This window comes from Bacillus sp. CIS52, from assembly GCF_053545315.1.
Window position 1 is genome coordinate 1 of the sequence record NZ_JBIUFR010000003.1, and the last position, 57,671, is coordinate 57,671.

Annotated in this window: 41 protein-coding genes and 1 pseudogene (1 of these 42 running past the window's edge); 33 read left to right on the forward strand and 9 right to left on the reverse strand. The window is 49.0% G+C overall.

Annotation, left to right across the window (positions count from 1 at the left end):
- From ACH32G_RS12825 to ACH32G_RS12855, 7 genes are all read left to right on the forward strand, one after another.
- Window positions 1-6,480: SDR family NAD(P)-dependent oxidoreductase (locus tag ACH32G_RS12825; RefSeq protein ID WP_448814417.1), on the forward strand; the 6,480-nt coding region annotated here is incomplete at its 5' end.
- A 4-nt stretch (window positions 6,481-6,484) separates the two neighbouring features.
- On the forward strand, window positions 6,485-14,203 hold the full coding sequence (locus tag ACH32G_RS12830; RefSeq protein WP_448814418.1) for an SDR family NAD(P)-dependent oxidoreductase: 7,719 nt from the start codon (window positions 6,485-6,487) through the stop codon (window positions 14,201-14,203).
- A gap of 22 nt (window positions 14,204-14,225) precedes the next feature.
- Window positions 14,226-20,381 carry an SDR family NAD(P)-dependent oxidoreductase gene (locus ACH32G_RS12835; protein ID WP_448814419.1) on the forward strand — a complete coding sequence of 2,052 codons (6,156 nt, stop codon included), beginning with the start codon at window positions 14,226-14,228 and terminating at the stop codon, window positions 20,379-20,381.
- Window positions 20,378-26,593 (forward strand): beta-ketoacyl synthase N-terminal-like domain-containing protein, encoded by a 6,216-nt coding sequence (locus ACH32G_RS12840; RefSeq protein WP_448814420.1) that lies wholly within the window; start codon window positions 20,378-20,380, stop codon window positions 26,591-26,593. The genes ACH32G_RS12835 and ACH32G_RS12840 overlap by 4 nt, the downstream gene beginning before the upstream one ends.
- 81 nt (window positions 26,594-26,674) lie before the next feature.
- Complete coding sequence (locus ACH32G_RS12845; protein WP_448814421.1) at window positions 26,675-27,829, forward strand: cytochrome P450; 1,155 nt, start codon at window positions 26,675-26,677, stop codon at window positions 27,827-27,829.
- Between the two features lie 56 nt (window positions 27,830-27,885).
- Entirely contained in the window at window positions 27,886-29,133 is a 1,248-nt protein-coding gene (locus ACH32G_RS12850) for a hydroxymethylglutaryl-CoA synthase family protein (protein ID WP_415305367.1), read from the forward strand.
- Window positions 29,134-29,192: 59 nt separating this feature from the next.
- Window positions 29,193-29,939, forward strand: a complete 747-nt coding sequence (locus ACH32G_RS12855; RefSeq protein WP_016939192.1) for a polyketide synthase — start codon at window positions 29,193-29,195, stop codon at window positions 29,937-29,939.
- Window positions 29,940-29,972: 33 nt separating this feature from the next.
- On the opposite strand, the gene proC is transcribed toward ACH32G_RS12855, so the two are convergent.
- Window positions 29,973-30,815, reverse strand: a complete 843-nt coding sequence (proC, locus tag ACH32G_RS12860) for a pyrroline-5-carboxylate reductase (protein WP_049628734.1) — start codon at window positions 30,813-30,815, stop codon at window positions 29,973-29,975.
- Window positions 30,816-31,211: 396 nt separating this feature from the next.
- Between proC and ACH32G_RS12865 the strand changes: the two genes are divergently transcribed.
- The 5 genes from ACH32G_RS12865 to ACH32G_RS12885 all read left to right on the forward strand — a co-directional run bounded on the left by ACH32G_RS12865 (window position 31,212) and on the right by ACH32G_RS12885 (window position 35,775).
- On the forward strand, window positions 31,212-32,171 hold the full coding sequence (locus tag ACH32G_RS12865) for an MBL fold metallo-hydrolase (protein ID WP_448814422.1): 960 nt from the start codon (window positions 31,212-31,214) through the stop codon (window positions 32,169-32,171).
- A 5-nt stretch (window positions 32,172-32,176) separates the two neighbouring features.
- Entirely contained in the window at window positions 32,177-32,953 is a 777-nt protein-coding gene (locus tag ACH32G_RS12870; RefSeq protein WP_016939189.1) for an SDR family NAD(P)-dependent oxidoreductase, read from the forward strand.
- Between the two features lie 17 nt (window positions 32,954-32,970).
- Entirely contained in the window at window positions 32,971-34,320 is a 1,350-nt protein-coding gene (gene dsdA, locus ACH32G_RS12875; RefSeq protein WP_448814423.1) for a D-serine ammonia-lyase, read from the forward strand.
- 75 nt (window positions 34,321-34,395) lie between these two features.
- Window positions 34,396-35,355: a type I pantothenate kinase gene (coaA, locus tag ACH32G_RS12880; RefSeq protein WP_049628730.1), complete on the forward strand. Its 960-nt coding sequence runs from the start codon at window positions 34,396-34,398 to the stop codon at window positions 35,353-35,355.
- A gap of 24 nt (window positions 35,356-35,379) precedes the next feature.
- Complete coding sequence (locus ACH32G_RS12885) at window positions 35,380-35,775, forward strand: VOC family protein (protein ID WP_156187193.1); 396 nt, start codon at window positions 35,380-35,382, stop codon at window positions 35,773-35,775.
- A gap of 224 nt (window positions 35,776-35,999) precedes the next feature.
- On the opposite strand, the gene ACH32G_RS12890 is transcribed toward ACH32G_RS12885, so the two are convergent.
- From ACH32G_RS12890 to ACH32G_RS12905, 4 genes are all read right to left on the reverse strand, one after another.
- Window positions 36,000-37,070 carry an AI-2E family transporter gene (locus ACH32G_RS12890; RefSeq protein ID WP_448814424.1) on the reverse strand — a complete coding sequence of 357 codons (1,071 nt, stop codon included), beginning with the start codon at window positions 37,068-37,070 and terminating at the stop codon, window positions 36,000-36,002.
- Between the two features lie 73 nt (window positions 37,071-37,143).
- Window positions 37,144-37,350 (reverse strand): YqzH family protein, encoded by a 207-nt coding sequence (locus tag ACH32G_RS12895; protein ID WP_016939183.1) that lies wholly within the window; start codon window positions 37,348-37,350, stop codon window positions 37,144-37,146.
- 101 nt (window positions 37,351-37,451) lie between these two features.
- Complete coding sequence (locus ACH32G_RS12900; RefSeq protein WP_045926984.1) at window positions 37,452-37,796, reverse strand: YolD-like family protein; 345 nt, start codon at window positions 37,794-37,796, stop codon at window positions 37,452-37,454.
- Between the two features lie 14 nt (window positions 37,797-37,810).
- On the reverse strand, window positions 37,811-39,037 hold the full coding sequence (locus tag ACH32G_RS12905; protein ID WP_414831100.1) for a DNA polymerase IV: 1,227 nt from the start codon (window positions 39,035-39,037) through the stop codon (window positions 37,811-37,813).
- Window positions 39,038-39,252: 215 nt separating this feature from the next.
- Between ACH32G_RS12905 and ACH32G_RS12910 the strand changes: the two genes are divergently transcribed.
- From ACH32G_RS12910 to ACH32G_RS12930, 5 genes are all read left to right on the forward strand, one after another.
- Window positions 39,253-39,723, forward strand: coding sequence for a GNAT family N-acetyltransferase (locus ACH32G_RS12910; RefSeq protein ID WP_016939180.1), 471 nt, complete (start codon window positions 39,253-39,255; stop codon window positions 39,721-39,723).
- 12 nt (window positions 39,724-39,735) lie between these two features.
- Window positions 39,736-40,080: an antibiotic biosynthesis monooxygenase family protein gene (locus ACH32G_RS12915; protein ID WP_448814425.1), complete on the forward strand. Its 345-nt coding sequence runs from the start codon at window positions 39,736-39,738 to the stop codon at window positions 40,078-40,080.
- Window positions 40,077-41,045, forward strand: a complete 969-nt coding sequence (locus ACH32G_RS12920; protein WP_448814426.1) for a GNAT family N-acetyltransferase — start codon at window positions 40,077-40,079, stop codon at window positions 41,043-41,045. The genes ACH32G_RS12915 and ACH32G_RS12920 overlap by 4 nt, the downstream gene beginning before the upstream one ends.
- 71 nt (window positions 41,046-41,116) lie before the next feature.
- Window positions 41,117-41,479, forward strand: a complete 363-nt coding sequence (locus ACH32G_RS12925; protein ID WP_047475681.1) for an iron-sulfur cluster biosynthesis family protein — start codon at window positions 41,117-41,119, stop codon at window positions 41,477-41,479.
- The gene (locus ACH32G_RS12930) at window positions 41,454-41,693 is read left to right on the forward strand and encodes a DUF2552 family protein (RefSeq protein WP_095241750.1); all 240 of its coding nucleotides are present in this window, start codon (window positions 41,454-41,456) and stop codon (window positions 41,691-41,693) included. Before ACH32G_RS12925 ends, ACH32G_RS12930 begins: the two co-directional genes overlap by 26 nt.
- A gap of 39 nt (window positions 41,694-41,732) precedes the next feature.
- Here ACH32G_RS12930 and ACH32G_RS12935 read toward each other — a convergent pair whose 3' ends face one another.
- On the reverse strand, window positions 41,733-42,647 hold the full coding sequence (locus tag ACH32G_RS12935; RefSeq protein ID WP_448814427.1) for an alpha/beta hydrolase: 915 nt from the start codon (window positions 42,645-42,647) through the stop codon (window positions 41,733-41,735).
- Window positions 42,648-42,754: 107 nt separating this feature from the next.
- Between ACH32G_RS12935 and ACH32G_RS12940 the strand changes: the two genes are divergently transcribed.
- Complete coding sequence (locus ACH32G_RS12940) at window positions 42,755-42,979, forward strand: YqkE family protein (RefSeq protein ID WP_016939176.1); 225 nt, start codon at window positions 42,755-42,757, stop codon at window positions 42,977-42,979.
- A gap of 32 nt (window positions 42,980-43,011) precedes the next feature.
- On the opposite strand, the gene ACH32G_RS12945 is transcribed toward ACH32G_RS12940, so the two are convergent.
- A complete protein-coding gene (locus ACH32G_RS12945; RefSeq protein ID WP_016939175.1) occupies window positions 43,012-43,932 on the reverse strand; it encodes an aldo/keto reductase in 921 nt (306 codons plus the stop codon).
- A 62-nt stretch (window positions 43,933-43,994) separates the two neighbouring features.
- Entirely contained in the window at window positions 43,995-44,117 is a 123-nt protein-coding gene (gene mciZ, locus ACH32G_RS12950) for a Z-ring formation inhibitor MciZ (protein WP_003153315.1), read from the reverse strand.
- 78 nt (window positions 44,118-44,195) lie between these two features.
- Here mciZ and ACH32G_RS12955 point away from each other — a divergent pair, with 78 nt between their 5' ends.
- Together ACH32G_RS12955 and ACH32G_RS12960 are read left to right on the forward strand one after the other, a co-directional pair.
- Window positions 44,196-44,750 carry an NUDIX domain-containing protein gene (locus ACH32G_RS12955; RefSeq protein WP_016939174.1) on the forward strand — a complete coding sequence of 185 codons (555 nt, stop codon included), beginning with the start codon at window positions 44,196-44,198 and terminating at the stop codon, window positions 44,748-44,750.
- A complete protein-coding gene (locus ACH32G_RS12960) occupies window positions 44,750-45,913 on the forward strand; it encodes a TIGR00375 family protein (protein WP_366969663.1) in 1,164 nt (387 codons plus the stop codon). Before ACH32G_RS12955 ends, ACH32G_RS12960 begins: the two co-directional genes overlap by 1 nt.
- Window positions 45,914-45,922: 9 nt before the next feature.
- On the opposite strand, the gene ACH32G_RS12965 is transcribed toward ACH32G_RS12960, so the two are convergent.
- Window positions 45,923-46,276 (reverse strand): helix-turn-helix domain-containing protein, encoded by a 354-nt coding sequence (locus ACH32G_RS12965; protein WP_016939172.1) that lies wholly within the window; start codon window positions 46,274-46,276, stop codon window positions 45,923-45,925.
- A 175-nt stretch (window positions 46,277-46,451) separates the two neighbouring features.
- On the opposite strand from ACH32G_RS12965, the gene ACH32G_RS12970 reads away from it, so the two are divergent.
- The 13 genes and pseudogenes from ACH32G_RS12970 to ACH32G_RS13030 all read left to right on the forward strand — a co-directional run.
- Window positions 46,452-47,441 carry a type I asparaginase gene (locus ACH32G_RS12970; protein ID WP_366969202.1) on the forward strand — a complete coding sequence of 330 codons (990 nt, stop codon included), beginning with the start codon at window positions 46,452-46,454 and terminating at the stop codon, window positions 47,439-47,441.
- Between the two features lie 36 nt (window positions 47,442-47,477).
- On the forward strand, window positions 47,478-48,905 hold the full coding sequence (aspA, locus tag ACH32G_RS12975) for an aspartate ammonia-lyase (RefSeq protein WP_003153322.1): 1,428 nt from the start codon (window positions 47,478-47,480) through the stop codon (window positions 48,903-48,905).
- Window positions 48,906-49,045: 140 nt separating this feature from the next.
- Entirely contained in the window at window positions 49,046-50,452 is a 1,407-nt protein-coding gene (gene nhaC / locus ACH32G_RS12980; RefSeq protein WP_016939170.1) for a Na+/H+ antiporter NhaC, read from the forward strand.
- Window positions 50,453-50,464: 12 nt separating this feature from the next.
- Window positions 50,465-51,778: an NAD-dependent malic enzyme gene (locus ACH32G_RS12985; RefSeq protein WP_016939169.1), complete on the forward strand. Its 1,314-nt coding sequence runs from the start codon at window positions 50,465-50,467 to the stop codon at window positions 51,776-51,778.
- 110 nt (window positions 51,779-51,888) lie between these two features.
- Entirely contained in the window at window positions 51,889-52,179 is a 291-nt protein-coding gene (locus tag ACH32G_RS12990; protein WP_016939168.1) for a hypothetical protein, read from the forward strand.
- 56 nt (window positions 52,180-52,235) lie between these two features.
- Window positions 52,236-52,436: pseudogene (locus ACH32G_RS12995) on the forward strand (hypothetical protein); the annotation flags it as partial.
- 105 nt (window positions 52,437-52,541) lie between these two features.
- On the forward strand, window positions 52,542-53,186 hold the full coding sequence (spoIIM, locus tag ACH32G_RS13000; protein WP_016939166.1) for a stage II sporulation protein M: 645 nt from the start codon (window positions 52,542-52,544) through the stop codon (window positions 53,184-53,186).
- Between the two features lie 112 nt (window positions 53,187-53,298).
- Window positions 53,299-53,748 carry a ferric iron uptake transcriptional regulator gene (gene fur, locus ACH32G_RS13005; protein WP_016939165.1) on the forward strand — a complete coding sequence of 150 codons (450 nt, stop codon included), beginning with the start codon at window positions 53,299-53,301 and terminating at the stop codon, window positions 53,746-53,748.
- Window positions 53,749-53,862: 114 nt separating this feature from the next.
- Window positions 53,863-54,090, forward strand: coding sequence for a YqzK family protein (locus ACH32G_RS13010; protein ID WP_003153331.1), 228 nt, complete (start codon window positions 53,863-53,865; stop codon window positions 54,088-54,090).
- A gap of 7 nt (window positions 54,091-54,097) precedes the next feature.
- Window positions 54,098-54,988, forward strand: a complete 891-nt coding sequence (xerD, locus tag ACH32G_RS13015) for a site-specific tyrosine recombinase XerD (RefSeq protein ID WP_045925501.1) — start codon at window positions 54,098-54,100, stop codon at window positions 54,986-54,988.
- Between the two features lie 169 nt (window positions 54,989-55,157).
- On the forward strand, window positions 55,158-56,342 hold the full coding sequence (deoB, locus tag ACH32G_RS13020) for a phosphopentomutase (RefSeq protein ID WP_415305357.1): 1,185 nt from the start codon (window positions 55,158-55,160) through the stop codon (window positions 56,340-56,342).
- 11 nt (window positions 56,343-56,353) lie between these two features.
- Window positions 56,354-57,172: a purine-nucleoside phosphorylase gene (locus ACH32G_RS13025; RefSeq protein WP_045925500.1), complete on the forward strand. Its 819-nt coding sequence runs from the start codon at window positions 56,354-56,356 to the stop codon at window positions 57,170-57,172.
- Between the two features lie 136 nt (window positions 57,173-57,308).
- A protein-coding gene (locus ACH32G_RS13030) for a D-alanyl-D-alanine carboxypeptidase family protein (protein WP_045925499.1) crosses the window boundary here: on the forward strand, window positions 57,309-57,671 show its beginning. Its footprint extends 807 nt past the window's final position; the window shows 363 of its 1,170 coding nt (coding positions 1-363); its start codon is at window positions 57,309-57,311; its stop codon lies beyond the right edge, outside the window.

The following is a 57,671-nucleotide window of genomic DNA, read 5'->3' on the forward strand; positions in this document are numbered from 1 at the left end:
AAAAAAACGCTGATCCAGCTTCTTGTCCCCGACAGGGGGGAAGACAATGTATTGGCGGGGCTGGCCGCTTTTCTGAAAACGGCTCACCTTGAACATCCGAAGCTGTACGGCCAAGTCATCCAAGCCGGTCCGGACGAGCCCGCATCATCGCTTCTTGCCAAACTGAAAGAAAACCGGGCGCATCCTGAACAAGCGGAAATCCGTTATGAAGACGGCAAACGTCTCGTCAGAAACTGGCGTCATCTGCCGGCCTCTCAAAGCGGTACCGTTCCGTGGAAAGACGAAGGGGTTTACCTCCTCACCGGGGGAGCGGGCGGCATCGGACTGGTTTTCGCTGAAGAAATAGCCTCCCGCGTCAAAAACGCCGTCCTCGTATTAACGGGAAGGGCGGAAGCGCTTAATGAAGACCGCTCCGCCCGCTTACGGCGCTTGGAAGCGTCGGGTGCCCGCGTATTGTATCAACCGGTTGACGTGACAGACAGGGCGGCGGTCATCGCCCTCGTCCGCGGCATACAGGAGGAGCACGGAACACTCGACGGGATCATTCACGGCGCCGGCGTGATCGCTGACAACTACATTCTGAACCAGGCAGAAAACGAACGGAAGACCGTCATGGCACCGAAAGTGAAAGGGCTTATCAATCTTGATGAAGCAGCGAAAGATGTGCGGCTGGACTTTTTCATTCTGTTTTCTTCCTTGGCGGGAGGCATGGGAAATCCGGGACAGGCCGGTTATGCGGCAGCCAACGCATTTATGGATGTTTATGCAGCCCGCAGAAACCGTCTCGTGCGGGACAACAAGCGGAGCGGGCAGACCCTGTCCGTCAACTGGCCGCTTTGGGAAGAAGGCGGTATGCGCGTGGACAAAGAGACCGAACGGCTGATGTATGAACAGACCGGAATGAAAGCCATGCGATCGGCATCAGGCATCCAGGCGCTTTACGCGGCTTTTGCCTCCGGAGAACACCAGGTCATGGTGGCGGAGGGCGACGAAAAACGGATTCGCAGCCATATTTTCGATCTGGGCGAAGAACAAAGCGCCGCCGGACAAGCTGCGGCAGAGACAGATGCAAGAGATCTGAAAGATCGGGTTCAAGAGAAACTAAAGCGGCATGTATCAGATCTTTTAAAGGTAAGCATTAAAGATATTGAGGCTGACAGCGAACTGACGGAATACGGATTTGATTCGATCATCTTCACTGAATTTACAAATCTATTAAATCGGTCTTACCAGCTTGAGCTCAGCCCGACTATCTTCTTTGAATTTCCGACATTGCGCAAACTGAGCGGCCATTTGATATCTGAATGGAAAGAAGCATTCAGCGGCTTAGAAAGAGAGAGTTTAAAAACCGCCCCAAAAGCCGGAAAAAGAAAAGCTGAAGCTCCGGCGGCCGTTCATGTCAAGCGGGAAACGCCCGTATCCGTAAAAGGAAAATCAGAAGAAAAAGCCGAACCGATAGCCATTATCGGAATCAGCGGTATTTTTCCGCAATCGAAAGACATAGATGAATTCTGGACACGTTTATCAAAAGGAGAGCATTGCATCACAGAAATTCCCCGAGATCGCTGGGATTGGCGTGAATATGACGGCGATCCGGCAGCGGATGCAAATAAAACGTCAATTAAATGGGGCGGTTTTATAGATGGAATCGCCGGGTTTGACCCGCTGTTTTTCGGGATATCTCCGAAAGAAGCTGAAATGATGGATCCTCAGCAGCGTCTATTAATGATGTATGTGTGGAAAGCCATTGAAGACGCGGGGTACTCAGCAAAACGGATTGCCGGAACAAAAACCGGCATTTTCACCGGCACATTGGGAAGCGGATATCAAACCTTAATCAATAAGGCGGGTCTTCCTGTCGAGGGGTATACGATGACCGGAATCGTGCCGTCCGTCGGGCCGAACCGGATGAGTTATTTTCTTGATATTCACGGGCCGAGCGAGCCGATAGAAACCGCTTGTTCAAGCTCTTTAGTCGCCATTCACCGCGCGGTAAAAGCCATTGAAACGGGAGATTGTGATATGGCGGTCGCAGGGGGCGTCAACACGATCATCACGCCTGAAGGGCATATCGGTTTTCAAAAAGCAGGCATGCTCAGTGAAGACGGGCGCTGCAAAACATTTTCTGATCAGGCTGACGGTTATGTCAGAGGAGAGGGTGCCGGCATGATTGTCTTGAAAAAGCTTTCAGAGGCTGAGCATGACAGGGATCACATCTACGGCCTCATCCGCGGTACAGCGGAAAATCACGGCGGACGCTCAGCGTCACTTACCGCGCCGAACCCGCAGGCTCAGACGGATGTGCTGAAAAGCGCTTATCAAAAAGCCGGTATTCACCCGTCAACGATCACTTATATAGAAGCGCACGGAACCGGAACGGCACTCGGAGATCCGATTGAAATCAATGCATTGAAAAAAGCTTTCCAAACAGACGGGGCTCCGGACGGGTATTGCGGGATAGGCTCAGTGAAGACAAATATCGGACATTTGGAGCTCGCAGCAGGCATTGCGGGCGTTATCAAAGTATTGATGCAGCTGAAACATCGGACGCTCGCTAAAAGTCTGCATTGCGAGAACATCAATCCCCATATCAAATTGAAGGACAGCCCGTTTTACATTGTGACAGAAACAAAGGAGTGGGAAGCGCTGCGTGATGAAAACGGCCGGGTCCTGCCCCGCCGGGCGGGTGTAAGCTCATTCGGTTTCGGAGGTGTCAATGCGCATATCGTTATTGAAGAATACATGGGCAAAAGTGAGACGGAACAGCCGGAAACCCGTGAGAAAGCGTCATCTCTTTTTGTTTTGTCGGCTAAAAATGAAGAGCGGCTGAAAGAAAGAGCGCGTCTCCTTCGCGATTTTATCAAAAACGGATCATCCCGCCATATCGATCTTGCAGATGCCGCATACACACTGCAGACCGGACGGGACGCGATGGAAGCGAGGCTGGGAATCATTGCAGACTCCGCAGAGGAACTGACTGAAAAACTGAACGCGTTTCTGATGGGAAAAAACAGCGAAGATATCATCAGCGGCCGTAAAAAACGCGAGAATAACACGATCTCCATGTTCTCAGACGATGAAGACGCTGCTGACCTCGTCAGCGCCTGGATTGAGAAAAAGAAATACAAGAAAGTGCTGCGGCTCTGGGCAAACGGATTTGACACGGATTGGGAGCAGCTGTATACGGACAGTAAGCCGCGCCGCATCAGCCTGCCCTCCTATCCGTTCAGAGCAGACCGTTATTGGGTGCCGAAACAGGAGCGGCTGCCGCTTTCGAATCAAAAAACAGTATTATTGCAGAAAACATGGGAGCCTTGCGAGGCAGTGTCTTCATCCGTGCCATTGAGCAAATTAGCGCTCATCGTCTCCGAGGATACAAAAGACCTTGCCGCCGAGGTGAAAAAACAGCTGAATGATGCTGACATTGTGCAGGAAAATCAGCTCATCTCTTTCTTACAGGATCCGAATGCGGCCATCTATTCCGGGTTTATTGACTTCACCGGCTGCGGCTCCCGACAAAAGCGTCAGGACGTCAGCTGGGCGGCATCGCTGCAGCAGCTGATTGAATACGGCCGCGGACAAGAAAACATGAAAATGATTTATCTTACAAAAGGGCTTGAATCTTTCAAAAATAAGGCTGCCGCTATGCATGGTATTGAAAAAGCGGGGCTTTACCGCATGCTGCGGCATGAATACAGCCATATTCTCACCTGTCACGCCGATATTGATCCTGAAGAGCCGCTGGAGCAGACAGCCGCTTTTATTAAAAAAGAAATTGAATCAGACTTAACGGAGTCTGCTGTTTGCTACAGGGACGGCATGCGCTTCAGCTATGTTCTTCGGCAGACTGATCAGATTGAACCAGAAGCCGTGCAAACAGACCGGACTGTATTTCCAAAAGACGCCGTCCTGATGATAACCGGAGGAACGCGCGGACTCGGCGCTTTATGCGCCAAGCATTTCGTTTCCGCATACGGTGTGAAGAAACTGCTTCTGACAGGCAGAAAGGAGCTGCCGCCGAAAACCGAGTGGGATCTTGAGCAAACAGACCCTGTTGTTTCGGAAAAAATACAGCTTATCCGGCAGCTGGAATCACAAGGCGTAAAAGTGTGCGTCTCAGCAGTTGATCTGACGGATAAGCAGGCCGTCGGACGGCTTATAAAAGAGGTAACCTCAACGCTCGGACCTATCGGAGGCATTCTGCATTGCGCGGGAATTGCGGACCGTGAAAACCCTGCTTTTCTCCGCAAATCCAAAGACAGTATCGCGCGGGTGCTCGCCCCGAAAGCAGACGGCCTCCACGGTCTGTATGAGAGTGTAAAGGATGATGCGCCGGCATTTTTCGTCTTGTTTTCATCTGTCTCGGCAGCCGTCCCGATTCTTGCGGCGGGTCAGAGCGATTATGCGATGGCAAATTCTTATATGGACTATTTTGCAGAAAACAATGAGAGCGGCATTATTAGCATACAATGGCCGGCATGGGATGAGACGGGCATGAGCAGGGATACAAAAAGCGGGATGTATCAGCAAACGGGATTGCTGCGGCACTCTGACGCGGAAGGTCTCAAGATGCTTGATTACATTTTAAGAGAAAGACCCGGAGCTGTCGTGCTGCCGGCACAAGTGAAACATGATTGGGACATCAAAGCGCTGGAAAACGCCAAGCCAGCCGCCCATAAAGGAATGAGAACAGCTGCCAAACCTCCTGAAACAAAAAAACGGGAACATAACCGGATTGATATTCAATCTTGGCTGAAGTCGCTTTTGGCAAAAGAGCTGAGTATCGATGAAACGCATATGGATATCGATGTGCCTTTTCAGGAATACGGAATGGATTCTATCTTTCTGGCGCAAGTGCTGACAAAGATTGATCAAAAACTGCCGTCTGTTTCAATTGATCCGACTGTCCTTCTGGAACACCCTACTATAGAACAGCTCGCGGATTATTTAGCCGCACATTGTCCGGAAGCTTTTTCGGCAGATGCAGCGGTTCCCGCGGAGAAGTTCCCTTTGCAGAAGACACCGAAACGGAGCAAAAAAACGGCAGATAAGCCCGGGAAACGGGGAAAGGTTGCGATCATCGGCATGGCCTGTCATTTTCCGAAAGCGGGGGATATAAAAGAATTTTGGAAGAATCTCCGCAGCGGAACGGATGCCGTCACTGAAGTTCCGCCGGACAGATGGAACGCCGGGGAACACTATCGGCCGGGTGAATATCAAGAAGGAAAAAGCATCAGTAAATGGGGCGGTTTTATTCACGATATTGATCAATTTGACCCGGGGTATTTTAATATTTCAGAAACGCTGGCACCGATGATAGACCCGCTGCAAAGGCAGTGGCTTGAAGTGAGCGCGGAAGCTTTGGCCGATGCCGGTTATAAAAAAGAGGATCTCTGGGGCCGCCGTATCGGCGTTTTTGCCGGTGCAAGGGCAGGTGCGTTTCATGAGAAATTTCAATATTTGCAAAAAGACTCGATTATCGGCGCGGGACAAAATTTTATTACCGCGCATATGGCTCACATTTATAACTTTACAGGGCCCAACCTGGTCGTAGATACGGCCTGCTCCAGTTCGCTTACGGCAATTCATTTGGCCGTGCAGGCTATTCAAAATGGAGAAGCGGAGGCGGCCTTTGCGGGCGGAGTTGACATTTTGCTTGATGAAAAACCTTTTCTCACCATGAGCGCGGCGAGAATCTTATCGCCAAATGGCCGTTCAAAATCTTTCGATGCCGATGCGGACGGAACAGGAATCGGAGAGGGCTGCGGTGTGCTGATGCTGAAGCCGCTCGAAAAAGCGATAGAAGACGAAGATAAAATATACGGCGTTATTGACGGATCTGCGATAAATAATGACGGCAGCACAATGGGGGTGACGACGCCGAATCCCCGGGCGCAGCAGGACTTGATTGAGCAGGCGGTTCAATCGGCGGAAATCGATCCGGACACCATGACATACGTAGAGACGCACGGAACCGGTACATTGATCGGCGACCCGATTGAATTAAAAGGATTAACCAATGTCTTGTCTGCTTATTCCGATGAAAAACAATTTTGCGGTGTAGGAAGCGTCAAAAGCAATATCGGCCACTTGCTGAGTGCGGCGGGCGCGGCGGGAATCATCAAAGTTTTGCTGGCGATTGCCAATGAAGAACTGCCGCCGACTTTGCATTGTCATAAACCGAACCCCCGCTTTCAATTTAATGATTCGCCGCTTTATCCTGTGCTTGAGCTGAAGCGGTGGAAAGGAAAAAAAGAGATACTCAGGGCCGGAGTCAGCGCGTTCGGTTTGGGAGGGAATAACGCTCATATTATTGTCAGCAACGAAGGAATTCCGAAAGAACGAAAAGCGGCCATGGAACCGAAAGGCGGCCAGACAGTATACCGAAAACAGCGGTATTGGCCTGAAAAAGCACAGTTGCCTGAAGCGGAAGAAAATGAGGCGGGCACAGAAGCAATGTTTGAAATAAGCGAGGTGTGATAGATTGGCAGTTACTACCTATCAAGTCAAAACGTTCCTGCAGAAAATCAGCCATACGAATTATATCGTCCGGGATCATCGCGTTCATCAAATCCGCGTCCTCCCGGGCGTGACTTTAATAGATATGCTGTATCGGCTCGCCGCCGGGTATCTCGGTGAACGGCCTATAGAATTAAGACAGATTATTTTTAAGCAGCCTGTTGTAACATCTGAAGAGTTTGATAAACACCTGTATGTCACCTTTACGCCGGCGCGTGACAGCTGGAAAGTTGAGATCACAAGCGAAAAAGCAAAAAACGGCATACCGCTTGGCGGAAAACGGGATGAGAATATGGAATGTCAGCTTTATTTGCAAAAAGACACGCCCCGGGCAAAAGAGCTGAATATTGAAGCATTCATGAAAAACGCAAGCCGAAAATGGGACATGCATGACATTTACGGAATTGCAAGAAGAAGCCATATTGAGCATGGCGAGTTTATGAAAAATGAAGGGGCCGTTTATCAGCTTCAGGATAAAGAAGAATTAATGGAGCTTAGTCTGAGTGGTTTGGCTGAAGGATTCCGGGAGAAATTTAAGGCGCATCCGGCTTTTTTAGATGCGTCCACCCTTGCCGGCTCTTCCTTTGCATTGTCGGCCCAAAAACAGAATGACACACCTTATATTCCTTTTATGATCAATCGTTTTTGCATATATCAGCCGTTTCCGAAAACGATTTACACTTATTCTGCGAAAAACAGCCGCACTGAAAGCGGCGCATCAGATAGCGAACCTGATTTTTATTCGGCCGACTTCACGATTTACGACAGGGCAGGGAACGTATTGGCCGAATGTGAGAAACTGACAGTAAAAAGGGTCAGACAAGCGAATATGATTACCCATCTGATAGACAAAGAGAAGCCGCCTCAGCAGAACAGAAGCGGCCGTGGCGAGCCCGAAAATCATGTGGCCGCAGAAGACGTGTCTGAACAACAAACGCCGGAACAAAACATGGTGACTTACATAAAGTCGGAAATCGCCAGGTTGATCAATCGTCCGGCACAGGATATTGATGTGCGGAAAGGCTTTTATGATATGGGGCTTGACTCGGCGCATTTGCTGAAGCTTGTAAAGATATTAGAGCAGACTTTTCAGCAGCAGTTTTATCCGACACTGCTTTTTGAATATTCATCTGTCCGCCGCCTTGCGGATTACCTTATCAATGAAGCGGGCTGTGTGCTGAAAGATTCGGCCGAAGAACGGCATACATCAGACGCTGACATTGCTGATGAGGTTCTGTTTTTTGAACCCGCCTGGAAAGATCAGCCGCTGGAAACGGCAGTGCAGAACGGGCAAAAACACACCCGTCATCTCATTATCGCTGCCGATGCAGGACCCCGTCTCACCGATGAACTCGGCACATATTGCCCGGAAGCGGAAGTGATAGAACTAAAAAAGGAGCATGAGGCTGCAGATGAGCAGTTTGAAGCAGATGCCGAGCGCATATTTCGTATGCTCAAACGGGAACTGACAGACCATCCGAAAGAACATACATTGATTCAGCTTGTATGTGCCGCTGAGGATGGAGCGGCATTGTCTTCCGCTCTCGGGGCTATGCTGAAAACGGCACATCTTGAAAATCCGGCTTTTCGCACTCAGGTGATCACCTTCTGTAACAAGAATGAGAGATTGCCAAGTGAGACGGCTGCAATCATTAGAACAGAAGCAGACTGCTCTTATGCGGGCTGCACAGACATTCGGTATAAGGACAATATGCGGCAGATCAGATTGTTCGAACGTATTGAGAAACCGGACGGGCAGACACAGTCTCCTTGGAAACAAAACGGCGTATATGTCATTACAGGAGGCCTCGGCGGTCTTGGATTTCTGCTTGCCCGTCACCTTGCAGAAAAAGAAAAGGTGAAGCTCGCACTCATCGGCCGTTCGCCGGAACAGTCTGAGAAGATCAGCAGACTGAAAGCATTGGGCGCAGAAGTTCTTTACGTTCAAGCGGACATCGGCAGCAAAGCCGAAACAGAGCGGGCATTTGCTCAGATTACAGAAACTTTCGGCCGGCTGACGGGCATTTTTCATTGCGCCGGTGTTTTAAAAGATCAATTTATCATCCAAAAAGACAGTTCTGACTTGAAGCGGGTGTTCCTGCCGAAAATCAGCGGCCTGATTCATGCGGACGAAGCTTCACGGCATGAACCGCTTGAATTTTTCGCCGTATTTTCCTCATTCTCGGCGTTGGCCGGAAATGCGGGCCAGACAGATTATGCCGCAGCGAACGCTTTTATGGATGAATATATGAAATATCGCGATTGCAAAGCGGAAAAAGGCGAACGGACCGGGGCTTCTATGACGATCAACTGGCCGCTTTGGGAAGATGGCGGCATGCAGGTTGACAGCTTAATGAAAGAGATCATGAATGATGCAACCGGCACCAGCCCGATTCCGGCCGGGGAAGGGATGGCTTCACTTGAATATATGCTGCGTCTCGGCAAGCTGCAATCCGTTATTTTATACGGGAAGGAGCCGGCTGTAACTGAAAACATGGCCCGATTGGTTCCGATGGCAGACAAGAACCGCTCTTCATTATCCCATGCAGCTGTCAAGAGAAGGAACCAAAAACAAGAGAGACACACAGAAGAGCACGATATTGCGGTAATCGGATTGGCAGGAAGATACCCGCAGGCGGGAAGCATCGATGAATTTTACCAGAATCTGCGCTCAGGTAAAGACTGCATCACAACAATACCGAAAGACAGATGGAAAGGTTATCCTTTCTCCTATGAAGCAGATCAGTTCTATCGTTACGGAGGATTTTTAGATCGCATAGACTGCTTTGATCCGCTGTTTTTCAATCTGACTCCGCGCCAGGCTGAAATGATGGACCCGCAGGCGCGGCTTTTTTTAGAGACGGCTTGGGAAGCTTGTGAAGATGCCGGTTTTTATCAGGACAGAACGGCGCGCGGGCCATCTTCACAAAAGAGAAAACGCGTCGGGGTATTCGCAGGTGTGTTTTGGAGCCATTATGAGCTGTTCGGCGCTGAAATCACACAGCGGGGCACACCGCTGTCTATGGGCGTGACGCCTGCCTCTGTTCCGAATATCGTGTCTCACTGCCTGAACTTTACAGGGCCGTCAATGGCTGTTGATACGATGTGCTCTTCTTCGCTCACATCCATACATTTGGCATGTGAAAGCATTAAAAGGGGAGAGTGCGAATTCGCCATTGCCGGCGGTGTTAATGCGGTCACACATCCGCATAAATATGCGTTTTTGGCGAATGCCGGATTTCTGTCTTCAGAAGGCGTCTGCAAAAGCTTCGCCGCCGGCGGTGACGGCTATGTGCCGGGAGAAGGCGTCGGCGCGGTGTTGCTGACAACCGTTCAAGAAGCGGAAAGAATGGGCTGTCCGATATATGGCGTCATAAAAGGCTCCGCTTTAAACCATGTCGGAAAAACATCCGGTTTGACAGTGCCTGATCCGGCATCACAGGCGGAAGTCATTACAGATTCTTTTCAGAGTGCCGGCGTTGATCCGGAGACACTGAGCTATATTGAAGCCCACGGAACAGGCACGTCTCTGGGTGATCCGATTGAAATTGAAGGGCTGAGCCGTGCATTCCGCAAATGGACAAATAAGAAGCGGTTTTGCGCCATCGGCTCTGCCAAATCAAATATCGGCCATTTAGAAGGAGCCGCCGGAATCGCCGGATTAACAAAGGTGCTTTTGCAGCTGAAGCATGGAGAAATCTTTCCGTCATTGCACGCGGACACGCTGAATCCCCATATTCCATTTTCGGACACGCCGTTTTATGTGGCGGATCGGCTGGTAGAATGGGAACGGCCGTTACATCCTGACCAGCCGAGAAGAGCGGGTTTAAGTTCTTTTGGCGCCAGCGGGAGCAATGCCCATTTTGTCATAGAAGAATATCTGCCGCCGCAGGCTGAAAAGAAATCGATGAGTATACGGGAAGACGAGCCGGTTCTGTTTCTGCTTTCGGCAAAAAATGAAGAACGCCTATTAGAATATGTAAAACGGTATGACCGCTTTTTACGGGAAAAAGAAGTCGACCTTAAAGACCTGGCCTACACGCTTCAAGCTGGCAGAGAAGCGATGCCTGAACGGCTGGCATTTATCGTTACATCCGTTTGCGGCCTGCAAGCGAAACTGAAAGATGTGCTTGAACGGAAAACAGAAATTGAAGGGTGTTTCCGCGGACTTGCTCACGACGATATGTCATCAAGTGGAATGGCCGAGCTTTTGAAAAACAAGCAATATTCCAGATTGCTCACTGAGTGGGCAAAAGGAGCCGCCGTTGACTGGAGCCTGTTATACGAAGGAGAGAAGCCGAAACGGGTCAGCCTTCCTGTATATCCGTTCGCGAAGGAGCGGTATTGGGTGCCTGTGCCTGCGGATATCCGGAAACAGACAGACGAACCGGCGGAAAACCAAAAGATCATTCTTCAAAAAGAATGGAAGCAGCAAGATCCGGCGGAATCTGAAGCATTATCAGGAACAGTAATGATACTTGCAACTGATAAGACGAGGCGATTGGCCGATGCTCTTTTTAAAGGAAACGGCCATATTGAAACGATCTGCTTCATTCATCAGGCAAAAGACGGCGCCGATTATTACGCCGCCGCATCGGGGCGAAACCTTTACGGCAGAGTGCGGGAGTCTCTTAAAAACAAACAGATACTCGGGGTCATCGACATAACCGCATATGATGCGGAATATGAACGGCAGGAAGAGATAGAACACGGAAAGCTTGCCTTTTTACAGCAGGCTCTTGAATCATTCCGTCATAGAGGCGCTGTGTTCAGCCAAGTGACACACCGCCTCCAGCCTTTCAAGGAAAGTAAACCTCTGATGCAAGGGGCGAAAACGGCGGGGCTGTACCGGATGCTGGGCGCTGAGTATACCAACATTCATTCTTTTACGATAGATAGCGATTGTGCGATTGAGCACACAGAAGAATTAAGCAGACAGATTGAGACTGAATTTTTACAGCCGCGGGCCAAAAGCGGCAGTGAATGCTGCTACAGGCTGAATCGCCGTTATGTGCCGTTTCTGAAGCAGGGTATGAATGTTTCGGCTGCGCCTGAGCTTTCCTATTCGTCTGATGATGTGCTGTTAATAACGGGCGGATCGCGCGGGATCGGCGCAATTGCGGCGGAGCATGCCGTTTCATGCGGATGCAGGAAACTGGTCATCATGGGGCGGGAGCCGCTTCCTGATTCCTCAAAGTGGGCAGACATGAAAAACGACGGCATTCTCCCGGAAAAGGCCGAGCGGATGCAGAGGTTAGCCGAGCGGGGCGCGGAGATCCGTTATTACAGCGTTTCTCTTACGGATCAAAAGGGCCTCCGGAACATGACGGACAGCATCCGCGGCACGATGGGACCGATTACCGGCGTTTTTCATTGCGCGGGTGCAATGGGAGAACACCCCGCTTTTTATAACAAAACCGAAACGGAAATCGAAAGCGTTTGCGCGCCGAAAGTAACAGGGCTTCGCGGTCTCTATGAAGCCGTTCAGAATGAGCCGCTGTCGTTTTTTATTTTGTTCTCATCCGTTTCGGGTCAGATCCCTTCGCTTGCTGCGGGGCAAAGTGACTACGCGATGGCTAATTCATTTATGGACTCTTTTGCAAATCATCAAGCAGGTAAAGGGAACGTGTTTGTTAAAGCCGTTCAATGGCCCGTCTGGAAAGAAACCGGTATGGCTGAAGGCCTGCCGGAAACACCTGCTTATCAAAAATCAGGACTTTCCAGACTGTCTGCCGAAGACGGACTGAAATTTTTAGATTACATCATATTAAACGGACAAAGCTGCGGAATTCCTTGTGTTCCCGAAGACAGTGAGGCTGATTTTGGTGATCTTTTGAAGGTGAAGAAATCTGAAGCTCCCGTGAAAAAAAGCATTTCCAGTGACCAAAAGGTGAAGGATACGATTCGTCAATGGGTGCGCACCGTTTTCAGCGAAGAACTGAAAATGACGGATGAGCAGATAAAAGATGATATGCCGTTTGATGAATACGGGATTGACTCAATACTCTTTGCGGAATTGGTTCAATCATTGCAAAAACGGATCAGCATAAAGTTAACACCGTCCTTCATGCTTCAATATCAAACGATTACAGAAATGGTTGACTATTTCGCAGTGCATCATAAAGCCGATTTTGTGACAAAAGAAAATGGTTTCGTTCAAGACAGGGACCTCCAGCCTGATTTAACCGCCGCCGCTGAAGAGGGAACATCCAAGAAGCCGAAAGCGGATACCGAAGACGATATTGCCGTCGTCGGCATGTCCTGCCGTTTTCCGGGGGCGGGCGGAACGGATGCTTTTTGGGAGCTGCTGATGAAAGGGAACACCGCCATCCGGCCTGTCCCCGCATGGCGCTGGCATGCAACAGCACATACAAAGGATTATGCGGGGTGGATTAATGATATCGACATGTTTGATGCGGGTTTTTTCAGCATCTCTGAAAAAGACGCGGCAATTATGGACCCGCAGGCGCGGATCATATTAGAAGAAGCGGTTCATTCCGTTTATGATGCCGGGTACGGCCAAAAGGATTTGTCGGGCCGGAAAGTCGGCGTGTACATCGGCGGCAGGGCGCAGCCTTCAGCCGGTATGGAACATATCCTGCAGGCGCCTAACCCGATTTTGGGGGCGGGGCAAAACTATTTCGCGGCCAACATTTCACGATTTTTGAATGTCACAGGGCCGAGCCTTGTCGTGGATACAGCATGTTCCTCAGGGCTGATCGGGCTGTCCTTTGCAAAAGACGCCCTTTTGGCCGGAAGGATTGACGCGGCTTTAGTCGGTTCGGTGAGTCTGCTCTTATCTCCGTCCGCGCACCGGTTATTCGGAGCGCGCCATATTTTAAATGAGAACGGCGTGTTTCATATATTCGACCGTGAATCAGCGGGAGAAGTGCTCGGAGAAGGAGCGGGGGCCGTTTTTATCAAGCGATTGAGCGATGCGGTGCGGGACGGAGACCGTATTTACGGCGTCATAAAAGCCGTCTCGGTAAACAATGACGGCAGGACGCTCGGTCCCGGTTCACCGAATATAAGGGCGCAGAGAGACGTCATTCAAACTGCGCTTAATATGGCGGAAAAGTCACCCGAAGACATTGGATATATAGAAGTAAACGGAGGCGGTTCCCCAATCGTTGATTCGGTGGAAATCAAGGCGCTCTCAGATGTCTATCAGCTGAACCGGAAAACGCTTCTGCCCTGCCGGATCGGATCGGTGAAACCGAATGTAGGGCATTTGCTTCTGTCTTCAGGACTTGCGGGCTTCATCCGATGTGTGCTGAGCGTCTATCATAAGCGGATTCCGCCTTTCTTATCAGCTCGTGAGCCATTTGAACATTATGACTTTGAAGCGTCACGTATTCATTTTAATCGTGAACCCGTTGATTGGCATTCAGAGAAGAAACCCCGCGTCGCAGCTCAGAGTTCATTTCCTGACGGCGGGACAAATGCTCATATTCTCGTTGAAGAATACAGAGGTGAAAGGCAGCGGGAACATCACCGGGCGCCCCAGCCGCCGGAATTCCGAAAAAAACACTACCCGCTTTTGGGCGGCTGGAACAGCACAGAAAATGAAGCGGAAAAAACAAGTAATGAAAAAACGGACATTGCGGATCTTTTAAAGAAATATGAGAAAAAAGCAGAGACAAGCACTGCACCTGCAGACTCGTTTTGGCAGGTGACAACGTGACGTTTTTAAAAGGGGACTAACCATGAAAAAAACAGTGAATCTGCGCCTGACGGCAGAACATCCCATTATGAAAAACCATCTTATTCACGGAGAATCTGTCATGCCCGGTCTGGCCTATATTGATATGCTGTATCAGCTGGCAAAGCAATGCCTTGATCTTTCATTCCGTTCCATCTGTCTGAAACGGGTGACCATTTATCATCCTTTATCAGTGAAACGGTCAGAGCGGCTTGATGTGAGTGTCATATTCGGTAAAGAAAAGGAGTTCTGGACAGCCTCGATTTGCGGGGCGGATTCCGGGACGGTTTTCTTATCAGCGGAGGTGCATGAAGGAGTCTTCTCATCAGATAGACGCCTTGACGCAGGGGAGAAAAAACAACAAGCCGCACTTCCGTCAGTCTCTTTGCATACAGTTTACGAAGCCGCGAGAAGCCGCGGACTGTCGCATGACGGGCTGATGAAGCCGACGGGAGAGATCTATCTAAATGAAGAGGAATGTTTCCTTGATATTCGGCAGTCTGATTCATGCCAGGAAAATCTCCCCGGCGCTCTCTTTCACCCCGCGCTGATGGACGGTGCCGCCATGGCCTCCGGCGTATTGCAGACAGCTGCAGGCGCCGGTTTGTTTTTACCGATTTATTATGAGTCGTTTATTGCCGCTGAGACCGTTACGGATCGCTGTTTCGCGGTGATTTCGAAAAAATCCGGCACACCTTCAGAAATGGTGAAAATGGATATTGACTTTTACAACCCCAGCGGTGTGCATATTGCTTCACTGCTCGGCCTGACAGCCAAAAAGGTGCGGACAGACCGGCAGCTGATACCAGGCGTTCAGCAGATGGAGGAAACCTTATACCGCATTTTCTCGACACACGCAGGCCGTCCTGTCACAAGAAATGATGCGCACACCGTGTTTTTTGAATTAGGGCTTGAATCGTCCCAGCTTCTGGCCATTATTAAAGACATCGAAGGGGCGTTTGAACTGCGGCTGAATCCGACTCTTTTATTTGAGTGCAGCAGCATATCCGAACTGCTTGAAGACATAAAAACAAAAGGAACAGATGAATCTTCCGGCCTTGTCGCGGATACAGCACCGGTTTCTGAAACGCAATTGGGCAGTCAGACATTTACTTTCTATGAACATGAAGCATTCCTTCAGGATCATCTGGTTTTCGGCAAACCGGCACTGATGGGTGTAGTGTATCCGTGTATGGTGCTTGAAGCATCCGGAGCGTCTCATTCCGGCACGTATCCCGCCGAACTGAAAGATATCCGTTTTACGGGAGGGCCCGTCACGCTGGAGCCGGGAGAGGCCGCGCAGATTGACATTTCATTTACGGCAGAAAAGAGTGCCGAACGCTTTACCGCAAGCTGCACTGTCTCCGGTAAAGAAAGCCGGAAGACATGTGCCGAAGGAGAAATAAGCAGATATACAGAGGCACCCATAAAAAAATCATATGACGTTGAACAAATGAAGTCGCATGCACAAAAGGTGGCGCCGGATGTCATTTCCCGTCTGTACGATTCGGTTGCCGACTTCACGATAGGCCCGATGCTGAAAACGGTAACGGCGGGATACAAAATGAGTGAGAGCTCCTTTTTATTGCAGCTGGACTTATCAGGAAAAAAAGAAAAAGGCGATCTCCATCACTTTGCATTTGACCCGCTTATATTGAATTCTTGTTATATGTCGCTCGGTGAAGAAGAGTTGCAGCTGAAAAAGCGGATTCACATACCGCTCATGATTGAGAGGCTGACGCTTTACGGACCTGTCATGTCTGATACCGTCTATGTGGTCAATACAATCAAACATAAAAAAGACGGGTTTCTCTCATTTGATGCCGCAGTCCTCAGTCATACCGGGGAACAGCTGGCGGAATTGAAAAATGCGTCTGTGAAAGAAGTGCTTCAGCCAAATCGGCTTGAAAATGCGTCTTTTGCCCCGTCCGGGAATCAAAGCCGTCAGAAAACGAAAGGAAACCCGCTGGATATTGCCGTTGTCGGAATTTCCGGCAAGTATCCGCAGGCAGATGATATCGATGCGTTTTGGGATAATCTCAAACAAGGAAAGGATTGTATTACCGAAATTCCGAAAGACCGCTGGAAATGGGAACATTACTTTTCCGAGGACCGGACGGCGCCGGGAGCGATCTACAGCAAATGGGGCGGATTCATTGACGGGATCGCCGATTTTGATCCTGAGTTCTTTAAGATTTCCCCACGTGAAGCGGAACACCTTGATCCTCAGGAACGGCTGTTTTTAATGCATGCGTGGATGGCCATGGAGGATGCGGGATATACGAGGACATCACCTGAACTGGGCCGTCAGGTAGGTGTGTATGCCGGTGTCATGTATCAGGAATACCCGCTATTCTCGGCTGAAGCGGGAGTGAAAGGACGGCATATCGGGCTCCCAGGCGGGATTTCATCCATTGCTAACCGTGTCTCCTATTTTTGTGATTTTCAAGGGCCGAGCATTTCGGTCGATACGATGTGTTCGGGTTCGCTGACTTCATTGTACATGGCGTGCCGGGATTTGCGGGATCATCGGATTCGCGCGGCGCTTGCCGGCGGAGTGAATCTCACCGTTCATCCTAACAAGTACTTCATGCTGAGCCAAGGGCAGTTCATCTCATCTAAAGGACACTGCGGGAGTTTCGGCGCCGGGGGTGACGGCTATATTCCGGCAGAAGGGGTCGGGGTGCTGCTTCTTAAACGTTTAGAAGACGCCGTACAAGACGGAGATCGGATTTACGGCGTCATTAAAGGAGCTGCCATTAATCATGGCGGGAGAGCGAGCGGTTACACCGTACCGAACCCTAAGGCGCAAAACGAAGTCATTTCTCAAGCTTTACAGGAAGCGGGGGTATCCCCGGGTCAGATCAGCTATGTGGAAGCGCACGGAACAGGGACGAAATTAGGCGATCCGATTGAAATCCGGGCTTTAACCGATGCATTCGGTGATGTTCCTGAAACATGTCTCATCGGGTCTGTCAAATCAAATATCGGACATGGGGAATCGGCAGCAGGCATCGCTGCTGTCACAAAAGTGCTGCTGCAGATGAAGCACAAACAAATCGTCCCATCTTTGCATGCAGATATTTTAAATCCGAATATCCAATTTGATGAAGGACCGTTTTCCGTCTGCCGTGAATTAACAGATTGGAAACGGATTTCAGCAGGCGGAGAAGAACAGCCGCTCAGGGCGGGGATCAGCAGCTTTGGTGCGGGCGGTTCTAACGCGCATATCATTATTGAAGAATATGAGGCTCCTGTAAAACAAGCAATCAGCAGCCAAGGGCCGGCTGTCATTCTGCTGTCTGCAAAAAATGGGGAGCGTCTGACAGAATATGCGGAGCGCCTTCTTGCTTTTCTTCAAAAGAAGCATACGGATAAGCCGGACTTATTTGATGTCGCATATACTTTACAAGCGGGGCGGGAAGCGATGGATGAGCGGCTGGCTCTCATTGCTGACTCCTTTAAGGAGCTGGAGGACAAGCTCAGATCGTACTTGGAAAATGAAAACGCACCGCATCTTTACAGGGGGCGGGCGAAGCGAAATCATGAGACAGTGGCTGTGTTTGAATCTGATGAAGATTTGCAGGAAGCCATGGTCAAATGGCTGAAAAAGAGAAAGTACGATCATTTGCTGAAAATGTGGGTGCAGGGAGTCGATGTGGACTGGAACTTGTTATATTCGGGACAAAAACCCCGGAGAATCAGTCTTCCCGCCTATCCGTTTGCAAAGGTCAGATGCTGGATTCAAGATGAAGCCGAGGCGGTTTCAAAAAGGGATGACGGCAAAACGGTGATCCATCCGCTGCTTCATGAAAACACATCCGATCTTTGGGAGCTGAAATTCACCTCTGTTTTTACCGGACGGGAATTCTTTTTCACTGATCACACAGTCAATGGGCAGAAGGTGCTCCCGGGAGCCGCCGTGATCGAAATGGCCAGGGCGGCCGTTGAGCGTGCCGCATACGCTGTGCCGGACGGACGTAAAGGAATGTATTTGAAAGATCTCATATGGATGAGGCCTGTCGTTCATCAGGGGACGGATGTAGAAGTCCATATCAGCCTTATCCTTAAGGAAAATGAAGACATTGAATTTACGATTTACAGCCTATCGGAAAAACCTGGGGGAGAACGGATTTTATACAGTAAAGGCACCGCGGTATCAGGAGAGATAGCAGCGGTTCCGTCAGTTCACTTAGAGGGCTGGCTGTCCGGCTGCAGCCAATCGGTTATGACGTCTGATGAGGTTTATCAGGCTTTCCGGCATGCGGGTATGATATACGGGCCGAGCCATCAAGGGATTGATCAGCTGATGATCGGAGAGAGGGGTGCTGCAGCCCGGCTGTCACTGCCAGAAACGGCAGACAGTACCGCCGATCAGTTTGTCATCCATCCGAGCCTTCTAGATGCCGCGTTTCAGGCGTCACTGGGTGCCGGTTCAGATACTGCCGGAGACACTCCGATGCTGCCGTTTTCCCTGCGGCAGGCAGAAATATTTCAGCCGACTCAGAAAACGATGTGGGCGCTTGTCCGCAAACAGAGCGATCGGTCAGATAACGAAGCGCTGACGCTGGATATTGATTTATGTGATGAAAACGGCGCTGTTTGTATGAGATTGACAGGCTTCTCCTGCCGGGCTGTCCGGCAGACAAACCAAACCGAAAGCAAACGGCAGGAAGTTCAGACGGCGATGCTTGCCCCTGTGTGGGACAAAACTTTCTTTTCTCTGGAAGAAAATCGAGCGGTTGATCAGGAACAATTGCTGATCATCGGAAAGCCGGGAGATACCATAAAGGCTGCGGCAAAAATGTGGCCCCGCGCCCATCTGGAGGAGACGCCGGATCATTCAAGCGAGCAAACATTGCGTGAATTGACAGCCGGGTATCAGGATATCCGCCATTTCTTATGGATTGCGCCGGATCGTTTCGCACCTGCATCCGTCAGTCAGGAAATGCTTGATGAGCAGGAGAATGGGGTGATTCAATGTTTCCGTTTCATCAAAGCGCTGCTGTCACTCGGGTATGGAAACCGAAACATCAGCTTTACGGCGGTCACCCGGCAGACACAGTCCGTGTATCTGGGTGATCTGCCGCAGCCTGAGCATGCAGGCGTACACGGTTTGATCGGTTCATTGGCAAAAGAATATCCGAACTGGGACATCAGGCTGATTGATGCAGAAGAAGGCAGTGATTCGTCTGAGATGAAAAACATCTGGCGCCTTCCTCCAGATCCGGACGGAAATGCTGCCGCGTACCGTAACGGAGCTTGGCACAAGCAAAAAACAGTCCGGGTGCTGACAAGTTCCGCTCCGCGTATGTCGTACAGAGAAGGCGGCGTTTATGCTGTCATCGGCGGAGCGGGCGGTATCGGAGAAGCATGGAGCAAATACATGATCACCCGTTACAAGGCACGGATTATATGGATCGGCAGGCGGCCGAAGGATCAGGAGATTCAGAGCAAAATAGACAGGCTGGCGCTATCAGGCCCCGCCCCGCATTATATACAGGCTGATGCTCAAGATGCCGCAGCGCTTAAAGCGGCCGTCCGTTCCGTAAGAGAGCAATACGGCAATATAACGGGAGTCATCCATTCCGCGATAACGCTTGCTGACAAAAGTATGGCGAATATGGATGAAGCTTCTTTCAGAAACGCTTTTTCAGCTAAGGTGAATACGAGCGTCCGAATGATCGAAGCTTTTAAGGGAGAACCGCTTGATTTTGTGCTGTTTTTCTCATCTGTTAATTCTTTCACAAAAAATGCCGGGCAAAGCAACTATGCGGCAGGGTGTACATTTCAAGACGCCTTTGCCCGCCATATCGCTTCCTTGCTTGATTGTGAAGTGAAAGTCATGAATTGGGGATATTGGGGCAGTCTGGGCGTTGTATCAGACCCGTCTTACAGAAAACGGATGGAGGCGTCAGGGATCGGTTCTATTGAACCCGATGAAGCAATGGAGGCGCTGGAAGTCTTACTATCAGAACCGTTCAGCCAAGCGGCATTCATCAAAGCTGCTCCGCACGGCTTAGCCGCACTGACGGATCAAGATGCAATATCGGTTGTATCCGGCCCGGAGCCTTCATTTATGGAAAGCGTCAAGCGGCAAAATCCGGATCGGAATGAACGGCTTGAGACTTTAAAACGAGAAATGGAGTTGCGCATATGAACAGCCTTCTTTGCAAACTGCTATTTTACCAATTACAATCACTCGGTTTTTTCAGCGAGCCTGTCACCACAGCTGCAGCATCCATGCGGAACGCCGGCGTGATCGGCACATACGGCAAATGGCTGGAAGAAAGCCTGAATCTATTAAAAGAAAACGGATATATCGCGTATGACGGATACACGATCACTCTTCTCACGGATCAGCGCCCGGACGGCCGCACAGTCTGGAATGAGTGGAATGCCCATAAACACCTGCTTCCAAATGGGGAGCTTGCGCAAGCTGAATTGGCCGAAGCGACGATAAAAGCGATGCCTTCAATTTTAAAAGGAGAACGTCCGGCTACGGATATCGTATTTCCCGATTCATCAATGCGGCTCGTTGAAGGTGTTTATAAGCATAATCCCGTTGCGGATTATTTTAATGAAGTGTTAGCAGATTCCGCGGCCGCTTACCTGAAAGCCTATCTTACAGAACACCCCGATGCCGGCATCAGGCTGATAGAAGTAGGGGCCGGGACGGGCGGAACGAGCGCCATGCTGTTTGCAAAACTGCAACCATTTGCAAAACAGATTGCGGAATATTGTTATACGGACGTTTCTAAAGCTTTTTTAATGCATGCCGAACAGGAATACGGACCTGATGTGCCGTATTTGACAACAGCCTTGTTTAATGCGGAGGAGCCTTGCGAATCACAAAATATCAAAACGGGTGTTTACGATATTGTCATCGCCGCCAATGTGCTTCACGCCACAAAAAATATCAGTTTGACACTGCGCCGTCTGAAAGCGCTCCTGAAATACAACGGGATGATTCTGATAAACGAAATCAGCGATCGTTCTGTTTTTACCCATTTAACCTTCGGGCTGCTTGACGGCTGGTGGTCCTATGAGGATGATGAGCTTCGGATTCCGGGAAGTCCCGGCTTATATCCAAAATCGTGGGAGCGTGTGCTGCATTCGGAAGGATACAGAGCGGTTTGTTTCCCTGCTGAAACGGCTCATGATTTAGGTCAGCAGATTATCGCAGCTGAGAGTGACGGACTCGTCCGGATGCAAGGGATCAGAGACGGCAGAAAGCCATACGCCGCCCCGTCCGAAGTTTTCCGAAAGCCCGCACAGCCTGTTTCCCGCAGCCGCGCGCCAGAGGAGCATCAAGCTGTTAAGGCTGATGGGGAATCGGTCGCTTCCCATGTCCGCTCTGTCATCAAAACAAGTATTGCCGATGTATTAAAAATGAAAGAAGAGGATATTCAGGAAGAACTGAATTTCTCTGAATACGGCATTGATTCCATTTTAGCCGTCAATGTGATTAACGAGATGAATAAGCGATTGAATCTTACACTGCAGACAACGATTTTATTTGATTACTATCATGTGAAACTGCTGACCGGTTATATCTCGGCAGAATATGAAACCACCATAGCCTCATCTTTGGAGACCGAAAGAGCGAAAATCCGTCCGGCGCTTCAGGAAGAACGGCCTGCCGAAAAACCTTTGCAGACGGAAAGAAAGGAAAACGGTTATCAGAAACCGAAACAAGAACGTATGCCGCCTTCTTTCGCAAAGTCCGATGACTCGGGAATGTTCCGGGTTGTGATTGACCGTCCGGGCGGCATTGAAGATCTGACGATTGCCCGCAGTGAAGTGCCCGAGACAAAAGATGATGAAGTTCAAATAGCCGTCCGCGCCTTTTCTTTAAACTTCGGAGACTTGCTTTGTGTCAGAGGGCTGTACCCGACGATGCCGCCTTATCCGTTCACTCCCGGATTTGAAGCAAGCGGTGTCGTGATCAAGACAGGGAGGCATGTAACATCCGTCATTCCAGGTGATGAAGTGATTGTCGGCATGGGAGAGGAATTTGGATCTCAGGCGAATCTCATCACATGTAAAGAACATCAAGTCTATCATAAACCGGCCCGGCTGACCTTTGAAGAAGCATGCGCTCTTCCCACCGTGGCGGTGACAATGATAGACGCCTTCCGGAAAGCCGGACTTAAAAAAGGCGAAAAAATATTAATTCAGACCGCGACGGGAGGAACGGGGCTGATCGCGGTGCAAATGGCCCGGCATATCGGCGCGGAAATATATGCCACGGCCGGATCACAGAAAAAAATTGAGTATTTGCATTCGCTCGGGATCCGCAATACCATTTGCTATTTAGAAGAAGACTTTGAAACGGAAATCATGCGAATGACCGGCGGCCGCGGGGTGGATGTAGTCATTAATACCCTGGCCGGTGGTGCCATGCAAAAAGGAATGAATTGCCTGGCGCCGGGCGGAAGATATATCGAAATTGCCATGACTGCGCTGAAATCCGCTAAATCAGTCGACTTGTCCGTCCTTCATAACAATCAATCGTTTCACAGCGTGGATTTGCGGAAGCTGTCCCTTCAAAATCCGGAGCAGGTCAAGGACTATCAATTGGAACTGCAGCGGCTGGCGGAAGAGGAAGTCATTCAGCCTGTCATCTCAAAAATCTTTTCCTTTGAAGACATAAAAGAAGCGTATCACTGTCTGGATGACCGCGGAAATATCGGGAAAATCGTCATCAGCGTTTCTGAGCCGTATCAAATGACGTACCGCCCTGAACAAAAGGATCCGGCCGATACAGTCAAATCAGCAGCTGTGTTACCTGAAAAAGAACCGATCGCGATTATCGGGATGAGCGGGCGGTTTGCTGAATCGGAGAATGTCCATGAGTTTTGGGAAAACTTAGCCGCCGGACGGGATCTGATTAAAAAAGCAGACAGATGGGATCTCTCTGACAGCCAATGCCAGTATGGCAGTTTTATAGAGGACATTGAATGTTTTGACCCCGTTTTCTTTAATATATCGGGACGTGAAGCGACCTATATGGACCCTCAGCAGAGGCTGTTTTTGGAAGAAACATGGAAAGCGCTTGAAGATGCGGGATATGCGGGAGACTCGGTAAGAGGCCGGGAATGCGGCGTGTATGCCGGCTCCTGCGGCGGAGATTACCAGGCCATTTTTAAACAGCAGGGGCCCGCGCAGGCTTTTTGGGGCAATCATAATTCCGTCACTCCGGCAAGGATCGCCTATCACCTTAATTTACAAGGTCCGGCGATCACTGTTGATACAGCATGTTCCAGTTCGCTGACAGCCATTCATTTGGCATGTCAGGGGCTCTGGACGAAAGAAACGGAAATGGCGTTGGCGGGCGGGGTTTTCATTCAATCCACTCCCGCTTTTTATCAGTCGTCAAATAAGGCGAATATGCTGTCGCCGACCGGGCGCTGCCATACGTTTGATCAAAGCGCGGACGGCTTCGTGCCGGGTGAAGGCGTGGGAGCCGTGGTGCTGAAACGTCTTAGCGACGCGGTTAGTGACGGAGATCATGTGTACGGCGTCATAAAAGGCTCTGCAATGAATCAGGATGGCACTACAAACGGAATAACCGCTCCAAGCGCGCTTTCTCAAGAACGATTGGAACGGCATGTCTATGATACTTTTCACATTGATCCGGAAACCATTCAAATGGTGGAAGCTCACGGAACGGGCACTGCACTGGGCGACCCGATCGAATTCGGCGCCTTAACGCGCGCTTTCCGCCGCTATACGGATAAAAAAGGATATTGCGCCATCGGCTCTGTGAAAACCAATCTCGGACATGCCGCTGCGGCCGCGGGGATGGCCGGACTGTTTAAAATCCTGCTGTCGCTGAAGCATCGGCAGATTCCGGCTTCCCTGCATTTTCATCAAGCCAATCAGCATATTCAAATTGCCGACAGTCCGTTTTTTGTTAATGAAAAGCTGATACCGTGGGAACGGAATCCGGATGCACCGCGCAGAGCCGCCATCAGTTCATTCGGATTCAGCGGAACAAATGCCCATCTTGTTATTGAAGAGGCGCCGCAAACCGTGCGCCGGTCACCGGCAAAACCGGCCTGCCTTATTCCTTTATCTGCGCGGACGGAGCGTCAGCTGGAAATTCAGGCAGAACGCCTGCTGGATGTACTCAGCAAGAACAAAGATATCGATCTGGGAAATATAAGTTATACGCTCCTCCTCGGCAGAAAGCATCTGCATCACCGGTTTGCCTGTATCGTAAGCAGTGCAGACGAACTGAAGCGGATATTATCGGAGTGGCTAGTAAAAAGAGAGCTTCCGGGTGTGTTTGTGTCCAATTTGAAGGAGCAGAAGCCGGCAGAAGAAGCCGGAATGAAAACATTCGGAATGGAGTGCATTGAACAGTGCCGCTCGGCGGCTTCGCCCGCACAGTACAGAGAAAGCCTGGCACATATCGCTGACCTTTTTTGCAGAGGATATGATCTTCCTTTTACACGGCTTTTTGACGGAGGGCAATATTATAAAACGCCGCTGCCTGCCTACCCGTTTTTAAAAGAAAGGTATTGGGCGGCTGATGTAAACAGTTCTTTATCAGGTCAAGCCATGAAAAGGTCTGAAACGCAAACCGTTCTCCCGTCTTCGCCACAGCCTGAACATGAAGGGCTGATTTCTCTGAGTCCTTTAACTGAGATCGAAATGACAGCGTTTGAACCGGAGACATTGCAAAAACCGATCGTGTTACAGCCTTTGGATTGTACTGGTTCTGTTCAGCAGTCAGAAAAAGCCGTTTCCGAAGACAATAGAACATTGCTTGAAGAATTGAGGATAAGCCTGGCAGATATTTTATTTTTGTCACCGGAAGATATTGATGCTGATGAGCCTTTCATCGATATGGGGCTTGACTCCATTATCGGGGTTGAATGGATACAAACAGTAAATAAAACGTACCACACTGAGATTACTGCCAATAAGGTGTATGAACACCCGACGCTTGAGGAGCTTGCGGAATATATAGCGGGGCAAATAAAGAAACCCGAGTATGCTGAAGCGGAGGAAACAGCGGTACGTCCGCAAATCCTGGAAGCAGAAACTGCCCTTGCCGGCATCTCTGACGGCACTTTGCGCAAAGAGCTCAAAGAAAGCCTTGCGGACATTCTGTTTCTGAAGCCGGAAGATATTGATGAGCATGAGGCATTCATTGATATGGGGCTGGATTCTATTATCGGTGTGGAATGGGTTCAGTCCATTAATAAAACCTATCAAGCGTCTATTACGGCAAATCTTGTCTATGAATATCCGACAATCGCAAAATTAGCCGGGTATCTGACCGGTTCTGTCCAAAAAGATACTGAGGAAGTACATGGGGAACATACGAAACAAAACGATATATCAGAAGAGACAGATGATCAAGAGCCGCCCGAGCTGATCTGTCTTAACCCGGAAGGAAAGGGAAGACCGATTTTCTGGTTTCATTCCGCACTGGGGGCAGTGGAGCTGTACCAGCCTGTTGCCGAACGGACCGGGCGTCCTTTTTACGGAATTCAGGCAAGAGGATGGATGACAGACCGGGAACCGATCCGCGGCATTAAACACATGGCGGAATATTACGTTAAGCTCATACGTACCGTGCAGCCCCGGGGTCCTTACGATGTAGGCGGCTATTCATTAGGGGGTATGCTCGCTTATGAAGTCACCCGGCAATTGCAGCTGGCTGGAGAAACCGTTGAGTCAATCGTCATGCTAGACTCCTTTGACTCAGCGGGTGCGCGGGAAATAAACATTCCTGATGAATTATTTGATAAAAATATGATGCTGCAGACGGTGAACATGGCTTTATTTGCACCAATTTATCAACATCCGGAACGCATTTCTGAAACCTTGATTCACCGTGATGAACTAGATGCCGATCTTCATGAAGACATATTTTTAGAGCAATTAATAGCAAAAGCCAAACAGCGGGGGTTAACGAAGACGGACGCGTTGGTGAAAAATCTGATCAGGCAGAATATAAACGTTCAGGACGCTTACGAAATCACTGATTACGAACTCCTGCCGCTTCCGGATCCGAACGGGGTGACATGCTATTATTTCCGAAATAAAAACGGTATTTTCTTGGGTGAGCTTGATCCGTATTTTACGATCAGGGCCGATATTTTATCTGCTGATTTCGTCAACTACTGGAGCCAGTGGGAAGAGCATATGACAAATATCGCCATCATGGATGTGGCAGTATCCAACCATATGACGTTATTGGCTGAAGACAGCGCAGCCGAAACGATTTCTGAATTTTGCGGCGTTTTATATTCGGCAGACGGAATGACAGAACACAGCTTCCTGCAGCTGCAGGAAAAGATCATAAACGTGCATGGTGAGATGCTGAAGCAGCCCGCCAAAACAAGACTGTAAATTCACATATCCGCCCGCCGGGTTTACTCGTAAGCTTTGGCGGGTCTTTTCAAATCTTGATCACATCTTGGAGGAATGAAAATGACCAGTTTAACAAAAATCAGACAGCAGCAGCCGTACAAGTGGTACCAAACGATGAGAGAAACCTCTCCCGTTCATTACAATGAAAAGGAAGATTGCTGGGAAATCTTCACCTATGATGAAGTGAAGCGGGTGATTTCTGACTACAGTCATTTTTCTTCCGATCATAAATACTTAAGTGCGGACAAGCAGGAAAAAATGATCCGGCATATTAACAAAGACAGCCTTTTGAAAATGGACCCGCCTGAACACACCGTCTTCAGAAAATTGGTCAATCAGCCGTTCATGCCGAAATCGGTTGAGACTCTTACACCGCGTATAGCCGCTATCGCTGATGACCTGCTTCAGGCCGTCCGTTCAAAAGGCAGGATGGACATTATTGAAGATTACGCATTTCCGCTTCCGATTATCGTGATCGCAGAGCTTTTAGGATTTCCTCCGAAAGACAGGGATATCTTTAAAAGCTGGGTCGACCAAAGCCAGAATGTAAAAGATGAAAAGAAAATGAATGAAGTGCAAAAGCAGATGATCGGATACTTCATGCAGTTTATTTTACAGCGGAGAAAACAGCAGGAAAATGATTTAATCAGCCATTTAATTTCAGCTGATTTAGACGGAGAGCCGCTGTCAGACAAGCAATTAATCGGTTTTTGCGGCTTGTTGATCGTTGCGGGGCACGTAACGACGGAAAATGTGGTCGGAAATTCATTTCTCAGTCTCAAGGAGTTTCCGCATATTCTGCCCCGGCTGCTTGAAAATAAGGCGCTCCTTCCTGACTTTATTGAGGAAGTCATCCGCCTCAGACCTTCCATTCAGCGGGTAACCCGCTACACCGCGGTTGAGAGCGAGATTGGCGGAAAAACGATTCCGGCCGGAGAAAAAGTGTATGCGTGGATTGGATCGGCGAACAGAGATGAAAAGAAGTTTGAGAATGCCGATCAAATTGATTTGGGACGAAAGCCGAATCAGCATCTGTCATTCGGTCAGGGCAGCCATTATTGTTTAGGAGCGCCGCTGGCCCGGCTTGAAGCGAAAATCGCGCTTTCCCACTTTTTTGAACAGATGCCCGCATGGCGTTTTACTGAGGATCAAGAGCCGAATCTGGTTCCGAGCCCTGTATTTCACGGCGTTGACAGGCTGCTTGTTGAGTTTTGAACGAAAAAATAAAAGAGGCTTCACGGGAAGCCTCTTTACTCTGGGGGCTTGGAGAAATGAATGTAGGAATCGAAGCAATGAACGTGTTTGGCGGAACCGCGTATGTAGACGTCATGGAGCTTGCGGAACATCGGAATCTGGATAAAAAAAGGTTTGAGAACCTGCTGATGAAAGAAAAAGTGGTGGCGCTTCCGTTTGAAGATCCGATTACGTTCGCCGTAAATGCCGCAAAACCGATTATCGACTCTCTGTCAGAAGAGGAACGGAATCAGATTGAAATGGTGATCACCTGTACGGAATCCGGGATTGATTTTGGCAAATCCATCAGTACATACGTCCATGATTATTTGCAGCTGAAGCGGAATTGCCGGTTATTTGAGGTGAAACAGGCTTGCTATTCTTTAACGGCCGGGTTTCAGATGGGCGTGAATTTCATCTTATCGCAAACATCACCGGGAGCGAAAGCGCTCATCATCGGAACGGATATTTCCCGCTTTTTAGTGGCTGAAGGCGGTGACGCGTTGACGGAGGAATGGTCCTATGCCGAACCGAGTGCGGGGGCGGGAGCTGTGGCGCTTTTAGTCAGCAGCACCCCTCATGTCTTTTTGCTTGATCAAGGCGCAAGCGGGTATTACGGGTATGAAGTCATGGATACCTGCCGCCCGATTCCGGATAGTGAAGCGGGGGATGCTGATCTGTCGCTCATGTCTTATTTGGACTGCTGTGAAAAATCATTTCAGGAATACCGAAAGCGTGTGAGCGGGGCGGATTATAAGAGCTCATTTCAATACCTTTCTTTTCACACTCCGTTTGGCGGAATGGTAAAAGGAGCGCATCGGACGATGATGAGAAAATTGGCAAAGGCTAAGCCGCAAGACATTGAAGCGGATTTTCAGCAACGCGTGCTGCCTGGGATTCAATACTGTCAGCGCGTCGGCAACATCATGGGAGCCACCGTATTTTTATCTCTTGCCAGCACGATTGATAACGGCTCTTTTGAAACGCCGAAACGCGTCGGCTGTTTTTCATACGGTTCGGGCTGCTGCTCTGAATTTTACAGCGGTGTCGTTATGCCGCAAAGCCGGACGCGGCAGAATCAATTTCAGATCAGCCGGCATTTGGATGAACGCGTCCGTTTATCGATGGCTGATTATGACCGGCTGCTCCAAGACAGCGGCATCGTAAAATTCGGCACAAGAAATGCCGCGCCCGCAGCAGACATCCCGAATGCGCATCAAGGAAAAACGCGATTGGTGCTGACTGAAATAAAAGAGTTTCACAGAAAGTATGAATGGAAGACCTAATATCAGAAACACTCGGAGCCGGAAAGGCTTGAATATTTTTAAAGAAGCGGAGAATAAACATGAATCCAATGATTGATGTACAGGAAACAGAACCGGGCATTGTGCAGGTCACAATGCAGGATACGGCCGGGAAAAACGGGCTGTCAGAAGAGTTTGTAAGAGAGCTGCACCGGGTATTCCAAGACATCAATGCCCATCCGTCCTATAAAACCGTCCTTCTGACGGGTTACGGAAATTATTTCTGCACGGGAGGAACGCAGGAGGGGCTTTTGACCATTCAGAGCGGAAAGCTCCAATTTACAGATTTAAAGCTTCACAGTCTTTTATTGGATTGCAGGATTCCCGTGATTTCCGTCATGCAGGGGCATGCGATCGGAGCCGGCTTTACGATCGGTCTGAGCTCGGATTTCGTGATTTTAAGCAGAGAGAGTTTTTATTCTTGTAATTATATGAAGTACGGATTTACACCGGGAATGGGCGCGACGTATATTGTGCCTGAAAAACTGGGAATTGTCCTCGGGGAAGAAATGCTGTTTACGGCCGCGAATTTCAGCGGCGCCGCTCTGGAAAAAAGGGGGGTTCCGTTTGAAGTGCTGCCGAAAAAAGACGTCCTTCAAAGAGGCCGCGAATTGGCCCGGCTGCTGGCGGATAAACCGAGAGCCTCACTGGTTGCGCTGAAAACCAATGTGACCGCACGGATCAAAAGAGAGCTGACAAAAGCGGTTGAGGAAGAGGTGAACATGCATGAAGCCACATTCCATCTTCCTGAAGTAAAAGAGAGAATCAGCCGCTTATACGGCAGTTAAACAGAATGAAAAAAGCATGGGAAGCCCCATGCTTTATGATTGGTCCGTCTTTTGCAGCACGGAGCCTGCGAATTGTTCTTTAATTTCGGCGCTCCGGGCTGCGGTTTCTGTAATGCAGTGAATGATGGCTTCTTCAAAGCGGCGCTCGTTTAATGCGCGAAGGCCTGCCTCAGTTGTGCCGCCAGGGCTTGTGATTTCCTTGCGCAGGCGCTCAGGGCGTTTGCTGCTTTTTCTGAGCATTTCCGTCGCCCCGGCCATGGTTTGTAAAATCAGCTCTTTTGCCTTTTCCTCCGGCAGACCGACTTGAAGGGCGGCTTTTTCCATCGCTTCGACATACCGGTACACATACGCGGGGCCGCTCCCGGCGATGGCTGTGACGGCATCAAGGTGTTTTTCTTCAAAGAGCGTCGCTTCTCCGATTGTTTCCAGCAGCTCTTTTGCCGTCCGGATTTCTGCCTCACTCGCCTCAGAGCTTGCGGAAAAACCGGTCGCCGATTGCTGAATGGCCGCGGATGTATTCGGCATCGCCCGGATGATGGTGAGCTTTCTGCCGAAATATTGCTGAATGGTGTGAATCGTCAGCCCTGCGATGACAGAAATCACAAGCTGATCTTTCACGTATTCGCGAATGTTTTCAATGCTTTCTGCCGCATCTTTCGGTTTAAAGGCGAGAACGATAATGTCGGTCTTGCTGAAAAACTCTTCTTTATCCCGGCACGGTTTCACTCCGTACGTTTTATGGAGTTCTTCAAGCCGGCTGTCATTTGACCGGTTTGTCATATATATATGCCCGGGGGCCGTCAGTCCGCTTTGCAGCAGTCCGTTCACCATTGCTTCCGCCATTGATCCGGCTCCGATAAAACCGATTTTCTTCATATAAATCCTCCTTCTTTCCAAAACACAAAAAAACCTTCCCGTCAAAAAGGACGAAAAGGTTTCGCGGTACCACCTTACATTAGCACGAATCAGCCGTGCTCAGCTCAAATCCCGTAACGAGGGGATACGTTTAGGTTTTCCTAACCGCTCTGAGGGCAGGTTCTGTAAACAAGAGGGCCGCAATGTCTTTCAGCCGGGGACATTGCTCTCTGCTGCCGTTGTTTATATACTAGTTCCTCGTCATCGCGTTCCGTTTTTTCTAGTTTGTTGTTCATTATGCTATGCGGCAGAGCGGGATGTCAATCTTTTTTTCTGATATACGGCAATAATGACACAGGGAAGAGAAAAGGCTAAAATATGAGTATTCAGGAATGAAAAGAACGAAGGAGCGTAAATATGGCAGCGAGAAAGATCATTCCGATACGTGTACCGACTCCGTTTGCAGTCGGCGACGTTATCGTTTATTTAGTAAAAGATGAAGCCTTAACCCTCATTGATTGCGGCCCGAATACAAAGGAAGCGGCTGAATCGCTCTTCATGCAGCTTAAAGAACACGGTGTTTCTGCAGCAGATATAGATCAGGTGGTGCTCACTCATCATCACGCAGATCATTCAGGTTTGCTGCACCTTTTTTCCGATGATACGAAAGTAATCGGGCATCCGCTGAATGACAGGTACATTACTCAGAACCAGTCGTATATCGCCCGGCAGGAGGATTTTTTTCTGTCGCTTATGACAGAAATGGGCGTTCCTCTGACATATGAAGACATACATAAAACAGTTAAGCTGTCATACTTATTTTCTGCAAACCGTCCGTTAACGAAAACAGTGGGAGAAGGCGGAAAAATTGACGGGCTGGACGGCTGGACGGTGCTCGAAATCCCGGGGCATGCCGCTTCTCACATTGCGCTTTACCATGAAAAAAACGGTGAAATGTTCAGCGGCGATCTGCTTTTGTCCAACAGCTCCACAAATCCGATTTTGGAAGCTCCGGAAAAGGGGAGCGTGCGCACGTCTCCGATGCTGGACTATTTGAAATCAATGAAGCGGCTGTATGATATCAACCCGTCCCTTTTATATCCTGGACACGGCGAGCTGCTGAAAGACGTAAGGTCTGCTGCTGACAGGCGGCTTGAAAAACAGCGAAACCGGGCGGAATATGTGCTGCATCTGCTGTCAGAGGAAACGCTGACGGCTTTCCAAGTATGCAGGCGGCTGTTTCCGGCTGTGTACGAAAATGAATTGTTTTTAACGATGTCAGAAACGATCGGCCATCTTGACGTGCTGGCTGCAAAAGGGAAGGCCGAATCCTTTCAGTCGGGAAATACTCTGATGTTTAAAGCTGTGAAGGGGTGAAGGAAATGGGCAGATTAACGGATAAGCGGATTTGGATCACCGGGGCATCCGGCGGACTCGGAGAACGTCTTGCATATTCCTGTGCGGCAGAAGGGGCTCATGTTTTTTTATCCGCAAGGCGGGAGGACCGCTTGCAGGAAGTGAAAAAAACGATTACCGCGCGGGGCGGACAGTGTGATGTCATTCCGTTTGACGTCCGGCATGCAGAAGAGGCTGAAAACGTAAGGCGTTTGATCGGTCATGTTGATGTATTAATCAATAACGCCGGGTTCGGCATTTTTGAAACTGCCGCTGATGCATCTTTAGATGATATGAAGGCGATGTTTGAAGTCAATGTCTTCGGATTAATTGCCTGTACGAAAGCCTGTCTTCCGGTGATGCTTCACGCCAAAAGCGGCCATATTATCAATATCGCTTCACAGGCCGGCAAACTGGCGACACCGAAATCAAGCCTTTATTCCGCTACGAAACACGCCGTTTTAGGGTATTCCAATGCGCTGCGGCTCGAGCTGGCCGGTTCGGGTGTAGCTGTGACAACGGTTAATCCCGGCCCGATCAAAACAGACTTCTTTACAATTGCAGATAAAGAGGGCGGTTATGTGAAAAGCGTCGGCAGATGGATGCTTGATGCCGACCATGTGGCAAAGCGAATTACGTCCGTGATTTTGACGGATAAACGGGAAATGAATCTTCCGCGATGGATGAGTTTCGGGACGAAGCTGTATCAGCTTTTCCCATCGTTTACAGAAAAACTGGCCGGCCGCGCATTAAAGAAAAAGTAACAAGGGGGAGACAGCAAATGTCCGATCGGGATATACGCACGGCATTGATGGAAGAGCCTTTAGTCAGACAAATGGCGGAGGCGCGGGAAGTATTTTGGATCAATCCGCATAAAACCGATGATCCAGTAAAGCATGGCGCTGAATGGAAACAGGAGATTGCCGAAGCGGAAGAAAGGCTGCGCCGGTTTGCGCCTTATATCGCGTCGGCTTTTCCGGAGACGGAAGAGGCGGGGGGCCTCATTGAATCTCCGCTTGTCTTGATTAATGAAATGAAGAAGCGTCTGGAACACAGCGCTGCTCAGGCTTTCCCCGGGCGCCTGCTTTTGAAGTGCGACGATGGACTTCCGATTTCCGGTTCCATTAAAGCGCGCGGCGGGATTTACGAAGTGCTGAAGCATGCCGAAGATCTCGCGGTAAAAGCGGGAATGCTCTCAGCAGACGACGATTACAGCATATTGACTGAGGAACGGTTTACCGCTTTTTTCTCGAAATATTCTATAGCCGTCGGTTCTACGGGCAATTTAGGTTTGAGTATCGGCATAATCGGCGCGAAGCTCGGTTTTTGTGTGACCGTGCATATGTCCAGTGACGCCAAGCAGTGGAAAAAAGAGCTGCTCCGGGAAAAAGGGGTTCGGGTCATCGAATACGAAGCAGACTACAGTCTGGCTGTTAAAGAAGGGCGCATTCAGGCGGAGCAGGACCCTTATTGTTATTTTATTGATGATGAGCATTCCCGGGATCTGTTTTTGGGGTATGCAGTTGCGGGAAGCCGTGTAAAAAAGCAGCTGGATCAAATGAACATTAAGCCTGCTGCAGATGAGCCGCTTTTCGTCTATCTGCCGTGCGGGGTCGGAGGAGGACCGGGCGGCGTCGCGCTCGCGCTAAAGCTGATCTATGGCGAACATGTTCATATTTTTTTCGGTGAGCCGACGCATTCACCGTGTATGCTGTTGGGCCTTTTTTCCGGCTTGCATGACGGAATCAGCGTTCAGGATATCGGTCTTGATAATCAAACGGCCGCCGACGGACTTGCGGTGGGAAGGCCGTCCGGACTGGCCGGCCCCCTGATGGAACCTATACTCAGCGGCTGTTATACCGCCGATGACGGCACGCTTTTTTCGCTGCTCTATCAATTAAGAGCCGCCGAGAATAAAAGCCTTGAGCCTTCTGCCCTCGCCGGCATGGCAGGAGCTGTCAAGTTCGTTCAGACTGAAGCGGGAAACCGTTACATAAAAGAGCGGGGGCTTGAGATGGAAAATGCCGTGCACCTTGTGTGGAGCACCGGCGGGAGCATGGTTCCGGAGAAGGAAATGGAAGAGTACAGCAAGCTCGGTTCCTCATTTGCGAAAAAAATGGGCAGACAGTGAAGCGGTTTTCCGTTACAATCTTTGTAAGCGTTTGTTTTTTTACCGGAAAGCCATACAGAGAGATTGGTGTGAATTGTGAAAAGTAAAGAATTGAACTTACATACATTGTACACGCAGCACAGCCGCGAGTCTTGGGCCGGATTCGGCGGTCATCTTTCCATTGCCGTTTCAGAAGAAGAAGCCAAGGCCGTAGAGGGGCTGAATGACTACCTATCGGTGGAAGAAGTAGAAACGATTTATATTCCGCTTGTGCGACTGCTCCATCTTCATGTCACGTCTGCCGCAAAACGTAATCAGCATGTCAACGTGTTTTTGAAGCATCCGCATTCAGCGAAAATCCCGTTTATCATCGGAATCGCGGGCAGCGTCGCCGTCGGCAAAAGCACCACCGCAAGAATTTTGCAAAAGCTTCTTTCCCGTCTGCCCGACAGGCCGAAGGTGAGCCTGGTGACAACTGACGGTTTCTTGTATCCGACGGCGGAATTAAAAAGGAAAAACCTTCTGTCCAGAAAGGGATTCCCGGAAAGTTACGACGTGAAAGCGCTGCTTGAGTTTCTGAATGATATAAAATCAGGGAAAGAGAGAGTGGAGGCGCCCGTATATTCCCATCTTACCTATGACAGGGAAGAGGGCGCCGTCGAAGTGGTCGAAGGTGCGGATATCGTTATTATCGAAGGAATCAACGTCCTGCAGTCGCCGACCTTAGAGGACGACAGGGAAGATCCGCGGATTTTTGTATCGGATTTCTTTGATTTTTCGATTTATGTGGATGCCGAAGAAAGCCGGATTTTCACGTGGTATTTGGAGCGTTTCCGTCTTTTGAGGGAAACCGCTTTTCAGGATCCGGCCTCTTATTTTCATAAATTTAAGGATTTATCTGATGCAGAAGCGGATACCATGGCCGCCTCTATTTGGGAGAGCGTCAACCGTCCGAATCTGTATGAAAATATTCTGCCGACAAAATTCAGGTCGGATTTGATTTTGAGAAAAGGTGACGGCCATAAAGTTGAAGAGGTGCTGGTAAGGCGTGTGTGATGTGAGGAGGAAGCCAATATTATGATGCATCATATTGAATTGTATGTATCTGACTTGAAAGCCTCCGCCCGGTTTTGGGGATGGTTTTTAGGTGAGCTCGGTTATAGGGAATTTCAAAATTGGGACTCCGGCATCAGTTGGAAAAACGCAGGATTTTATGTTGTGCTTGTCCAGACAAAGGAGCGTTTTTTAACACCGGAGTACCACAGATGCCGGGTCGGGCTGAACCATCTGGCTTTTCATGCTGCATCAAGAGAGCAGGTTGACGAGATGACAGAAAAGCTGCTTGCCAGAGGATGCCCCGTGCTTTACAGGGACCGCCATCCATATGCAGGCGGAAGCACGCATTACGCCGTATACACGGAGGACCCGGATCGGATAAAGGTGGAGCTGGCTGCTCCTGCCTCTGATTCTGAATGAACTATACCTTTTCGTTTTTTTCTTCGCGCAGCGCGTCGAGTTTCTTTTCGATTCTGTATGCGGCGCTTGTTCAAGCTTCTGAATACATATATCACGGCAAACAGGAAAACCGCGGCTGCGGCGAATGAAATCAATTGAAAAATGACATCACCGATGTTCATCTTTTTACCTCCGTGTGCGGCGGGCGCTTCTCTGAGCCCGCCATTTTTCATTTTAGTGTCTCTCTAGCCTTGTTTTTTTCTGAGTATGAACAGTTTCTGCATGTGGCTTATGATCACCTTTGCGGCCGCATATCCCGGAATGGCCAGCAGCATCCCGGCAATACCCGAGAATTTGCCGGCGGCCAGCAGAAGAAAAATGATGGTCAGCGGGTGAATGTCCAGCTTCCGGCCCATAATTTGCGGGGAAATCAGCTGGCTTTCAAGCTGCTGGACAATGACGACAACCGTAATCACAAGCACCGCCTCGGTCGGTGAATCCAACAATCCGACAATGACTCCGGGAAATGTGCCGATCCAAGGTCCGATAAACGGAATCAGGTTTGTCACCATGGCGAACGCGCCCAGAACGAGCGGATAATCGAGCCCGATGATGAAATAGCCGATCGTGACGAGAACGCCGACACAGAAACTGACGAGCAGCTGCCCTTGTATGTATGAACTGAGAGCCTCATCCATGTCCCGAAGGATTTGTTTTCCTTCCTTTTGATGTTTTTCCGGAAGAAGCCGAAGCAGCCGCCGGGGCGCTTTATTTCCTTCTTTTAACATGTAATACAGCGCAAACGGAATAATGGCGGCGGTGATGGCGGCATTGGCAGCCGCACCGGCCAGGCTGCTGAGAGAATCAGCGATTGAACCGGAATAATTTGCGGCTTTGTCTGCTAATTTTTTGAAGGAATCCTCATGCTGAAGCCGTGAAAACCATTTGCTGTCCTGGAGATGCCCGATCCAATTTTCAGCTTTTGCGGAAAGCTCGGGAATGTGGTCTGTGAAGGCTGTAAACTGTTTTTGAACGGCAGGGCCCGCCGTGTAAAGGAAGAGGACAAAAAGGCCGGCTGTTCCCGCATAAATCGCTAAAATCGCGATTCCTTCAGGCAGCTTTAATTTCGCATGCAGCACTTTGACGAGCGGGCGGCACAAATAGTAAAGGACGCCCGATAACACAATGGGCGGAAACAAGGTTTTAACCGTAATCACAACAGGCTGGAACAAAAAGTCTATTAATGTTCCGAGATAAATGATGAGAAATAACAGAAGAACGGCATAGCCGATCTTGAAATAAGGCCCGACAGGCATATTCTGCACCACGCAATCTTTAAGGGTTTACTCTCGGACGTTTCCCTTATCGCCCGGCGCATAAACGTCTGTGTCAGGAGAACTGCCCCTGATTGGTGACATAATCGTAGATAATATCTTCTACATGGGCATGGAGGTCCTCGTCGGGTTCTTCGTTCCTTCTTTCTTCCAAAGCTTTTTTCAAACTCTGTTTTTCATAGGGGCTCAGCGGATCTGTCGACACATTCCGTCCATACTGGCGGAGGGCCTGTCCCAGCATTTTTTCTACAAATTGATCCATCGTATATTCTCCTATTCTTATCATTCATCCTTATTCTACTAAATATCATGTGATCCTCCCACTCTTCTATCATATTTTCTGTCAGGCCGCTTTAGGTTCTTTTATTCCAGTTCAGCTGAGAGAATAAGATGAAACGGCAGGGTTAACGCATCTTCATCGTTTATGATTTTTAAACGCTTTTCGTCATGCTTCACTTGTTTTACCCATCCCCAAAACCGGCGGGGGCCGTGTGCGGAAGCGTAGGTGACTGAGATGGCCCTGTCTTCTTCAATCGCCGCCGCAATGATGCGGTTCATGTCGTTCATTTGCTCTTCGCTCAGTTCCGGCGGCCGGAATTCCCGTTCTTTTCGTTTCTTTGCAAGCAGCTGCTCCCGGTGTTCGGGGAGCATCATCCGGCTTGACTCCCACATGACATTATATCCGGGTGTTAATTTGTTCGGATTCATGTATATCACCTCAATTATTTGTAATGCCCGCCGATTTTTTCAGCCCGGTGAAAGGCTTGGCCGGCCTCTGTCAGCGACACGGCATGGAGCAGCGACGCAGGGCCGTACCGCTCATGGATATCATCCAATACTTTGCCGAGACTGATCTTTTTTTCCTGGGCATCGAACAGGCTCAGCTGAACATAATCACAGGGCTCCAGCTGGGAAAGGGCGACGCCGGCGCTGCGGACGGGCTCCCCGTTCCAGTGCTCTTTGAAGAGCTTGACCGCCGTTTTAAAAATATCCATTCCGAAATTGGTCGGAGAGACGAGCTTTTTCTGTCTGTGAAAACCTGAAGGGAAATCAAAATCGGCGCCCCTGATGCTGACTGAAACCGTATGGCCGATGTATTGTTTAAAACGGGCGCGGCGGGCCACTTCTTCGCTTAACTCCAGCAATACGACTTTGATATCCTCAAAGCGGCTGTAGTCTCTCGGAAGAGTCATGTTATGGCCGATCGCTTTTTGCCGGCTGTGCGTGTTGACGGTGACCGGAGAGGGATCGATGCCGCGGGCTGTCCGCTGAAGCAATTCGCCGTTAATGCCCCAGCGCTTTTTTAGCAGTTCGGGAGGATGCGCGGCAAGCCCGCCGATCGTGCTGATGCCCATCCGCCTTAAATGATGCTCCATCCGTTTTCCGATGCCGAATAATTTTCCGACCGGCAGCGGCCACAGATCCTGTCTGATATTTGACATATCCAATCTGTAAATGCCGGATGCGTTTTTTTTGGCAAAATGGTCGCAAGCCATTTTCGCAAGCGCCTTATTCGGCCCGATGCCGACACGGGCATAAATTCCGAATTCACACATAATCGCTTGTTGAATGTTTTTGGCGATTGTAAAAGGATCACCGAACAGCCGCCTGCTCCCGGTCACGTCGAGAAACTGCTCATCGATGGAGTAGGGTTCTACAAGATCGGTATACCGCTCGAACAGCTCGGTAATCATAACGGAGACATCAATATACCGCTGCATCCGCGGCCGGACGATAACGGCGTCTGGACATTTGGCCTGCGCTTCCCCCAGCCGTTCAGCATTTTTTACGCCGTATCGTTTGGCGAGCGGACAAGCCGCAAGCACGACGCCGCTGCGTCTTTCGGGATCTCCCGAGACAATGACGGGCCGGTTTTTAAGATGAGGCGCTTCCGCTTTTTCCACAGACGCATAAAACGATTGCATATCAACAAGAAGAATATCAGCCATAAAAAAACCTCCGGGAACATTTGTTCTGTTTTTCATTTTACCCGAACAATGACCATGTTTATACTGGTAAATCATTCCCCGGTTGGAAGACGGGCTGATTCGTCTGCTTGAAAAGAAATCATTTACAATTGCAAACAACCCACATATAATTTTTTATATTCCAAGGAGAAGAGCTGACATTCATTTTGCCGGACGAAAAGGAGAGTCAATCGATAATGGATATTCGAACAATTACCTCTGAAGACTATGAAATGGTTACGTCTGTTTTGAATGAATGGTGGGGCGGCAGGCAGATGAAAGACAAACTGCCGCGCTTGTTTTTTGAACATTTTCAGGACACAAGCTTTATTACGTTCGGGCCGGAGGGAATGACCGGTTTTTTAATCGGGTTTCAGTCACAATCAGACCCTGAGACGGCATACATTCATTTTTCCGGTGTGCATCCAGATTTCAGAAAAATGCAAATTGGAAAACAGCTCTATGACCGATTTATGGAGACGGTGAAAGAAAGGGGCTGCACAAAAGTCAATTGCGTGACGGCGCCTGTCAATAAAGTATCAATCGCTTATCATACAAAATTAGGCTTTGAAGTTGAAAAAGGAACCAAAACCGTAAACGGAATCCCTGTTTTTGCGAATTATGACGGTCCGGGAGAAGACCGGATTCTGTTTGTGAAATATATGTAGGGGGGGATGAATATGGGTTTTTTAGCTGATACGCCCAAACCGCCCTATTATGCGGTCGTTTTTTCATCAATAAAGGGAAAATATGATGAGGAATATGAGCATACGGCAGAGCGCATGATGAATTTGGCAGGCGGACAGCCGGGCTTTTTAGGCGCGGAAAGCGTTCGGGAGGAAAACGGCTGCGGCATCACGGTTTCCTACTGGGACAGCCTGGAGGCGATTAAAAGGTGGAAAGACCATACTGACCACCGGGCGGCAAAACAAAAAGGAAAAAGCGCCTGGTATGAAGCGTACGCGGTCCGCATTACGAAGACGGAGTCACAGCGGATGTTTGCGTCAAAAGGGGCGGAAGATTGATTACATTTTTACGGCATACACAAGAACAGACGGCGCGGGAAATTGCGGCGGTTCAGCGCTGCTCTTATCAAAAAGAAGCCGAGCTGATCGGCTTTTTCGGCATTCCCGGGCTGCATGAAACAGCCGAAGACATACAGCGGTCACAGGAGACGTTTGCCGGTTTCAGAGTAAAAGATCAGCTCGCAGGCGTCATTTCGTATGAAAAAAAGGGATATGACCTTGTCATATGCCGGCTGACGGTGCACCCATCCGGCTTTCGGAAAGGAATCGGACGGGCGCTTATTCAATTTGTGATAGACCAAAACCGGGACGCCCAAAAAATAGAGACGGCTACCGCCAGCCAAAACGTTCCGGCAGTCTCTCTCTATTTAAAAGCAGGGTTCACGGAAGCCGGACAGACTGAGACGCCGGAAGGGCTGACCCTTTCGTTTTTTCATCTTTATCCGAAGAGGAAAGCGGAAGTTGTTCCGTACAAGCCGGAATGGAAAGAGATGTTTGAAAGAGAGAAGGCGGACTTGATCCGAATCTTCGACCCCGCACTTCATTCAGTCAGCCACATCGGCAGCACCTCCATCCCCGGGATGGCCGCAAAACCCGTCATTGATATACTGGCGGAGGTTAAAGAGATTTCGGACGCTGACCGATTCAGTCCTCAGCTGGAAGCACTCGGCTATGAGGCGAAAGGAGAAAACGGGATAGAGGGCCGGCGTTTCTTTCAAAAAGGCGGCAACAAGCGCACACACCACGTCCACATATATGAAACAGGCCATCCGGACGTGGGGCGTCATCTGCTGTTCCGGGATTACCTCACCGCAAAGCCTGAAAAAGCGGCTCAATACATGAAGCTGAAAAATGGGCTCGCTGAGACATACCCGTACGATATGGCAAAGTATATTGAAGGGAAAAAGGACTGGATCAAGGCGGCTGAACAAGAGGCAAAGGACTGGGAGAGCGGGCTGCAGTAAAGAAAGCAGAAACAATGCATACAGCGGTCCGGTATGCTACAATGGCGAAAATGAAATACGGAGGATCACCTATGCAAATACATGTGACAGATGCCGCGAAACACACGCTTTTGCAGGCAATGGACGCCAACCCGGAGAAAAAAGCGCAGCTCCGCTATGACGCAGAAGGCTGCGGGTGCGCGGTCAGCGGCGTGCCGGCCATCTGGCTGGCGGACGAATTAACGGGACAATGCGAACGCATTGAAACCAACGGACTTCCGCTTTACATCCAGACCTCACAAAAAGTGTTTTTTGACGAGGAAATGACAATCGATTACAATGAAAAGGCAAAAACGCTCGTCTTAAAAAGCCCGGCAGAAATGCTGAGCCCGAGAATGAGCATATTAGTAAAGCAGGGAGAAACTGAAAGTGAATCAAAAGCTGAAAGCCATTAAACAGACGGCACAGCATAAAACGTGGGTATCCTTTTTGAACAACAACCATCCGTACAGTCTGCTGCACTGGTCCATCGGAGGCGCTGAATCCGTACAAAAGGATGTCTGGCTGCTTCAGGATGAGATGACCTTCAAAGCGCAGGAGTTTTCGACAATCGACCTCGCCATTGACTGGATCGGAGAAAATATGGACGGGATTACCGACGTTTTATGACGGGAAAGCGAAAGAACAAGTATACGTTCTTTCGCTTTTTTACGTTTGCGTTATGGCATCTAAAAAGGTTTGCACGGCTTGACGGTAACTCTCGGGATTTTTGGTGTACGACATGGCATGACCGCCCGATTCGGCCAGATACAGCATCTTCGGGCCGCGTTTTCTGCGGTGCAGCATTTCGGAGGAAGCGGGAGGTATATAATCATCCTCCTTACTGTGAATAAACAGAACGGGCTGCCGGATGCGGCTGATAACCGATAAAGGCGAGACGTCACGGATGCGGTATCCTTCTCTCACCAGCAAAAAGAAATCAGCCAAAGGCAGCAGCGGCCACCGAGGCAGCCGGAATTCCCGCTTCAGTCTGTAGGCTAACTGATCGTGAAAACTTGCGAACGGACAGTCCGCAATATAAAAATCAGCGCCGTCTCCATCCTGATGATCTCCCGCGTATAATAAGGCCGTCACCGCTCCCATTGATTCGCCGTGGATACCGATTTGGCCGCCGTCCCCGATTTTGTTTCTCACCCAATTCACGGCTTCTTCCAAATCATCTTTTTCAAAATAACCGTAGCTCGTTGTTCGACCGCCGCTTTTTCCGTGCCGGCGGTGGTCATACACGAGCACATTCCAGCCTAAATCCAGAAACAAATCCATGTATTTCAATGAATTAAACAAATTGACGGTAACACCGTGACAAATAATCATCGTGTTTGCCGTACGATGCGGGGCGATGTAAAAGCCTTTGATCTCATACCCGTGGCGTGACAAGATGACGGCCTCTTCTTTTTCCATGGCCTGAAAGGAATCAAATACCCCACGCCAGTCTGCCCTTTCTCTTTTTATGATGTCTTCATCCGTCTTTTTCTTCATAAACATGATCAGATTCGTAAAAGCAAATCCGGCGGCCAAAAAGACCGCACAAGCCGAACCGAACACCGCCAGCCATTTTTTCACGCAGGCACCCTCCTTTAATATGAAAAATCCTTCCCTATGAACGTTGCCGGCCTCCGGCGCTCCATGGTACACTTACTTCACCATTATTCAGATACGGGGGTATAATGATGAAAAAGCAGCTGCCTAAAGAAAAACACAGCTTAAAAGACAATCTGGAGGAAGATCTGAAGGCCAGGCTTTTGCAAATGAAAAGTGAGCTGAAGGAAGAAGACGAGAAAAAACAAGCGCAGCAAAAGGCGGAACAAATCAGAAAACGAAAAGAAAAAGAAAAAAATAAAAGCTTTGAAGAGCTGCTGAATGAAAGCAGTCTCGATTGGCACAAATATAAATAAACCGGCATCTGACAAGGTGCCGGTTTTATTGTTTAAGAACGATGGGCTTCGTATACGTCCTGTTTTGTATGGTATTGCAGGGCTTTGATTTCCTGACTGCTTAAACGCCGGGCTTCTGCAGCCGAACAGTTTTCTCTCAGCTGTTCAGGCGAGCTTGCTCCGGTGATGACAGAAGCGACGGCCGGCTGTGAAAGCAAGTATTGAAGAGAAAGCTCCGTCATGCTCAGATCAGGCACGGCAGCGTTAATCGCTTTTTTGGTTTCTGCCAGTTCTTCAAAAGAATATGTTAAATAGCCGTTCTCTTTTACGCTTGCGGCTGCTTGATCGAGCGGTTTTTCCGTAAGAAGCCCTTTAGCGACAGGCCCTCTGGCGACGACGCTGATTCCGTTCTCCTCTAAAAGGGGAAGCCACTCCTCGGGACGCCGGTCCAGCAGGCTGTATTGCATCATAATACTTGTGATATTTGATTTTTTCACATATTCTTTAATGACATTCGGACGAATCGAGGAAATGCCGTAATACCGGATGACACCTTCCTGTTTTAAGTCCTCGAACGCTTCGATCGTTTCATCAATCTGATCCTCCATCGTGCCGCCATGCAGCTGATAAAGGTCGATATAGTCCGTTTTCAGCCGGCGCAGACTGTTTTTGACCGCTTCTTTTATGTATCCTTTGGAAGCGTCCCAATGCCAGCCGTCTTTCTCATCATTCCAGCGGTTTCCGGCTTTCGTGGCTAAAATGATGTCGTGTCTGCGGTTTTTGACGGCCTCCCCGACGATTTCCTCATTTCTGCCGAAATCATAAAGATCAGCGGTATCTAAATAATTGATTCCAAGCTCGATCGCTTCATCCAAAATAGACAGCGCCTTAGCTTTATCCGTGCCGAGCGACATACAGCCGAGCCCGATTTCGCTTATTTCTAAATCAGAACGTCCCAATTTGCGTTTTCTCATCATTTTGCTCCTTTTTATGGTCTTTTATTGACCGTAATATAAAGGCGCGAAGTTTTCAACTGTTAAGGCCCGGTGATCCAATCTCCGACATAGCGGAATGTCCGTCCGTACTCTTTCAATTTAGCCCGCACTTCCCAAGCCTTTCCGACCAATACGATGCTCTTATCCTTCCGGTACACCTTCAATCGAAAAGCACCTCCCTCTTATGCATGTATGATAAAATATATGAGGCATAATAGAGAGACAGAACGGGAGATGACATGATGAAACATTTAGAAGAAAAAACACTTGCGAAAAAAAAGCTGTATGACGGGAAAGTCATAGATCTTTACTTAGAGGATGTAGAGCTCCCGAACGGAAAAACAAGCAAGCGGGAAATCGTCAAACATCCGGGAGCGGTGGCCGTACTTGCGATAACCGAAGAAGGAAAAATCATTTTGGTGAACCAGTTCAGAAAGCCGCTGGAACGGACAATCGTTGAAATTCCGGCCGGCAAGCTGGAAAAAGGAGAAGAGCCCGAACATACCGCATTAAGAGAGCTAGAAGAAGAAACGGGATATACGGCGGAAACCTTGACGAAAATCACCGCTTTTTATACATCACCCGGATTTGCTGATGAAATCGTGCACCTCTTTCTTGCTGAAGGGCTTTCATTGCTTGAAGAAAAGCGCGAACTGGATGAGGATGAATTTGTCGAAGTGATGCAGGTCACGCTTGAAGAGGCCGTGAAGCTGGTTGAATCCCGCCGGGTGTATGACGCTAAAACGGCATACGCGATTCAGTATCTCCAGCTGAAAGAAGCGCTGAAGGAAAAATGATGAAAACCGTTTATGCGGATCTGCATATTCATATCGGGCGCACCTATACGGGAAGACCGGTCAAAATCACCGGGGCTAAAACGTTGACGCTGCAGCGGATTTTGGAAGAAGCAAGCGAGGGGAAGGGAATTGAACTATTGGGCATCATCGACTGCCATTCCCCGGAAGTCTTGGAAGAAATCGAGCTCGGAATTGATGAAGGCAGATACCGTGAGCTGAAAGAAGGCGGCATCCGCTATCGGAATACGACGCTTCTGTTGGGCAGTGAGCTTGAAATTTATGATCACACATGCCGCGGACCGATTCACGTTCTCGTCTTTATGCCGGCTCTTGCCGAAATGAAGATGTTTTCTGAGTGGCTCGCAAAAAGGCTTAAAAATATCCATCTCAGTTCCCAGCGTATTTACGAGACCGGTTTGAATCTTCAAAAGAAAACAAAGGAATTGGGCGGGCTGTTTATTCCCGCCCATATGTTCACCCCGCATAAAAGCCTGTACGGAAAAGGGGTCAGATCTTCTTTGACAGAAGTTTTCGACCCGGCGCTTATTGACGCGGCGGAACTCGGATTAAGCTGCGACACTGACATGGCTTCACGATTAACGGAACTTGATCCGTATACATTTTTAACAAATTCTGATGCGCATTCCTTAGGAAAAATCGGCAGAGAATATAATGAAATGCTTCTGAAGAAAGCGAACTTTACGGAATTTTCGCTGGCTCTAAAAGGGAAGGGCGGAAGAAGAATCACGGCGAATTACGGACTGAACCCGAAGCTCGGGAAGTATTACAGGACGGCTTGCGACCGCTGCGGCAGCCCGGCTGAAAAAGGAGCTTTAAAATGTACGGAATGCGGCGGGAAAACAATGACAAAAGGGGTCAGTGAACGGCTGGAGGAACTGAGCGGACCGAAAAAAAGCCGCGTGCCGCGGCCTCCGTATATTCATCAAATCCCTCTGCAGTTCATTCCCGGGGTCGGACCGAAAACATTGGAAAAACTAAAGCGGACTTTCGGGACGGAAATGGCGATTCTTCATCAGACAGAAGAAGAGGACTTGGCACGCATCGTGCAGCCCAAAATAGCGGCTGTCATTCATAAAGCTCGCACCGGGCAGCTCGCCCTTGAGGCGGGAGGCGGAGGAACATACGGCCGGATCAAGCCGTAAAGCCGGTTTTTAGCGGAGCTCCTCCTGTACCTTTTTTTTCGTACGGACAAACGCAATCAATTCGATGATTTCATCCTGATTAAGCGGTTCCCCGTCAACGGTCAGTGTGCCGCGGCCTTGTGCGGCTTTTGTTAATTCGATGGTCTGGGCAAACGGCTCCGCCTTTTTTTCAGTGCGCCCCAGTAAATCGTCGCACGTCGTGTCAAACAGATCGGCAAGCGTGCCCAGCGCTTCGAATGACGGGCGCCGGTAGCCTGATTCATACCCGGCGTACGTGCTTTTTGCGATGCCGAGCCGGTCAGCCGTATATTGAAGAGACCAATTTTTCTTTTTTCTCAGTTCAGTTAAACGATCTAAATTCATATTCAAAACCGCTCCTTTTCACTTGAGCAAAATTATATCATATCGATGTGTAAAAGTGTACGCGAATTGAATAATAATCACTTGATTAATTTCATTCGTCTGTCTATAATTTGATTAAAAGTATGCGAAAAGCGAATGCTTAAACATCTTGAGAAATGATGAAGAGGTGCAGGGTATGAAAAAATTATTGCTGTTAACAACCGGAGGAACAATCGCCTCAGTCGAAGGAGAAAACGGGCTTGCACCCGGGGTAAAAGCAGACGAATTGTTAACCTACGTATCAAAACTTGATAACGATTACACGATGGAAACCCATTCGTTAATGAACATCGACAGCACCAATATGCAGCCTGAATATTGGGTCCAAATAGCTGATGCTGTCAAAGAAAAATATGACGCGTACGACGGGTTCGTCATCACGCACGGCACAGATACAATGGCATATACATCAGCGGCGCTGTCTTATATGCTTCAGCATGCCGATAAACCGATCGTCATTACGGGTTCGCAAATCCCGATTACATTTCAGAAAACCGATGCCAAAAAAAATATCACGGACGCGATCCGCTTCGCATGTGAAGGGGTGGGCGGCGTATACGTCGTATTTGACGGCAGAGTCATTCAAGGCACCCGCGCCATTAAATTAAGAACGAAAAGCTATGATGCATTTGAGAGTATTAACTACCCGTATATCGCGTTTATTACCGAAAACGGAATTGAATACAACAAACACGTGCACATGCCAAAAGACGACGCCTTTACGGTCAATACGTCACTTTGCACGGACGTGTGCCTGCTCAAGCTCCATCCGGGTCTTAAACCGGAAATGTTTGACGCGTTAAAGGGTATGTACAAAGGAATCGTCATTGAAAGCTACGGCAGCGGCGGCGTGCCGTTTGAAGGAAGAGACATTCTCGCCAAAGTCAATGAAATGATTGAAAGCGGCATTGTCGTTGTCATTACGACACAATGTCTTGAAGAAGGAGAAGACATGAGTGTCTATGAAGTCGGACGGAGAGTCAATCAAGATCTCATCATCCGTTCAAGAAATATGAACACAGAAGCCATCGTGCCGAAATTAATGTGGGCGCTCGGCCAGTCTTACAATTTGGCTGAAGTCAAAAACATTATGGAGACACCGATCGCAGACGACGTTGTACTGTAAAAAAGACCACCATCAAAGAGAAAGTAGGGTTTTAGCATGACAAACGCGCAAAAAGAATATCGTCAGGAAAAAGATTTCCTCGGAGAAAAACAAATTGAAGCTGATGTGTATTACGGAATCCAAACGCTGCGCGCGAAAGAAAACTTTCCGATTACCGGCTACCGCATCCATGAAGAAATGATTAATGCGCTCGCCATCGTCAAAAAAGCGGCGGCGCTTGCCAATATGGATGTAAAGCGCCTCTATGAAGGAATCGGCAACGCGATTGTCCAGGCCGCAGACGAGATTCTTGAGGGTAAATGGCATGACCAATTCATCGTCGATCCGATCCAAGGGGGAGCCGGAACGTCCATGAACATGAATGCCAACGAAGTAATCGGCAACAGAGCGCTTGAAATCATGGGACATAAAAAAGGTGAATACATTCATCTCAGCCCGAACACACACGTCAATATGTCACAATCGACAAACGACGTGTTCCCGACGGCGATTCATATTTCTACCTTAAAACTTCTGGATAAGCTCCTTGATACAATGGCGCATATGCTGAGTGTCTTTAAAGATAAAGCGAAACAATTTGATTCTGTCATTAAAATGGGACGCACACACCTTCAGGACGCTGTGCCGATCCGTCTCGGACAGGAATTTGAAGCGTACAGCCGCGTGCTTGAGCGTGATATAAAGCGAATTAAACAATCCCGCCAGCATCTGTATGAAGTAAACATGGGGGCAACGGCTGTAGGTACGGGACTTAACGCTGATCCGCGCTACATAGAACAGGTTGTAAAGCACCTGGCTGACATCAGCGGACTGCCTCTTGTCGGCGCCGGCCATTTGGTTGATGCCACACAAAACACTGATGCTTATACGGAAGTTTCAGCCGCGTTGAAGGTATGCATGATGAATATGTCTAAAATCGCCAACGATCTGCGCTTAATGGCCTCAGGTCCGCGCGCGGGACTAGCGGAAATTTCACTGCCCGCCCGTCAGCCGGGATCATCCATTATGCCGGGGAAAGTCAACCCTGTCATGGCAGAGCTGATCAACCAAATCGCCTTCCAGGTCATCGGGAATGACAATACGATCTGCCTCGCTTCAGAAGCGGGCCAGCTGGAGCTTAACGTGATGGAGCCGGTGCTCGTATTTAACCTGCTTCAATCCATCAGTATTATGAACAACGGTTTCCGATCATTTACCGATCATTGTCTGGCGGGGATTGAAGCCAACGAAAAACGCCTGAAGCAATACGTGGAAAAAAGCGTCGGCGTCATTACAGCGGTCAACCCGCACCTTGGATATGAGGCGGCTGCGCGAATTGCCCGTGAAGCAATCATGACGGGGCAATCTGTGAGAGATCTCTGTCTCCAAAACGATGTACTGACAGAAGAAGAATTGGATATCATTTTGAATCCGTATGAAATGACAAAACCGGGGATTGCCGGAAAAGACCTTTTAGAAAAATAAATTTTGAAGCAACAACAGCCGCCTTTTCACGTTTTTCAGTGAATAGGCGGTTGCCATACAAAGGGATGAGGAAGTATAGTATAATTTGTTATATCATTTGATGAAAGCGTTTTAGCTTTTTCTTCTAGGGGGATTTTTTTGTGAAAGAGGTCAGATTGCCAAATTTATTGGAAATTATTATCTTATTATTCGGGTTTTTAGCGCTTGTTTTGTCATTCACAGTGTTTTTAGACCTGCCGATCCAGCTTGCTCTCTTTATATCCTGGTTTATCGCTATTATTCTCGGAATCAGGCTGGGACATTCATATAAAGACTTGCAGTCATCCATTGTCACCGGGATATCAAACGGTCTTGAAGCCGTTCTGATCCTAGTTTCAGTCGGTGCCCTTATCGGGACATGGATTGCCGGCGGCGTTGTGCCGACTTTAATTTATTATGGTTTAGAGTTTATTAATCCTCATGTGTTCCTGCTTGCTACATTGGTTATTTGTTCGGTTATGTCCGTTGCGACCGGGACGTCCTGGGGAACCGTGGGGACTGCGGGAATCGCCATGATTGCCATCGGAGAGGGAATGGGCATACCGCTTCCGATCGTAGCGGGGGCCGTTTTGTCCGGCGCTTACTTCGGGGACAAGCTTTCACCGCTGTCTGACAGTACGGTGCTTGCTTCCACGCTTTCTAAGGTGGATGTGCTGTCACACGTCAGAGCGATGATGTATCTGTCCATTCCGTCCTATATCATTACGGCCATTCTTTTTACCGTAACGGGATTTATATACGGCGGAAAAAATATTGATCTTGATAAAGTGGAATTTTTAAAGTCTGCATTGCAGAAAACGTTTGATATTCATATATGGATGCTTATCCCGGCGGTTGTCGTCGTCGTCCTGCTGATTTTGAAAAAGCCGTCTATGCCCGTTATCGTCATCGGCGCCTTGCTTGGCGCCATCTGGGCTTCTGTTTTTCAGGGAATGAATTTTGCAAGTGCCATCGCGACTGCTTACAATGGTTTTTCCATTAAAACGGACGTCGAATTTTTAAATGGGCTGTTAAACCGCGGAGGCATCACCGGCATGCTGGATACGTTGGTCGTTATCCTTTTCGGTCTCGGGTTTGGAGGAATTCTCGAGAAGCTCGGCGTATTAAAAGTGATTGTCTCAACTTTTGAGAAAAAACTGACCACACCGGGAAATGTAACGCTTTCGACGCTGATCGTCGCGCTTTTAGCAAACATTTTCGGCTGTGCAATGTATGTGTCATTGATACTGACGCCGAAAATCATGGAGAACAGTTATGATAAACTGAAACTTGACAGAAGAATTTTATCCCGGAATGCCGAGGTGGGCGGCACGCTTACTTCAGGGATGGTGCCATGGTCTGACAACGGCATCTATATGGCCGGCATTCTCGGCGTATCCACGTTTTCTTATCTGCCGTTCATGTGGCTCAGTTTTGTATCTATCGGACTGGCCATATTGTACGGATACACGGGTAAATTCATTTGGTACACGAAAGAAAAATCCTTGCAATCTCAAAAACTGGGTTAGGGGGGGTATTTTATGATTACAAAGCATATGATTCGGACGTTAATGATAGAAACGCCGACTGTTCCCGGAAATCTGGGAAAAGTGGCAACGGCCATCGGAGTGATGGGCGGAGATATCGGGGAAGTTGAAACCGTTAAAGTCGGCCCGAACTACACCATGCGCAACATTACGGTGCAGGCCGAAAATGAGGAGCAGCTGCAGGAAATCATTCAAGCCATTGAAGCTCTCGGTGAAGGCATCCGGCTTCATACCGTCTCAGATGAAGTGCTCTCTGCTCATGAAGGCGGAAAAATTCAGATGAAAAGCAAAATGCCGATCCGGACACTGGCTGAGCTTGGCCGTGTTTATACGCCGGGCGTGGCCGATGTGTGCAGACTGATCGAAAGCGAGCCTGAAAAAGCATCCATCTATACGACCATCAGCAATTCTGTCGCCATTGTCACCGACGGAACGGCGATTCTCGGTCTCGGCAACATAGGCTCTGTCGCCGGAATGCCCGTAATGGAAGGGAAGGCAGCGCTTTTTGACCAGCTGGCAGGCATCAGCGGTATTCCGATTTTGCTCGACACCTCTGATCCGGAAGAAATCATCCGCACGGTAAAACATATTTCTCCGGGATTCAGCGGAATTCTGCTTGAAGATATCGGTTCGCCTCACTGCTTTGACATTGAAGACCGCCTGAAGGAAGAATTGGACATTCCGGTTATGCACGACGACCAGCACGGCACGGCGGTCGTCACTCTCGCCGCCGCCATTTCCGCTTGTAAAAGCGCAGGTCTTGATTTAAAAGAAGCGAAAGTCGGACAGATCGGTCTCGGCGCGGCGGGCGTCGCCATCTGCCGCATGTTTATGGCATACGGAGTCAAAGCGGTCTGCGGAACGGACAAGTCAGAAGAAGCAATGAACCGCCTCGCTCAATACGGAGGTCAGCCGCTTGAAAGCATTAAAGATTTAATGGACACGTGTGACATTGTGATCAGCACGACAGGAGTTCCGGGGCTCATTAAAAAAGAGGATGTCAGAAAAGGACAAGTCATTCTGGCCTTATCTAATCCGAAGCCGGAGATTGAACCGGAAGAGGCGCTGCAGGCCGGAGCCGCTTATGCAGCCGACGGCCGTTCAGTCAATAATGTTCTCGGCTTCCCTGGTATTTTCCGCGGTGCGCTGAACGCCAAAAGCAAGAAAATTGACCATGAAATGCTTGTGGCGGCCGCTGAAGCCATCGCTTCTTGTACGAAACACGGTGATCTCGTGCCTCAGCCTTTGGACGCGGACGTGCATCACGCCGTATCGGCAGCTGTAGAGCGGGCCGCGGCGGGAAAATAAATAACGCTCAAAGCACCGGATATGTAACCGGTGCTTTTTTATCATGAATAGAAAGCGGAATTCTTTGGCAGGCTAACATATAGAAAAAGACGGAATAAAGAGGTGTCAATGTGGATTATTTTCCGCTGATCCATACAAATATTTGGGATGCTGTGATCGGCGTGCCGGTCGTCTTATGCGTTACACAGCTGATCAAAGTGTTCTGCAGGGTTCCCGGCATATTCGTTCCTACGATTGCCCTTGTTGTCGGAAATATTGTGTCTATCGTTTTCGGTCACCACGAACACGTGTATGAGGGGAGCTTTATGGGATTCTTTTACGGATACGCCGCAATGGGGAGTTTTTCATCTGCCAAAACATCTCTGCGCGCCTACCGGAAGAAACATGAGCCGTATTCATGAACACACCTGGATTTTTTTGTTATGATAGAGAAAAGGCAAAAAGGAGCGATCTGCACATGGCGAAAAGCAAAGCGAAAAAAATGCGGGAGCATCTCAGAAGAAACGGGTTGCGTGACGCAGTCTTATCAAGAGGGGCGGCGCCGTCCTTCAGCACGCATGAAAGAGTGACAAAAACCAAAAAAGACAGGCTGGAAAGAATAAAGCATAAAAAAAGGAATCCCCATGATCACAAGAGTGATGGCGGGGATTCTTTTTTTTTTGCCGGAATCTCGGAGCCTTTCTATGATTTCTCTGTCATGTTTTCTCTTTTCTTTCATACAATCTACTAAATCAAGTCAATAGATTAGCGGGAGGAAAGCGGTATGAGGAAACAATCGTACAAAGAACTGTTTTTTCGCCATATGAAGGATCATCTGTCACTTTATATATTTGTGTTTGTCTTGTTTTTAATGGGTGTCATTTTCGGCGCGATCATTGTCAACAGCATGACAATCACGCAGAAAGAAGATTTGTATTACTATTTAAGCAAATTCTTCGGACAGCTGTCTGACGGAAAACATGCCGGCGCCTCAGACATGTTTTGGCAGGCCGTCTTTCATGATGTAAAATATTTGGGGCTGATGTGGATTCTGGGTATTTCCGTAATCGGTCTCCCGGTGATTTTCATCATGGTGTTCTTGAAAGGAATCGTCGTCGGTTTTACGGTCGGATTTCTAGTGAATCAAATGGGGATGAACGGATTTTTCCTGTCTTTCATCTCGGTGCTGCCGCAAAACATCGTTCTCATTCCGGCATACCTTATCATGGGGACATGCTCTATCGCTTTTTCGCTGAAACTGATCCGGCAGCTGTTTGTCAAACGCAGCCTCCACGACACGCCGATCCAATGGTTCGGACGCTACGCCTTCGTGCTGATTCTCATCATTTTCTTCTCGGTCATCGCTTCACTGCTGGAAGCGTATGTGTCTCCGTTGTTTATGGAAAAGCTTTCATCACGGATCTTTTAGAATAATTATCACAAAATAATACTTTTATTTATCAGTTTATAATAATTATAGTTGGAACTCTGCGCGTATTTTGTTATAATGAGTCATGGAATGCGGCGTAGGAGGGAAAGACATGGAAAACCGTATTGATCGAATTAAAAAGCAGCTGCACTCATCAAGCTACAAGCTTACGCCACAGCGTGAAGCAACGGTAAGGGTGCTGCTTGAAAATGAAGAAGACCATTTAAGCGCAGAAGATGTATACCTCCTCGTAAAAGAGAAATCTCCTGAAATTGGTCTCGCTACAGTATACCGTACATTAGAATTATTAACAGAATTAAAAGTCGTTGATAAAATTAACTTCGGGGACGGCGTATCCCGCTACGACCTTCGCAAAGAGGGCGCGGCCCACTTCCATCATCATCTGGTGTGCATGGAGTGCGGAGCCGTTGATGAAATTGAAGAAGATCTGCTTGAAGACGTTGAAGAAGTGATTGAACGTGATTGGAAATTTAAAATTAAAGATCATAGATTGACTTTTCACGGAATCTGCCACCGCTGCGGCGGGAATGAAACAGAATAAAAGCCTATGAACCTTTTCTGCCAGGAAAGGGTTTTTTGCTGTTTTTATGTATAAAAGCCTTTGAAATTGGCATAAGGTGTACTAACAGCCGCCAAAGAAAGGATCGATCGAAAGATGGGCAGATTCCTAAAAACAGCAGCGGATACGATCAAAGTGTTTATTCTGTTCACAGGTTTTACCGCGCTGTTCTATTATGCTATGATATGGGTGAATTCAGAGTATGAAAACTATCATCGGTACGATAAACCGGAAGGCTCCGCCGTCAAAGTGGCCAAAACGGAACATGAGGAGAAGGACGGCTGGTTCGGCCGGTTGATCTTTTTTTACCAAAACGGGGAGTAGATCAAGAGTGAAGGATCAAATTAAGGATTTCATCCATTATGTGAGGGTTGAAAGAGGGCTGTCCCAAAATACGATGATGTCCTATGAGCGTGATCTGAAAAGTTATTCTCTCTTCTTAACTGAAACCCTTCAGATCACTTCTTGGAATGATGTGACCCGTCTTCATATTATTCAATATTTAAAGCATTTGAAGGACTCGGGGAAATCAGGGAAGACGTCTGCCAGGCATTTGGCGTCAATCCGGTCTTTTCATCAATTTCTGCTAAGGGAGAAAGCCGCGGATAAAGATCCTTCTGTACATATTGAAACACAAAAAACAGAGCGGGCCCTCCCAAAAGTGCTGGCGCTGAACGAAGTAGAGCGGTTATTGGACACGCCTAAGCTTGACAGCCCGTTCGGTCTCAGGGATAAAGCCATGCTCGAATTGCTGTATGCAACCGGCATCAGGGTCAGCGAGATGATTGAGCTGAAATTATCCGACGTTCATTTGACGATGGGATTTGTCCGCTGCTTCGGAAAAGGCCGGAAAGAGCGGATTGTGCCGATCGGTGAAGCCGCCTCCCATGCGATCGAAGCATATATCGAAAAAGCCAGAGGGAAATTATTAAAGAAAAATGTGACCGAAGCGCTTTTTCTGAATCATCACGGCAGGCAGATCAGCCGTCAGGGATTTTGGAAAAACCTGAAGAAAATTGCCCTTGAGGCAGGCATTAAAAAAGAACTGACACCGCACACGCTCCGGCACTCTTTTGCAACGCACCTGCTTGAAAACGGGGCGGACCTGCGCGCCGTGCAGGAGATGCTCGGACATGCCGATATTTCCACGACGCAAATTTACACGCATGTGACGAAAACAAGGCTGAAGGACGTGTACAAGCAGTATCATCCGCGCGCCTAGGAGCCGCTGGCAAAGGTGCCGCGGCTTTTTTCTGTCGGATTGGCGGAATACAGAGAAGGTTCTTATTATTTGAATAGGCATTGTCAACAAGAATGTAAACGGTTTATACTTGAGTTGTCTGACCTCTGTAAGCTAAAATGGACAGATGGAAGAAAAGGAGGCTTTTATGATGTCTGAATACAAATATAAACGTGTGTTTTTGATCGTAATGGATTCGGTCGGAATCGGTGAAGCGCCGGACGCCGCCGATTTTAATGATATAGGCGCAAATACGCTCGGACATATCGCAGAGCACATGAACGGTTTACATATGCCTCATATGGCACAGCTCGGTCTCGGACTGATCGGGGATATTAAGGGTGTGGAAAAAACGGAGCATCCTCTGGCGTACTACGGTAAAATGCAGGAGGCGTCAAACGGAAAAGATACGATGACGGGGCACTGGGAGATTATGGGCCTCTACATTGAAAAACCGTTTAAAGTGTTCCCGGAAGGATTTCCGGATGAGCTTCTTCAGGAGCTTGAAAAGCGTTCCGGACGCAAAATCATCGGGAATAAGCCGGCTTCAGGGACGGCGATTCTGGACGAGCTCGGAAAAGAACATATGGAAACGGGTGCGCTGATCGTTTATACATCAGCCGATTCCGTTTTGCAGATTGCGGCTCACGAAGATGTCGTTCCGCTTGACGAGCTGTACAGCATCTGTGAAACAGCCAGAGAACTGACGCTTGATCCGAAGTACATGGTCGGCCGGATTATCGCAAGACCATTTATTGGAGAACCGGGCAGCTTCAAACGCACGCCGAACCGCCATGATTATGCGCTCAAACCGTTCGGCCGCACGGTAATGAACGGAATGAAAGACAGCGGATTAGACGTCATTTCCATCGGTAAAATTTCTGATATTTACGACGGAGAAGGCATCACATCATCCCGCCGCACGGTATCTAACATGGACGGCATGGACAAAGTGATTGAAACGCTCGGTGAAGATTTTACGGGCCTGAGCTTTGCCAACCTCGTTGATTTTGATGCGCTGTACGGACACCGCCGTGATCCGGAAGGGTACGGAAAAGCGCTTGAGGAATTCGACGCAAGGCTTCCGGAAGTGTTTGAAAAAATGAAAGAGGACGATCTGCTCATCATCACGGCGGATCACGGCAATGATCCTGTCCATCACGGGACGGACCACACGCGGGAGTATGTGCCGCTTCTTGTCTACAGCAAAAAGCATAAACACACTGAACAGCTGCCGCTTGCGGATACATTTGCCGATATCGGCGCAACCATTGCGGATAATTTCAAAACGGAAAAGCCGGAATACGGAAAAAGCTTTTTATCAAGATTACAGTAGGGGGACTTTTTTTGAAACAAAAGATCGAACGTGCTGCTGCATTTATTAAAGAACACGTGAAAGAAACACCTAAGATCGGTCTGATTTTAGGTTCAGGGCTCGGCGTATTGGCCGATGAAATTGAAGGAGCTGTCAAGCTTACATATGAAACGATCCCTGATTTTCCGGTCTCAACGGTAGAAGGCCATGCCGGCCAGCTTGTGATGGGAACGCTTGAAGGTGTGCAGGTCATCGCGATGCAGGGCCGCTTTCATTATTATGAAGGTTACTCAATGGATCAGGTAACGTTTCCGGTCCGCGTGATGAAGGCGCTCGGCGTTGAATCTCTCATCGTGACGAACGCAGCGGGCGGTATCAACACTGACTTCCGCGCCGGTGATCTGATGATTATTACCGACCATATCAACTTTACGGGCACCAACCCGTTAATCGGGCCGAACGAAGCGGAATTCGGAGCCAGATTCCCGGACATGTCAGAAGCCTATGACAAAGAGCTGTCAGGCTTGGCTGAAAAAACGGCGGCTGAGCTTGGCATCCCTGTTCAAAAAGGTGTATACACGGCTGTTACGGGGCCATCTTACGAAACGCCGGCTGAAGTCCGGTTTTTAAGAACGATGGGGTCTGATGCTGTCGGAATGTCGACCGTGCCGGAAGTCATCGTCGCCAACCACGCGGGAATGCGTGTGCTTGGCATCTCGTGCATTTCCAACGCGGCAGCCGGCATTCTTGACCAGCCGTTATCCCATGATGAAGTAATGGAAATGACGGAAAAAGTAAAAGGCGGCTTTTTGAAGCTTGTAAAAGCCGTAGTTGCACGATCTCAAAACTAAATCAGCATAGATCAGCTGTTTCTTCGGAAGCAGCTGTTTTTTTATGTCCTCAAAACGAAACATTTTCCAGATGAGGCGTATAAAACCACCGGGCTTGGAAAAAATAAAAAGGATTATGAAATGGAGGGCTTTGGAGATGAAACGTCTTATATCCACTTTGTTGATTGGCATTTTAATAACCGCATCAGCACCGTCCGCTTTTGCAAAGCCGGACGGAAAACATACATCGGAGCTCGCTCATGAAGCCAAAAGCGCAGTGCTGATTGAACGCGATACGGGAAACATTCTTTACAACAAGAACAGCCGGGAGCGTCTGGCGCCGGCGAGCATGACAAAAATCATGACCATGCTTTTAATTATGGAAGCGCTTGACAAAGGTAACATTAAGATGAGCGATAAAGTCAGGACGAGTGAGCATGCCGCGTCCATGGGCGGATCGCAGATTTTCCTCGAACCCGGTGAGGAAATGACGGTAAAAGAAATGCTCAAAGGAATTGCG

What these genes read in the sequence shown, in the direction of transcription:
- ACH32G_RS12835 (WP_448814419.1), top strand. Translation starts at nt 14,226, where the DNA reads ATGAAAAAAACAGTGAATCTGCGCCTGACGGCAGAACATCCCATTATG.
- ACH32G_RS12840 (WP_448814420.1), top strand. Translation starts at nt 20,378, where the DNA reads ATGAACAGCCTTCTTTGCAAACTGCTATTTTACCAATTACAATCACTC.
- ACH32G_RS12845 (WP_448814421.1), top strand. Translation starts at nt 26,675, where the DNA reads ATGACCAGTTTAACAAAAATCAGACAGCAGCAGCCGTACAAGTGGTAC.
- ACH32G_RS12850 (WP_415305367.1), top strand. Translation starts at nt 27,886, where the DNA reads ATGAATGTAGGAATCGAAGCAATGAACGTGTTTGGCGGAACCGCGTAT.
- ACH32G_RS12855 (WP_016939192.1), top strand. Translation starts at nt 29,193, where the DNA reads ATGAATCCAATGATTGATGTACAGGAAACAGAACCGGGCATTGTGCAG.
- proC (WP_049628734.1), bottom strand. Translation starts at nt 30,815, where the DNA reads ATGAAGAAAATCGGTTTTATCGGAGCCGGATCAATGGCGGAAGCAATG.
- ACH32G_RS12865 (WP_448814422.1), top strand. Translation starts at nt 31,212, where the DNA reads ATGGCAGCGAGAAAGATCATTCCGATACGTGTACCGACTCCGTTTGCA.
- ACH32G_RS12870 (WP_016939189.1), top strand. Translation starts at nt 32,177, where the DNA reads ATGGGCAGATTAACGGATAAGCGGATTTGGATCACCGGGGCATCCGGC.
- dsdA (WP_448814423.1), top strand. Translation starts at nt 32,971, where the DNA reads ATGTCCGATCGGGATATACGCACGGCATTGATGGAAGAGCCTTTAGTC.
- ACH32G_RS12885 (WP_156187193.1), top strand. Translation starts at nt 35,380, where the DNA reads ATGCATCATATTGAATTGTATGTATCTGACTTGAAAGCCTCCGCCCGG.
- ACH32G_RS12890 (WP_448814424.1), bottom strand. Translation starts at nt 37,070, where the DNA reads ATGCCTGTCGGGCCTTATTTCAAGATCGGCTATGCCGTTCTTCTGTTA.
- ACH32G_RS12895 (WP_016939183.1), bottom strand. Translation starts at nt 37,350, where the DNA reads ATGGATCAATTTGTAGAAAAAATGCTGGGACAGGCCCTCCGCCAGTAT.
- ACH32G_RS12900 (WP_045926984.1), bottom strand. Translation starts at nt 37,796, where the DNA reads ATGAATCCGAACAAATTAACACCCGGATATAATGTCATGTGGGAGTCA.
- ACH32G_RS12905 (WP_414831100.1), bottom strand. Translation starts at nt 39,037, where the DNA reads ATGGCTGATATTCTTCTTGTTGATATGCAATCGTTTTATGCGTCTGTG.
- ACH32G_RS12910 (WP_016939180.1), top strand. Translation starts at nt 39,253, where the DNA reads ATGGATATTCGAACAATTACCTCTGAAGACTATGAAATGGTTACGTCT.
- ACH32G_RS12915 (WP_448814425.1), top strand. Translation starts at nt 39,736, where the DNA reads ATGGGTTTTTTAGCTGATACGCCCAAACCGCCCTATTATGCGGTCGTT.
- ACH32G_RS12925 (WP_047475681.1), top strand. Translation starts at nt 41,117, where the DNA reads ATGCAAATACATGTGACAGATGCCGCGAAACACACGCTTTTGCAGGCA.
- ACH32G_RS12940 (WP_016939176.1), top strand. Translation starts at nt 42,755, where the DNA reads ATGAAAAAGCAGCTGCCTAAAGAAAAACACAGCTTAAAAGACAATCTG.
- ACH32G_RS12945 (WP_016939175.1), bottom strand. Translation starts at nt 43,932, where the DNA reads ATGAGAAAACGCAAATTGGGACGTTCTGATTTAGAAATAAGCGAAATC.
- ACH32G_RS12955 (WP_016939174.1), top strand. Translation starts at nt 44,196, where the DNA reads ATGAAACATTTAGAAGAAAAAACACTTGCGAAAAAAAAGCTGTATGAC.
- ACH32G_RS12960 (WP_366969663.1), top strand. Translation starts at nt 44,750, where the DNA reads ATGAAAACCGTTTATGCGGATCTGCATATTCATATCGGGCGCACCTAT.
- ACH32G_RS12965 (WP_016939172.1), bottom strand. Translation starts at nt 46,276, where the DNA reads ATGAATTTAGATCGTTTAACTGAACTGAGAAAAAAGAAAAATTGGTCT.
- ACH32G_RS12970 (WP_366969202.1), top strand. Translation starts at nt 46,452, where the DNA reads ATGAAAAAATTATTGCTGTTAACAACCGGAGGAACAATCGCCTCAGTC.
- aspA (WP_003153322.1), top strand. Translation starts at nt 47,478, where the DNA reads ATGACAAACGCGCAAAAAGAATATCGTCAGGAAAAAGATTTCCTCGGA.
- ACH32G_RS12985 (WP_016939169.1), top strand. Translation starts at nt 50,465, where the DNA reads ATGATTACAAAGCATATGATTCGGACGTTAATGATAGAAACGCCGACT.
- spoIIM (WP_016939166.1), top strand. Translation starts at nt 52,542, where the DNA reads ATGAGGAAACAATCGTACAAAGAACTGTTTTTTCGCCATATGAAGGAT.
- fur (WP_016939165.1), top strand. Translation starts at nt 53,299, where the DNA reads ATGGAAAACCGTATTGATCGAATTAAAAAGCAGCTGCACTCATCAAGC.
- ACH32G_RS13010 (WP_003153331.1), top strand. Translation starts at nt 53,863, where the DNA reads ATGGGCAGATTCCTAAAAACAGCAGCGGATACGATCAAAGTGTTTATT.
- deoB (WP_415305357.1), top strand. Translation starts at nt 55,158, where the DNA reads ATGTCTGAATACAAATATAAACGTGTGTTTTTGATCGTAATGGATTCG.